Source organism: Ruegeria sp. BG9 (assembly GCF_056538305.1).
The window spans coordinates 1-57,671 of sequence record NZ_JBQFSY010000014.1; the positions used below are offsets into that span (position 1 = coordinate 1).

Below are 57,671 nucleotides of genomic sequence, written 5' to 3' on the forward strand. Positions count from 1 at the left end.
CTTTAACTTAGGTGTACGTTTCGTCCATTCTTCACGAACGAATACATGGCCCTTTGCGGCGACGTGCTGCCTCAGCGATTGCACCAGAATACCGTGTTGGCCATCGGTTTAGAGAGGTGTGGTCCACTGAAACACGGCACTCAGCTATGATTTCTTCCAGATCCTGGTAAGAGACACTAAATCGGACATAGAAAAACACCGAGAACAGGATCACAGCCTCGGGACGTTGCGTGCCTTCGAAGGAAATCATGAACTGACTTTCAACTGACTATACCGAAAGTCGTTCACCCGCAGCATCTGACGTCGTAAACAGCCAAGAGTTTGCGAAAGATTCAACAGAACCCAATTGCACTCAACAAAAACTATGCAACAGAACCTTCAAATGCCCAAAAATAAAATGGAAAGCAACTTTATGGTACTTTTTTACTCTTTTTGCGCATTGCAGCAGAGTCTCTGATATTGCCATTTTTTGTGAATTTGCCCCGTTTGGTTTTAGTATGTGGTGAACCTTCAGTCCCAACTGGTCGAAAGCCAACTCATGGCCTCCTTCGAAGGTGCGCGGGTCACTCTCTACAGAGCTATGGACAAACACGACGATACGCTGGGTTTCATGCATTCAGAGCGTCGAAACAAACCTACCCTCAAGAACTCGTCGCTCAATTGATTGAACGCAGTGATCTTGCGCGACAGTTTGTGTCGGTATGAGCGGAGCGAACACAGCAAGTATCAAAGCCAAAGAAAATATGCTGATTGGCTTAGGCGGCCCAATCCCAAACAAGAGGGTGACGGGGAAACATCTGAGTGAGGTCGTGGGAAAGAACCATCGTTCCAACAAAAGACACACTCGACAGAATTTGTGGTTGGAGACATTCACTTCAGTGACAACAACACCAGACGAAAGCAAGGTGGTACTCATGATCTGCAAAGTTGAATTCACGCCCAGATACTTTCACTTCCGCTAGTTTGCAGTACTGAAGGCATCAGCCGCGAGTTCGGTGGCAGCTTTTCTTTCAGTCAGGAACATCACGTCAGCGCGTCAAACAGCGAACGCTTCTGGCTCCAGGTCTTCCCAAAACTCGAAGATCGCCATGGCGTTCAAGCCCGAGCGCCAGCCATGAGATCGAAAATGCTCTCGGTCGAGATCATTGTCCAAACCCGCTAAGAACAACCGCTTGTCTGCATCTCGCTGTGTAGGGTTTCGCCGCGAAACCAGGTCTTCTACGATGGCAAGCTTGCGTGCCCTTGCCTGCCTTTCGGCTGTTCGGGCAGCATATGCCTTTTCTTCTGAGGCTTTTTCCGCAACCCGTTTACGCGCTGCCTCGATGGCTTCTGGACTAGGCTCGGGTGTTGGAATGTCCTTCGGATCTTCGTAGTCATCCCGCAGAGCAGCCGACAAGTATCCGACAGTCGATTTTACACCGCCCTGCCCTTTTACGTAATCGAGCTTCTTCTGGACATAGTCTTCGCCGTGCTCCGCGATCCATTGCCGCGCTAAGCGATCTGACACACCCTGCTTCCTCAGAGTTTTGTACACGGCGAGATTGCGCACCCCATCACTATCGTCGATCTCGAACATCGCTTTTTGCGGATTACCTTTGATTAGAAAACGAATGTCAGTGACGGTTCTACCCTTCTTTTGAAACTCGGGCTCGATCAAAATATCCGAGCTTTTGTTCACCTCCGTGACTGCTGGTTTGATGATCTTTGCGTTGAGGTGTTTGAAACTGGCGTAATAATCACTGCCATCAACACCCATGAGCTTTCGGAACACGTCCAGGGACCACCAACCAGTCGACCCTGTCCGCACAAATCGGTAGCAGTTTTCATACAAAGCAAGCCCATGCCCGGAACTGAAATTTCGCTGAATCTGCACGTTGATCAGCGCATAGATCTTCGGATCGTACAGTTTTTGCGCCAGCGCGGGTGAGTATGAATACTCGCAAACTCCCCCCTTCAGTTTGGCAAAACTCAGCAGGGATGAGACGCCCCATTCCTGGCGCCCCTGCTCATCCAGCATGTCCCATTCCGCGACTGTTTCCGCCAATGCCCGCAGGCTGGCACGCAGAGTGTCAAAGTCGTTTGAATTGTACCCGACCATCATAGCAAGCGTCCGCGCATCAATCGTGTGGGTCTGCGCGGTCGTCAGTGCATCATAGGCGTTCATCAACAAAACATTCGAAAGCTTTCTCTGCAGCAGAGAAAGTTTGCCGCTGATATGTATCGCTGCGACATTCTTCTTAACAGTCTCTCGACGCAATGCGCCCGAAAGCTGATCCATGTTCAATTGTGTATCCGGCATGATTCTGCCCGGCTGCTCATTTTGCAAAAACCCTGACACAAAAGGTACCTTTACTTCAATAGTTTTTGGGTACCCAAACACGGGATGAAGGCAATCCCGTATTCAGGTACCTTAAGAATCACGCACGCAAGTTATCCACAGAAATTGAATCAATCCGAGTCCGATCCCGACTTCGCCCCCGGTCCTCAGCGAGAAATCACTTCGAAATAGTGTCTGTTTTTCGTGGATTTTCAGTATCCCGAGAATCAGTCCCCTACTTCCTGATCTTGGGCGCCTGGTGTCCTGTAAACGGATACCCATGATCCCGTAAAATGGTTCTTTTGGAACCGTATTTGGATACTCAAGTATATCTATTACATTGTTTTTATTAAGTTCTTCCACAGTAAAGATTCTAAAACATCTAAAAAAATAAAACGTTTTTTGTGCTGATTTCCATTCATTATGTTTAGTTTCGCCACGAAACCGCCTCTTGCTGTAATCGACTGTGGAAAAAACACCGGAAGAGGATAGTCATCTCCAACAATGTTCGCTACATTTCCCAATATACGTCGCAAAGACGAACATTTTCTAAGGCATCGACAGTGAGTAAAACAAACCAACCTCCCCTGCCCCCATATCTGAACCTCGATCCGGAAATCGCAGCGACGAAGTTGCCCAATCCTATCGGTACATCTCGATTCGCAAAAGCAGCGGCTTTCTGTGCAAAAGGACGCGAGGACCTTGCCCGTAGAGGATATGCGCCGGATGGCGAAAAGCGACTGCGCCGATTTTCAATCTGGGAAATAACAAAATATCTGATTCCGGTTGCACCGGCTCATCTGCGACGTGTTTTAAAAGCGAACCCAGATTTGCCACAAGGCGAAGGTGAGGCGGGCTCTAAGTGGTTCACCCTTGAAGATGTACTAACGCTGCGTAAGCACTTTGCGGCGGAAGGTGTAAGCACCAAAGAATACCTGCCCTACCGACCCGAAGGCCTGCCAGCCAAGGTCGTGGCCGTAGCCAATTTCAAGGGAGGTGTTGGCAAAACGTCCACTGCCGCGCATCTGGCGATGTCCGCAGCCTTGGATGGGTATAAGGTGTTGGTTATCGACCTGGATAGCCAAGGTTCGATGACGTCCATACTCGGAGGCCAGGTTGCTGATGAGTGGCAAACTGTCTTCCCTCTGGTCGCTAAAGACTATGCGCGCGCGGTGCAGGAGGAAAATCGCGTCCGATCGGCTGCGGCGCAACCCGAAATTCCTCTGGATGAAACCCTGCAGGAGGCTTTGAAAACCACACCTCAGGACGTGATTCAAAAAACGCACTGGCCCAATATCGACCTGATCGGCGCGCAGCTGAACCTATATTGGGCCGAGTTCCAGATCCCCGTCTGGCGTATGGGCCTGAGAAGCTGGCCTTTGTGGGACGGTCTGACGAACTTCCTTCAGGATGAAGGCGTTTTGAATGACTATGACGTTGTCTTCCTCGATACGCCTCCTGCTCTTGGGTACCTAACGATAAATGCGTTGGCTGCGGCCGACATTTTGTTGGTGCCGCTGGGGGCCTCGTTCCTGGAATTCGATTCCACCGGTCGTTTCTTTGATATGCTCTACACGACTTTCGCCAGTATCGAAGATGGTGAGAACGCTGCGCAACGTGCGGCGGGTTTACCGGAACTGAAGTTCGAATGGGATGTAGTACGCGCGATCATCACGCGGTTTGACGCGAGCCAGCAGACCGATATGGCAAATGTCATTCAGGCATATTTCGGGGATTTCATGAATGCCTACAGGCAAGACTATACAGCGCTGGTCGGGCAGGCTGGTGAGCAAGTGAACGGCATTTACGAAGCGGATTATCGCGACTTCAACCGAGAGACATATGTGCGCGGACGTGAGACTTTCGACAGAACCTATGCCGAATTCAAAGAAGTTCTGATCGGTTGCTGGTGGCGCGATGCGCAGATGGGAGGACAGGCAGATGGCAAAACGTAGAAGACTGATTGCACCAGATACAGAGGCGCTTGAACAGTTGGAGGCCGGTTTCGCGGCGAAACCCTCAGTTAGCCCGTTTGAGACCAAATCCGCTCCGCCACCCATCGCCCAAGTCGCAGCCGAGGCAGCATCGCTTGGAGGGATGGCCGCTGTCACAGACCGTGTTGCGCTGGCTCGGGACCAGGGCGATGCTGCACGGTGGCGGGATGCACAAGAGGCCGGGTTGGTGGCCCAGATGCTGCCACTTGACCAGATAGACGCAGATTTCATCCGACGTGACCGCATGGTCGAAGATGAAGAAGCCATGGCAGAGCTCCTGGAATCCCTTCGCGTCAATGGGCTGAGAACACCGATCGAAGTTACTCCCGAAGGGGATGGCTTCGGTCTGATTTCGGGATTTCGACGGCTTGAAGCGTTCCGACGGCTGGCGGGTACGGATTCTCGGTTCGCCGAAATCCCAGCTTTTGTTCGCAACGCGGGGACGGGGCAGGGCGCCTATGTCTCCATGGTCGAAGAAAACGAGCTGCGCGCCAATCTCACGCCGTATGAGAGAGGACGCATAGCCGTTCTGGCGGCAGGGCAGGGGGTTTTCCCGTCGACTGAAGCGGCTGTTGATGTGCTGTTCGCTGCTGCGTCAAAAGCAAAGCGTTCAAAGGTCCGAAGCTTTGCAATGGTCCATGAAAGCCTAGGCGATCTTCTCCAGCACCCGGTCGCCTTGTCAGAGAAGGCGGGCCTAAAGCTGGCATCGGCCATTCGAAGTGGGGCGCAAGCGGTACTTCGCGACGCTTTGGCAGGAGTAGGTCCACTGGATGCTAAGGCCGAATGGGGTATCCTTGAAAAAGCAATGAGTGACTCGTCGGAAGCATCTCAAGGCAAAAGCCGAGGTGGTCGCCCGACAGAAGTTCTACGCCTCCCAAAGAGACCATTGAAAGGTGGAGGAGAGGTTTTGGCAGAAGTGGCATCCGGTGAATTGCGGCTAAAAATCAAGGGGCGTGAACTGGCGCTGGCGGATGCGGAAGCCTTGGTGAACCAACTTTGTGAGCAATTTGAGTAGGCAATAGTTGAGGTGCAGGAGGTTGGTAGAGGGGAGGGCAAAAAAGCAAAATTATAGAAGTGTGCAAAATATCAAAATAATGAGCACTGCATTCGGGATGGCTTTTTTTACGTTGGGAAGCCAGGCATTCTTGCAAACCTTTGCCTGTTAACGTTTCTTCCGCAAATTTCTTTCAGCAATGCGTGAATGGAATTGGCACGGCAATTGTCCCGCCAGCTGGAGAAACTACAGAATCGAGAGGTTTGAACCCCAGAAAGGCCTGATCCGACGCCTCCCGCGCACGGGTCTGGGGGTGGGTTCGACAATCCGGCCATTACCAAGGAAAACGTCGATGTCGTGGTGACATGGGCTTCGGGCAGCAACATTGTCATCAATGATTTCGACCCGACCAGCGACCCGATTTTCTTCGTCTGGATCGGTGCCGACACGCTTGAGATCACTGAGGCGAGCGGTTTAGTGGTTTTCGCAGTTCCCTCCAAAAACCAGACCATCATGTTAAGCGGCGTTTCTCTGTACATGCTGGACGGGGCGGATATCCACGCGCAGGATGCCAACGTGCGGGATGAGCTGGCCAGTTTGATTAACAGCAACTTGGGCGGTCACGATGTGCCAGAAACCCTTTCTAATCAAATCGACCTAAACAGTCTCAGTGGCGCAGACGTCAGACAATAACCCTCTAGTGCGATGACAATGGACATGTCGTCCGCTCCCAGCTCAAACCAATTTGTGGCGGATACAAATACGTTAGTGTATGGACGTTTGGGGCTCAGAAACCTCTCTGGCAAGACAAAGCGACAAGGAAGCAGGTAGAATGCGTGTACTTTTGACCGGCGGCGCTGGGTATATCGGAAGCCATACTCTGTTAAAGCTGTTGCAAGATGGCAGAAATGCCGTAATGGCATTAGATAACTTCTCCAACAGCTCTCCTGAAGCGTTGCGCCGGGTTCAAAAACTTAGCAATTCGAACTTTGAGACCCATGTCGGCGACTATCGCGAACCCAACGTGCTTGACTCGGTCTTTGACTCGTTTCGCCCCGATGCGGTCATTCACTTTGCAGGATTGAAGGCGGTTGGAGAATCCAACGAAAAACCACTCCTTTACTACGACCAGAATGTTTCCGGCAGCATCGGCCTTCTTGATTGCATGCAGCGTTTCGGTTGCAAAAAAATTGTCTTCTCATCCTCAGCTACTGTTTATGGCGAGGCACAGTACCTCCCCTATGACGAAGATCATCCGCTAAACCCTACCAACCCATATGGTCGTACAAAGTACTTTATCGAGGAAATCATACGCGACTGGGTTGCTTCACAATCAGACGCGAGCGCTGTTCTGTTGCGTTACTTTAATCCGGTTGGAGCGGATGAATCTGGCGAAATCGGGGAAGATCCGCGCAACATTCCCAACAATCTCCTGCCCTACATCTCTCAGGTTGCTGTTGGCCGCCTCAAGGAACTCAGCATTTTTGGCAACGACTATGAAACGCGGGATGGCACGGGCGAACGTGATTACATCCATATCGATGATCTGGCGGTAGCCCATATCCAGGCAGTTAAGTTTGCTCTCGATAACCGAGGATGTGAAGCAATCAACGTCGGGACCGGAAAAGGCGTTACGGTTCTTGAAATGGTGAAAGCCTTCGAAGAAGCATCAAACAGAGAAATCCCCTTCAAAATCAAAGGAAAACGCGAAGGTGACGTGGCGCGCAGTTTTGCCAAAGTAACCAAAGCACAAAAATTGCTGGGATGGAGGGCTGAGAAAGATTTAGTCGATGTTTGTAGAACAGCTTGGAACTGGCAAATGAAGAACCCATCAGGTTACTGAGCGACGATCCGATCGAGCGTGTCGCACAAATCGTTTCCGACGCGTGGCTGGTCCTTCGATTGGACTGCGGGGCGCTGGGGTGCCTTTCAATTTCAATGCGTCGCGGCGGGATAGGTTTGCAAAAGCAAAATCTCGTATGAAGAACTGGGCGGAATACAACAAGGCGCTCCGCCTGCGTGGCGATTTTGGCGGTCTGTTTTGACGAGGACGCGGTGTTTGGATGGTGCGTCACTCTCGGTCCCGTGTATCTGAATGTAGTAGTTAGACCTTAGATCGAATTCCGCGAAATTTATCGAAAACAACAGGGCAGTTTCGTCGCCAACAACCTCGTATTGCTCAACGGCGCCTTTCTCCTGTGCCTCACCTTCGGTTAACTATCGCCTGCCTGGGCTTGAGCGCGTAGCCTTGGCAGCACGCTCGCAAAGTCGCAGTCCCCCCTACGAATAACTGCGTATCGGCCTTCCATTGCACACAATGGCGTAAGCGGGCATGGGCCACTGCCCAACTAACCCGACAAACCGTGCAGCGAGAAAACCTTGGCCAGGTAACTGGTGCGTGTGGTATCATATCGATGAGTAACTGCCGGTTGCAGCCGATTGAGATTGATAAGTCTTTGAATTCGTCGGCGGCGAGAAACTAGTGGCCGTGTAATTTACGCGGTTTTCACAAGTAAGATCGGGGCTGACCCGTTCCGTCCAGACAGTTGAATTGTTCAAATTCTATCTCGTCAGGCACCGCCTCAGTCGGCGATCTACCCAATGCTATTTCATAGCCGATGCGGCCGGATAAGACGCGAGGGAAGAATAGAGAATTTTCAACGAGGAGATTGACCATGAAGCGCAGAGTTTTTCTAGCACGCACCGCCGCCTATGGCGCGGTAGTTTTCTCGGGTACGTTGCCCGGCTTGCGGGCAGCGGCGCAGACGGGGACACCGTTACGGCGCAGCCTTGCGGATATGGATCTTGACGATCCTGACCTAGTTACCCTGCGCAGTTTCGTAACCATGATGAAGGACCCAACGCGGGACGGTCAAAATGTGAGTTGGGAAGGTTTTGCCAATATCCACGGAGATTTCACAGTGGGGTTCAACCTGTGTCCGCACGGGAACTGGTATTTCCTTCCATGGCATCGCAGTTACATCCGCATGTACGAACAGGCCGCTCGGGCATTGACCGGAAACACCGATTTCGCGATGCCCTATTGGGACTGGACCGCGAACCCCGGATTCCCGGCTGCCTTTGGTGACGCCGAATTTGATGGTCAGCCTAACCCATTGTTCGTGGAAGGCCGGAATCTTGGCACCGGAGATGAACTCGGTGAGGATATCACCGGACAAGACGTCATGGACACAATCTATGGAAGCCAGACCTTCGAGGAATTCGGCTCATCTCGTCCGGCCGGCCAGGTCGATACCTCGCCAATGTGGATCATGATGAATGGAACGCAGGGCGAGTTGGAAAGTAACCCACACAATAACGTGCATTGCATCGTGTTGGGGCCGTTCATGTGTTCTGGCGCTTCACCCCAGGACCCGATATTCCAAATGCATCACTGCAACATTGACCGAATCTGGGATCAATGGAACGCAAACGGCAATGCCAACAGCAGCGATCAACTTTGGTTGGACATGCCGTTTACAGACAATTTCTTTGATCCTGACGGCAACAGCTATACCGATACGGTCAATGAACTGCTTGAGGTGGTTCCACTGGGCTATACCTACGGGTTGGAGCCGCCACCTGTTGTCGATCCCATCGATCCGGGGCGGTACCTCTATCTTGCCAACCTCTATGGTGCACCGGGATCGGCGACCGGACTGGTACAGCGCGAGGTGCAGGAGGTTGAAGCCACAATTGACCCCGGCCAATCTGCCAACGTTCAGCTTAGTGCTAATGCGCAACGGCTCAACGCCGCGATCGACCCGAATGCAAGCAACGCTCTGACAGCAGCTGGCGCCCAAGAAAAGCGGGTATACGCGTTTCTGCGAGGACTCCTGCCGACTAACGATGGCACACAATTGCGGGTCTTCGTGAACCTGCCAGAGGCCGGAGCCGATACGCAGGCCGTGGGCAACCCCAACTTCGTGACATCTGTTGGGTTCTTTGGGCCGACCAAGACCCATGATGGCATGGACATGAACAGATCGGTTGCCGTTGACCTGACAGGCGCACTACGCCGACTTGACGCCGAAGGAGCATTGTCCGGTGACAGTATTTCGGTGCAACTTGTTCCGGTGCCCCTGCAAGGCTCGGCCGAGGCGTCGGCTGTCTCGGTGCAAGAAGTGGAGCTTGCGATTGTCTGACCCTGAATGCGCCTGATGATTACTGCGATTGGATTGTTGCTTGCAGGAACCGCGCTTTGGCTCGCGCAAGGCGATAAAGCCGAGAAACTGCGGTTAGGGCCGGGTGACACGACCGAGATCTGTGTCCAAGCCCCGCCCGATCCATCGGCGCGGGCAGTTTTGGTTGTCGACATGTTTGATCCGCAAAGGTCTCAAAACGCAAATCTCTCGGTCGCCGCGCTAGAGAACCAAGTGCGCGCTCGAATAGGGTTCTTTCCCGCTACACCGTTCAACAGCCAGACGGGTGATGCGCCGCGGAGGTTTTTTCTGCCCCGTCAGGCTCCGGTTGAGGATCAGTATTGCTATGAAATCCGGTTTGATGCGGAAGACGGGACCGTATTGATTTCCGTGGAAACCTCCGGAGCATTGAGCAATTAACTTCCATTTCAACGCATCACAGAGCGTAGGGAGCCAGTAGTGGGGTTGAGGATTCATGGCAAAGGACGACTCAACCCAAGGTTTGTGATATACTGTAGAAAGAGGCCTGCACTATTATTATTCATCCAGGCAAGTCATCCTCTACTATTTGCGGAGGTTAAGTATGCGTGTATTTTTATATTCTGTTTTATCCTGCCTGATTGTTGGACCTGCCTATGCGCAAGCGGTTTCACCCGAAGAGGGTAGGGCCACCTCGGGTGAGTTGGCCGAAGAAGCGCGCCAGCAATTTGCAGGAATGAGTTTTGAAGAGTTCAAAGCCCAGATCCCGCATTTCGAGAATCTCAACTTGTGGGTCGTTAACGGCGATGTCCCGATCCGAGGGGAAAAGCGTCTGCGTGAATTTTTCGAAGCAAATGTTCTGGTCGTGCCACCAACAGGGGACCAAGTGCCAGAGCTTATCGTGGCGCAAGAAGGCGGGCTCGATCTGCTGTGGAGTAATGCGCAGAAACGGGCGCTGACCTACTGTGTTGATACAGGTTTCGGCCCCAACTATTCCGCGATGGTCGCGGAAATGGCAGGTGCTACAGCTGCTTGGGAAGCAGCGGCGGATATCGACTTCATTCACGTGGCTACCGAAGACAGTTCCTGTACGCCCTCGAACAACAATGTCCTGTTCGACGTGAGCCCGTTCGATTTCGGCGGTCAGTTTTTGGCCGTCGCCTTCTTCCCGAACGAGGTGAGGTCGGGACGCACGGTCGCAATGGATCCAAGCTCGTTTACGCTCGATCCCAACGGAGCACTGACACTACGAGGCATTCTGCGACACGAGCTTGGTCATGTGTTGGGCTTCCGGCACGAACATACACGCCCCGATGCCGGAACCTGTTTCGAAGATCAGGACTGGCGCGAAGTTACAGACTACGACGCGTTGTCGGTTATGCATTACCCGCATTGCAACGGTCAGGGGGATTTCTCGCTGACGCTCACACATTCTGACATGAACGGGATTGCCTGCCTCTACGGACCCGCGCCTGGATTTGTCATCGACACCACGATTTGCACACCTGCCGTGCTGGGCGGGTCAGGACAGCCCACGACGCTCACTGAGGGGCCGGTAACGGTTGCGCGAGACGAAAGTGTCAGGTTTGGCCCATTTGACGTTGTGGGAGGGACACGCTTTGTCGTGCGCCAGTCGGGCGAAGGAGATCCCGATCTCTATCTTAAATTCGACGCGCTTGCGGCGCTCAGCGAGTTTGACTGTCGACCGTTCGCCGACGGGCCTGAAGAAGTTTGCGACGTTGATGTTCCGATGAATGCCAGCGTCGCATCCGTCATGGTGCATGGCTTTGCAGATGCCCGTTTCTCGCTGGACCTTAGTTTTGTTGCTCCTTGAGGAGGTAGAAAATGTTACGCGTTCTGATGATTGCTCTGGCCACTGCAGGAACGCCGGCACTAGCAGAAATCGTCACGGCTCGTCCTTTGGCGGAACTTGACTGGCGTTCGTCGCCGGGGGACGAAGTAAAAATAGCAGCCGAAATATCGCTTCTTTATCAGACACTTTACAACACAGGCAATCTGGCCACACGTGAGGTTCCAAACCCCGAAGGGTTGTTTTTAGAACGTTTGATGCGGCAGGAAGGCGTGTTTTTTGGAGCGTACTTTCCGCAAAATCTGGACAACGTATTGTGCGATCTCAATACACATATCTGCAGCCGCGAACGCTATCCGGTCAGTGAAAAACAGCTACTCGACCTGTCAGCCCATGTAGGCGGTTTGGAAAGCTCGCCATCAAGATGGCGGTTCAGGGGTCATCCGGATTTGAAAGTGCGTATTCCGGACTACGACTTCTCATCCTACACCTTACTGACCAAAACCCAAGTGCCCTCGGACTGGGTGCCCACACAATATACGCCGAGTCACATGGTGGATTGTTCGGTCTGGGAGACGGATTGCCAATCACTAGTCGAGCGATTGAATCCGCAACTCTATGGTAAAAAAACCCGATCAACATCACAGACAGTGGTCTTGCCGGTGGCAGGGCTTTCGGTTCAAGTTCCGTTGCGCCCAGAAGAGCAGTCGCGATATTTTGATCTGCTCAGCAAAATGGGAGATGAGCAACCCAAGAATGAAACGGAATTCGCTGGTCCCAGTGCAAAACAGTCCGGGTTGACACTTGAAAGCCATGCGCCTGACATTTCACGCACGGATTTGGCGATCCAATCGCTAGAACGCAACATCGTCAGCATCGGCGGAGCCAGCGATTTTGGTGTGCGAGATGAGCCGCTGTTTGATCAGCAGGTTGAACTGTTCCGTCTTATCCAGCATCCATTCGCCGAACAGGAGGAACTACCAGAAGAGTATCGCGGCAATGTTGGTATTCTGGTGCTCGATGCTGACGGCGCGGGGACCCACTGCGATCTGACATTGGACGCTCTGCCAGAGGGGGTCAACACTTGTGGCGAGATCGAGGCTGCCCCACATCCAATCCGGGATCACAGTTTGCATGTGGTTGGCCTGATTTCCGCGCCTATGAACCAGCGTGGAATCGTCGGTCTTAATCCGGAAGCCAATGTTATTTTTGGGTCGATTAACCGCGAGTTCACTTCGCCCGCGGACATCCTGAATGTCATCCAACAACTACAGAGCAACGCATTCCAGGGCGTGCGTATAGCCAATATGAGCTGGGGTTTTGACCGAGAAGTTGGCAGCAGCGACTTTCTGCGCGACCAAATCGCCACGTTGGACAGTACTATGCTTGTGGTGGCAGCGGCCGGGAATGAAAACAAAGATGTCAGCGAAGATTGCCGGATTTTTCCGGCTTGCATGCATCAGCTCGACAACGTTCTTACAGTTGTTGGGCTTGACCGCGATCCAAGCAACCCTTCGCTTTGGCAGCGGGATCAGACCAAAGGCTCAAATTACAACAGCGAGTTTCACATTGGTGCAATCGCCGACAACGTACTCAGCACCATTCCCGGCGACAGATTGGGCCGCATGTCCGGAACCTCCCAGGCTGCTCCTCAGGTAACGGCAGCCGCATCGCTTATTTTTTCGGCGGCTGAATTCCTTTACCCTGATCTGATCGAGCAAAAGCTTGCCCCCAAAATCGTCAAGGATCGGTTGATATACACCGCCGATCATTTCCTTGGCCTGCAGAGCAAGATGAAATCCGGTCGCCTGAACGTAAGTCGGGCCATCAACGTTGTGGACACTCAGATCGTTGTCGAGCAAGAAAACGGGCCAGTCTCCTACAAGGGCAGCCTCAAGGCGATTCCAGTTGATCACATCCAATGCCTACAAGCCAGTGGCGATGTCACGAAATACGCCTGGGGTTCGATCCGGCGAATGATCTATGTGCCCAATCGCGACAGATATATCCTGTACGTGAACGACAATTATGTGGGCGACACTTTGGACAACAGGTATCAGCCACTCCGGCGGGTCGACGGCTGCAACCTGAACACTCTGAGTCATCAAGGGAAAATCAAGCCGCGTGGTGGAGATGAGATCGATTTCCGTTTGGGAGACGTCGTGGACTACACTTCGGCACTGTTAGAGTGAAACTGGCTGCCCTCAGTCTGGTGCTAACCTGTGGCGCCGCAGTGGCGCAGGAACAGGCAATTGAACCACATGTGGATGGCCGCGTACTTGATCTGTCTGTAAATATCACCGGTGACGATTTTCGGGACAATGGTCCGATTTGGTGGCGCAGTGACTTTTCCAAAGTCGGTGCGAAATCGATACGGTTGTTTCTTCGCGTGGTCGAAGGCACAGAGTTGCCGGCGGTAATCGAAGTGGATGGCGAGGACGGCGTCGGGCGGTCCTACGACATTGCCGATATCGGAACCAATGGGCGTTGGACCGGTATGTTCCCTGGCGGGCGGGTCGTCATCTCGTTGTTTTCGGACACACGGCCTGACGGTCTGTCATTGATGATTGAGGAAATGGCGATCGAGACAGAAACAGGAACGCTTTATTCGATCTGGGGCGGTGAGGATGAAACCGCGCATATTAATGACGCGGCCGTGCCGCAATATATTCGCGACTTGGGCGCGCCGGTGGCCAAACTTTCCTTTTTCCTGGGTGGCAAACCACGCAGCTGTACCGGGACCCTTATCAACCGGGACCACCTTCTGACAAACCAGCACTGCGTGGCGGACGCCGCTACCTGCCGCAGCGCAATTGCGGTCTTCGGATACGAACGAACCGCTGATAACCGCCTTCGACTGGGTCAGCAATTCGACTGTGCCGAAGTGAAAGAAGTGCTGGTGAATTTTGAGCTCGACGCCAGCCTGATCCGGCTGGATGGAACTCCTGGCGATACGTTCGGCTTTTACAGCATCGATCCAGTGGCCACAGATGCGGCGATATCTGAGGAACTGGCGATCATCCAGCATCCCGGTGGCAACGAAAAGCAGATTTCCTTCATCAACTGCACTGTGATGGCGCTACCGGTTGATGGTCGGGCAAACGAAACGGATTTCAGCCATACATGCGATACCGCAGGTGGTTCATCCGGCTCGCCGGTGTTCAATGCGAACGGAGTATTGGTTGGCCTGCATCACTATGGGTTCAACGATGGTCAGATTGAGGAATGGACCGAAAACCGCGCCGTGCGGATGAGCGGTATAACCGATTGGCTGCAGCAACAGGGCATAGTCCAATCACCTTCCGATGGCGCGACATCGGAAGGGACAAACTCAACACCTGGCGATTAGGTACACGCTACAGCGACTTCAAGTATTCCAGCAGTGCGCGGCGATCATCATCAGTCAGATCGGTACCGTATTCATGGCCGCAATTGCTGTTGCCGCTGCCAAGATCGTTGCAATCGGTGGTTTGAAGCTCATAGTCGAAACGATCCTGCTCGACCGACAGACCCACTGCCTCAATATCGTAATTGGGGCCGATCTTGAATGACGCCCGCCGTTGGTCAGGCGGTTTCAGAAGATCATCCAGCGTGGCGACAGAGCCATTGTGCAGGTAAGGCGCGGCGGCCCAGATACCTTCGAGAACGCGGGCCTCATAGGCGCAGCCTCCGGCGGTCAAAGCGTTAGGATTGTCCAGACGGAACGCGCCCTTTAGCTCATCCACGACGCCTGATGGCAACTCAGGTTCCGCCGTCAGTGCTACCGTCGACTGATCTCCGACGCTAAGGATATCTTGAATGATCGCGCCGATTACCGAAGCGCTCAGCAGATCGAAAGCGCTTGCGCGCGCGCCAAGGTCCACGCCGATTACCGGAATTCGTGCCCCGTTCATTACACCAGTATCCACGGTACGCGCCAGAATGCGACACTCGGCCGTATCGGTGCCCACATCTTGAACCGGCGTCGCCCATGTCCACAGCCGGTCGCCGCGTTTAATCCCGTGACACTCCTTGCACCCTCCGTTTTCGGGGTCGCGGTCGAAAACCTCTTTGCCTTGTTCTGCAAGACCACGGTTCAACTCCCACGGCCATTTGGGCGGGCCAATTTTCCAGATAAGATCTTCAAGACGGCGCAGGCCGTCGAAATTGGCAGAGTTAACCTTCACGTAGTTCCGATTGAGTCGAAACGCACCAGATTGAAATTCGGGGTGAAAAATTCCAAACACGCCGTAAACTTCACCAAGATTACGCGCCAACCCCAGCAGGTCGGTTCCATTCTCGGCAAAACCAGGCCATTGAGTCCGATCCTGCCGCGCCGCGTTCCATAGAAACGGATAGCGAGTGGGCGCATCCGCGACAGCTATATTTTCGGCGATGATATAATCTGGCGGCTCGCCCATATCCAAACCGGCAACGCGGTTGAAAATCATCGACACCGCGTCCAGCCGCGATGGACCCCAGGCCGGGTCCGGTAGCGACCGGCTTATGATCGTGTCAAACCTCAGGTGCCACAGCTCGGCAGCGACACGCAGTTCGGCCTTGGCAGTGTCTGTCGCGCCTGCGCCAAGAACTGCATCTGCAAAGGCGGTGAACGAGCTGTCATTTGCAAGCGCGGCGGCCATCGCTGCATTGAGGTCGGCAAGAAAGCTCTGGAAGTCGACGATCCCCGGCCCGCCATCGACACGGTAGGGGGTCCCGTTGACCTCGATTTGACGCGTGTGGCAGGCTGAGCATGTCATGCCAAGATGATCTGGCGATCCGGCGACTGTAAAGCCCACGGGAATGCGCGGATCGATCCCGTTGGGATTGGCAAGATAACCATAGCGCGCCAGGCCGTCGTGCAAGAAGGGCTCTCCGCTTGGTATAGTCAACGCGTCGATCCAGGCCAGTGGAATTAGGCGCGATCCTTGATCCTGAGTATAGAATGTCTCACGGCTTTCCGGTGTCCAGTCAGCTCCCTGGTCCAGAAAAACTGTTTGCGCATTGACAGGTACCGACAAAGCGAAACAGGGCAGCGCGGTGCAGAGAAATTGTTTGAGAAGACTAAGTTTCATTTCAATTACTCCAATTTAATTCTGTCAAAAGGCGAAAATTTCTTAGCTCGGGAAACGTCAACCTGACCTGAGACTGCACACGGGCCACACTGTAGCGTTCGGCGCTAAGCGTGCGGCCCGGATCCAGGCAGGAAGTGCAGACACCGAAAAATTGCCCTATCCTAGCACAGTCTTCTGCTGATCTGGAAAATTCCTGAAAAAGGTGCCTTATCCGTCAACACCCACCGAATGGTCAGCGCTGCCCGAATGCGTCGCGGGCCAGTGCCGCCAGGTTCGAAGATGGTCGTATCAGCGAGATGACCGTCGCGTATTGTGGGGCATTCTTGAAGAATTGCGTCAGCCGATCATACTGTTTGCCCCGGCGGTCCAGCCCCAGATACCTCAATGCGTTGGACCCCAGAATTGCGACCTGTTCATCTTCACTCAGAATGGTTTTGCTCAATGCAATTCGCACATCGTCGTAATAGCTTGCATGTTGGTCCTCGCGGCCCAGCATCGTCCAGTCAGAGCCATACATCAGCCGGTGCTTCAGCTTACCTTCCTGCCGCAGAAGTGCATCCAGCAATCTTGTGACCGCCGTGGATCTGTCCCGGTTACTACCAGTCACGTCGGTCCAATAGCCCAGATCAGCATAGAGATTTTCATGTTTCGCGATCAGTGCGGCAGCCTGCCGTTCGTAAGCCTCTGTTTCGGTCGGGCAACCGTCATCACCCTCAAACCGTTCCTCGTCAAACCCGCCGAAATGGGCAATGTTGATGCGAAGATTGCGCCAAGCCCGGGTCTCCAGTACTGGGCGCCAGTTTGCAGCCGAGGCATTCTGCCCGGTGCAAGCATCCGCCCCCAACGAGTTGTTGCCATGCGTCTTGATCGGAACATCTTCGGCGGCGCACCAATCGTAAAGAGCACGCAATTCGGTATCGATCTCAGCGCCCTTGATACCAAGGTCTGTCATGGCTCGAGGCCTTCGTGCGCCTGGCTTGTCAAATTCTTCGTTGCCCAGTGGAAGAAATCCCATGGGTGGATAAAGCTTGATGCCCGCAAAACCCTGACCCTCGACGGCGTTCTGCATGGTCCGCAACCAGTTCGGGTTGCCGTTTCTCCTGTAATAAGCGGCCCGCAGTGGGCAAAAAGGAGCAAACGGCAGCAAAAGGGCACCGCGTTCCAGTTTGGACATTTTCGACAAAAGCGTGAGCTGGTCAGTAATGTCACGCCCAGTGAGATCGGGATCGCGGTCTTGCCCCGATCGAAGCCAATATGTGAAATCAACAAGCGATGGAGAGAACACTTTAATCCCGTTTGACCCAGTGGGTTCGTTGGGATCAGCATTGACGCTTTGGTGTGCGTAGAGGCGGATTAACTCGCCAAGTATATCCACGCGGCTGCGCGTCAGCAGCCCTGCCCAAAGCAGTGTTTGCGCCAAACTCTGATCCGGATTGGTGCGTTTTGAAAGCGTTTTAAAAGTGGGTGCTTCGCGGATGGTCTCGTCGCGATAGATCGCATCGGCCATCTGGCGCGCCTGTTCTCCTTCGCGCCCAGCCTCGCGAACGTTGCCAGCCAGTCCAACCGGGTTCACGGCGACATTCGTCTCCGCCGCCAACAGTGAAAACAACTCTTCATCACCGGTTTCGTCTGGCATAGTACCCGTGGTAGAAAACGCCCCTTGTCGCCTGCGCCCGGCCGCATCCACTTTGTCCTCGAGTACGCGTAAGCCCGTTTCAACGGCGCTTCGGTCTTCTGTCAACAGATCGCCGCCATCGCGCATCACTAGGCGCTCCAGTCCTTCGATGTCCCCAAGCTCCTGCGACGCAGTTGGTGTACGCTGTGCGGCCAACACGATGTCGACAATCAAACCAACCAGCGATCGCACCACTGAGGGTCCCCCCGGGACTGGGGTTTCAGGGTCACGGAGCAGCACCTGTTCCAGAAATCCGGGGATGGGTACGTCGGTGGCGTTGAAAATGTGATTGTGGATATCCACCGGAACAGCGGGTAAGCCCTCGGCGCTGACATCACGATCGGGTCCGCGCCAGCCGCATCCGGACAACGCGACCGTTGCCAGACTACCTGCAAGCACATTGCGTCGTGTCGTCACAATTGCGCCTCCTTAGACCTTTGGCGAAAATATTTAAGTCAAATCAATGAACAAAGCCTAGCCTAGATACTATCATATCAACCGCTATCCTCTGAGAGATTCTGACGCAAAAATTTAGGCGGGACAGAACCGCGTTGACCGAATAGCGTTTGGGCTGCATTTGTTCCTTTCTCCGGTTCATTGTGAGACACGTTCATGGGTCGCATGACCGAGATGAGCCATGCGGTTGAGAATTTTGACAGCGATCTCGGTTTCGGTTGTCTTGGTCTCCAAATTGCGGCTGCGCAGCTCTGATCCGTTAACTTGTTTGTAGCGCCCGATCTGGGCCTCGCCGCGTGGCCGTTGGCCATAGCCGGCGGCCTTCTTCCAGTTCTACGACCTTTCTCGGCGATCATGTCGATATGGGCGTTGCGTGCGACGTACCATCCAGACATCGCGCTCTTGGCAAACGAGACCGCACATCGCCACGAAGGCGGTGTGCCTCGTTGTATTCCGCCCGGTTCGTCACACGGGACTTTGCTATCGCAAACCTTTCCCGCCGCGACGCGTTGAATATAAAAGGCACCCCACCATCCTGCAGCCAATTCGACGAATGGACGGGAACTTTGGGCACCGAGAGCCAAACAGGGGCCGTCTTCCGTAGGCTCTCTCACCATGTCCACAATCTTGAGATGAACGGCGAACGCTCTCGTCTGTTCAAACGCCGCAAATCCCGTACAACGAACTGATCAGAACTGACCTGCAGCCAGTGCAACTTGGCAATCGTTAGCCTTGTGAGGGGCACGGCCAAGGCGCGGCATGGCTCAACCCCAATAGCCCCATTTTAAACTGGCACGTCGCCACTTTTTTTGTTCCGGGATTGACAATTACCGCTTCGTTAAACGTCGCATCCGGCACATTGGCGGGGTCAAATCGTTCTGATCTGCCGTACTTATTGCGGATGGCGTGGGGGTCGCCAAATTGGTCTGAAAGCGGCAAATTCCAAACTGTTGCGGTGTCTCGCTTTGGGTCTAGCGGTAGTGCGCGCCACACCAGTTGCAAATTCTGCGCCCAGGTCTAGCGGCAGCTTGTTAAGCGAAACTCGGAAAGGAATTTGCCAAACTTAAGGGCGCCATGCAAAGTTGCGCCCGATCGAGAAAAAGGCAAGAGGGCTTTCGGCTCGCCCAAGCCCGTCTTCGTCACGAACTCGATAGTTTAGGCCGGTATTGATAACCCATTGGGACTCCAGCTCATAACTGTACACAGCATTCAAGTCCGTTCGCTGGGTGCGCGGGTCAACCGCCGTGTCGTCGCCCAGGATATGCGTCGCTCCGAGCCCGAGGCGTGAAGACGGCCCAAGTCCGAAGATGTAGCCGACGTCTAAGATGTATTCGTCACGAAAAACGTCATCGGTTGTGTTGACGACGTTGCGATCAAAGAACACTCGCACCTCATCCTCACCAAATTCCTGCACATAAGAGATGCTACCAATCGGTTCGGTTTTTCCATCGCCGGTAACGGCGACGCCCAAATTCGCGCTGAAGCTACCGTTTGCCACGTCGCGACTGCGCCCGACACGCACGCGGTTCAGTCGTCCAGCGGTGCCGAGTTCGGATTCAGCCGTGAAAAAGACGTTGCCATTGGGCAGATCTCTCTCTGCATTGATGCTGCCGATAATGCCGCTTTCCAGAATGTCGCCCGAGATTTCGCGCTGTTCGTTAATATCCGTGTAGCCTAGAGTAACGTCAAACCGATTTGCTTCGTTGATTTCCTGCGACAGTCCAAAAACTACTTCCCAAGTCCGCCGATCGGTTTCATCGGGATCGTCTTGGTCAAACTGCTCAGCGAAAAAGTCTATGCTAGCAGTGGTGCGGGGGGAAATGAGAAATCCTATTCCAGCGGTAGCACTGATGGTGGATTCATCGAAAAGATCGGGATTGGTCTGATCGATGTAATCGATATTCAGCGTATCAAATCGAAAAAAATAGTTCACCAAATCCTGACGTCCAAAGTCCATTTGGAAGGCAAGCGCGTATTCTCTCCGTGTCCCATCACCTGTCAGGTCGTCGAAATCCGGAGGGAGGTCAATGACACCATCCTCATCGACAAAATCTCGTAAAGATCTCAGAAACCCAATGTCATAGCTTGAGAAATCCAGACCAAGATCTAGGCCAGCATTGGCGCTTTCGCGGCCGTAGTCGAGATCAAATATTGAATCCCCGATGTCGAATTCGCTGCCCTGGTCCGGAAGGTCGGACCAACGTAGAGCGGTAACCGCATCTAAACTGAAACTTTGAACCGGAGTTTCGCTGGATATGCCAAAGGACAAAAGGGTCGATAGGATTGTACCCTGTCCTTCTTCGGGTACATCCAGGCCAAGGTTTCGACCGGATTCGACCCGTTGGCCGATGCCAAACTCGTACTGCGTGCCGCCCGGGTCCAATTCAACAGATTGTGCAATAGCTCTATTGCTTGAAAGTGCCACGACACAAGTGGCACCGACTAGCAGGGCATGTTGGACATGATTGCAGTTCAAGAGTCAGATACTTTCCGGTTTATTCGAACAGACGACGTTGCGGGATCACGATGACATCACCATCCACCAGTCTTGTGGCCCCACCGGTACCTGTTCCGTCCAGCATCGCATCATAGTTGAACTGATACACCCTTTCCTGTCCCGAATTGTCCGTCCGACGTAGCATAACCCTCTTTGTCGCAGCAAAGCGAGAGAAGCCGCCCATTTCACCAAAAAATTGCAAAAGGGTCGTACCTCGAACAGGTGAATGACGGCCGGGTGAGCCTGCTTCGCCAATGACATAAACGTTGATAGTCTCGTCAGGCAGTGGTGGAACCGGAACGTTAAGCGTGGCTAGTGAAACAAAGACATTTGGGGGTGAAGCGAAGTTTGGTGCCAGCCGGTCCGCCAATTCAGAGCGCACTTGTTCGGCCGTCCGGCCACCGGCCCGCAAGTTACCAGCCAGTGGCAGGTTAATCTGTCCATCTGGAGCTACAAGGATGTCACGGTTCAGAGTCTCGTCTTCCAACACTTCAATTCGCAAAGTGTCCCCCGGTTGAAACCGGTATTCCTGTGCAATTGCTGGTATGGCCAGAAGGCTAATCAAGACCGAAGCAAGCAACGTGTAGATTGATTTCATATCCAAACTCTTTCATCCCTGCTGAAGGATACTGAATGTCGTAGCTGTAGAAACGAGTACCCTCTTTTGGCGGCACATTGCTGAAATTTCTTTACGACCACCATGATTTCTTACCGACTGTGTCGAAGTTACCCCGTTTTTTCAGGGCGCCTCCACGTTCCGTCAGGGGCGCTGGTTTTAACGTACCCGGCGGAGGGAAAGTTACGTACCACAATTTAATTTTTATCTCATCCTGCGGCATGACTCTATGCGTATTCTGACGTTTAGGGAGACTAAAAGTGCGATGATCGTCTGATCAATACTGGCTGGTTTGATGACAGGAGGCGCATTGAGTGTTGTTGCGATAATTTCCCGCGCTTCATTAGGAGCTGCCGTTGCCATCTACGTGGCAGTGGGTAGCTTCTGCGGATTGTGCATATGACGAATGTTTCCACTGACACGCTATCCAAACAAATTGATTCCCGACATATCGTTTTGGCAGAGACCTGAACCACGCTCGCATCTGAAAAGAGGCTTGTCAGCTCATCTGTGCCGCTGAGAACGGTGACTACCAAGCTGGCCAGAGTGTGGGCAGAAACCGGTTCATCAGCATACTTCGCAAGGTTTGATCTATCCGCGACGCAGGTACCGTCGTCGTTTCCTTGATGCTGGGTTTGCTAAACCCACCCAGTGATCCCGTAACTCCTCTCAATTGTTCTGATTCAGAGAAAATCCTATTGGGGAGAGCCGAGTTTGACGTCGTTCGGGTTTTGCTCAGTAAGGTGAAGCATCTAATTGCAAGCCTCGGAATCCGTATTTGGATCAGCGAGATTTCTGGACACACGTTGATGTGCGCCCTTGGGCGGACAGTCCTGTTCTGCGTCATCGCGCAACTCAGAATAAACGCGGATTGCGGCAAAGTTCTCAAACAACTGTAGCGCGGGTTGATGGTAGCGATCAGGCCAATTTTCGAAGTCTCACGCCGTTAGACATTCAGCGTAGCATAGGGCAATCAACGCGGCATCCTGATAAGGCGTCTTAGCATCGCCTCTTCCACTACCGACACCTAGGTGAAACAACTCCACATCAAGTACCGCTGCGGCAGCATGGGATTAGTCTGGATCAACGTTTCAACTCGGTCCGCGCTCAATGTCTCTATGCAAAAGAGTCGCTTGCGACTGCAAGAGCACAACTTTTTGGCATTGAAGCGCAATTTTCAGAGGCGAGGGAAAAATCTGGTCGCGGCCATTCGAATAAATGTAGATTCACTCTATAAAACCCTCGAAATAGACAAATTCCCCGTTTAGGCAGAGGGTTGAGTTGTTTTGATTTTGTCAGGTTGATTGGTGACGTGGATATTGGAATTGAATTGAGGCAAAGACGCCACAAGGGCATACGTCTGGTGATAGCGTCATGAAAAGTCTTAAGATTTGTATAACCGGTGCAGGGGGTTTCATCGGTCGTCAAACCGTCGAGTCGGCCCGCGCAGCGGGTTATGAAGTGATCGCCGTAGTCCGCAATACAGCAACTGCTCCTCAATTCTGGGATAGTGATCATGGCATTGAGGTCGTCGAGGTGAATCTTGCCGGACCAGACGCGGCTGACGTTTTGGCGAAACAGTTGTCGGGTTGTGTCGCGATTATTCACGCGGCGGCGAAAATGAGTGGGCCGGCTGATCGCCAGGTCGTGGAAACCAAGGCCATTACCGGATCGGTACTCTCTGCGATGGTGGCATGCACGCCTGCGCCGCGTTTGGTATTGGTCAGTTCGCTATCAGTCTATGATGGTAAACAGTTGCCTCCGGGGGCTGTGCTGAACGAAGAAAGCCCGCTTGAATCCGCGCCACAGTCGCGTGATGCCTATTGCTGGCTGAAATTGCAACAGGAACAGCAGGTACGTACAGCTGCTAAGGCCGCAGGATTTGACTTGTGGGTCTTACGCCCCGGGGCGGTGTTTGGACCGGGGCATCTTTGGAACGGGCATCTTGGGTATCCGGTCGGGCCTGTGCTGCTGGAAATGGAACGCCGCGGGGAGGTTCCGGTTAGCTACGTCAGTCATACTGCGCAAGTTTTGGTGCAAGCCGCGGCAACCCCTGCCGACGGTGTCGAGGTGATTAATGTGATCGATGATGACCGACCTGATCGAGCCGGATATATTGCTGCGCTGCGCAAAGGAGGATGGCCGCGCTTCGTGGTTCCGGTCAGTTGGCGTCTGTTGGACGCCTTTGGCAGAGTGTTGGAGAAGGTACCCGTCGTTGGTACAAAATTGCCCGGGCTATTGCGCTCGGCCACATTGCATGCGCGCATGAAACCGCTGCGGTTTGAGACGACCCGCCTGCATGAGCATTTTGATATCGCAAAACAAAAACCGTTTGCTGAGCTGATGACACAATCGCTGCCCGAAGGGTCGAAGCAATGAGCACGCCTCAACCCATCGCCTATTTGACTGGAGAGTATCCGCGTGCCACCGACACGTTCATTCAGCGAGAGATTTTTGCGTTGCGGGATCAAGGGATCGAGGTTGAAACCTGCTCGATCCGCAAAACGGGCGTCGAGCATCATGTAGGCCTTGAACAACAAGCAGAGTTCGAGAAAACGTTTTATGTCATTGCTGCTGCGAAATCACCGCTGCGCCTGATCGGGTGCCATCTAAAGGCGCTTGTGAAGGCCCCGGGACGGTATTTTGCTTCACTAGGGCTGGCCCTTAGGACGCGTCCCGCCGGTTTGAAAGGTCTTTTGTATCAGCTCTTCTATTTTGCCGAAGCCGCTGTGCTGGCGGACCATTTGGCTCGCCGGAACGTACGTCACCTTCACAACCACATCGCTACGGCTACTTGTACGGTGGCCATGCTGACCAGCCGCATCAGTGGCATACCGTTCAGCTTCACAATCCATGGGCCGGACGTTTTTTTCGAGCCAAAACACTGGCGGATCGACGCAAAAATCCGAGAGTCTAAGTTTGTTGCCTGTATTAGCGATTTCTGCCGCAGTCAGTGCATGGTTTTTTCAGATCCGCAGCATTGGGATAAGTTGAAAATCGTTCACTGTGGCATAACCCCTGAGAAATACTTAAGCCAAGGCACGTCTGAACGCTCGCGCCCGCATCTTCTCTTTATTGGCCGGCTGGCGGGCGTAAAAGGCGTTCCGGTTCTTCTGGAAGCGCTGTCGCGTTTGGCGCCGGACGTCCCGGACCTGCGCGTCACGTTGATTGGTGATGGGCCAGAACGCGGCGATCTTGAGGCGCGGACACATGCGCTCGGGCTCAGTTCGGTTGTGAAGTTTGCGGGATACCTTTCGCAAAGCAAGGTGGCCGATATGCTGTCTGAAGCCGATGTGCTGGTTCTGCCTAGTTTCGCCGAAGGTGTTCCGGTGACGCTGATGGAGGCGATGGCCAGCGGTCTGCCTGTGCTTGCCACGCGCGTTGGTGGCATTTCTGAACTGGTCGAGGATGGGGTCAGCGGCTACCTTGTTCCGCCTGGTAATGTCGATGCTCTTACTGCACGGCTGCGAGACCTTTTGAGCGATTCTGATTTGCGTACTCGAATGGGACAGGAAGGCCGGGTCAAGGTAACCGCAGAGTTCAATCAGAAGACCGAAGCCAGCCGTTTGGCTAAGCTTATCAACATGACAGATCAGGAGCTTCCAGATGAACGGTGAAAAACCTTCAATTGGTCTGGTACTGATTGGTCGGAATGAGGGCGAACGGCTAGTTCGCTGTCTAGCGTCGGTGCCTGAAGGTGTAGCCGCCGTTGTCTATGTGGACTCGAATTCTTCGGATGACAGCGTGTACCAGGCGACCAAAGCAGGCGCACAAGTGGTCGAGCTTGACCTGTCCCGCCCATTCACCGCGGCACGGGCCCGCAACGCGGGCTATGCGGCGTTGAAGGCGCTGGGCAAGCCGCTGGATTTTGTTCAGTTCATCGACGGAGACTGCGCAATTGTAACCGGGTGGGTCCAGGCGGCGTCCGATGCGTTGGTTGTCAACCCCGACTTGGGGATCGTCACCGGTTGGCGGGCGGAAATCCATCCTGACGCGAGCGTCTATAATGCGCTGTGTGATTTCGAATGGCACCGCCCTGCGGGTTCGATTCTGACCTGCGGCGGCGACATGATGGTGCGGGTTCAGGCCTTTGACGGCGTGGGTGGATTTGATGATACAGTTATTGCGGCCGAGGATGATGAATTCTGTTTGCGCATTCGTAAGGCTGGCTGGAAAATCGAGCGCCTGCCGCTGAATATGACCCGCCACGACGCTGAGATGACCCGGTTTTCGCAATGGTGGAAGCGTGCGGTGCGCACCGGGCATGGGTTCGCACAGGTCGGCGATCTGCATCGCGAGTATTTCACGCGCGAACGCAAGCGCGTCTGGTTCTTTGGTGCGTTCCTTCCAATCGTCGCTTTGCTCGGGCTTGCCCTCTCCATCTGGATCACGCTGGCGGTGTTGGTCGTCTATATCCTTTCGTACCTGCGAACCTCTAAGGGGCTCATGCGCGACGGGCTATCGCGCCAGTCTGCGCTGCGTCAGTCCGTTCTGCTTACCTTGTCCAAACTGCCCAATGTTATTGGAATGCTGACCTATCTGTGGCGCCGAAAACGGGCGGCGCCCATGAAAATAATAGAGTATAAATAGTTATTTATGTTGAAAAAGAATATGTCTCTTAACCAAATTCGTGTCGGCCTGATCGGGGCCGGATATATCGCAACCTGGCACGCAAATGCATTGCGGGCCTGCAAAGGTATTGCCCTCACAGCGATCTGTGATGTCTCACCCAGCGCGGCATCAGATTTCGCAGGCACCTATGGTTTGCAGTCGTTCACTTCGATTGAGGAGATGGCCGCTGCCGATGTTTGTGACGCGGTCCATATCCTGACCCCACCGCATATCCACGCTGGTTTGGCGCAGCGCTGCCTTGAGCTGGGGTTTCACGTTATGGTCGAAAAACCCTTTGCGTTGTCACAAGCCGATTGCCAGGTGGTTGCGTCGGCAGCCGAGGAGGCCGGGCGTGTGGCCGCCGTCTGTCATAACTTCCTGGGCGTGCCTTCGTATGAGAGATTGAAACAAACCTGTAGATCGGGCGCGCTGGGCCGCATCAACAGTGCCGAGTTCAACTGGCGTTTTCCCTTAGCCCCTTTGCGATCCGGCCCTTATGGCCTTTGGATGCTGCAAGAAACACGAAATTTGTTGTTCGAACTAGGCCCGCACCTCTATGCTTTTGCGGTTGATCTATTTGGTGAGCTTCAGGATTTTCGGTTGCAGGTCGGAAAGCCAGTGGCTTTGCAAGGCGGTCAGGTACGGCCGCAAAGCCTGCAAATCCAAGCGCGGGCCGGGCATGTCGATCTGACGATCAATCTGGAATTGGTCGAGACTATGGACGACCGGTCGGTTGTGGTGCATGGGTCTTCGGCGATGGCGCGGCTTGACTATGCTAGCGACACATTGAACATCCGGCGCGAGAACACATCGGACATTGTCATCAATCCATTTCGTCAGCAAATGGGTCTAGCAGGTCAGCATCTGCGCGAAGGCATAGTCAATGGTGCCAAGCAACTGAGTTCGCTGAACCGAAAATCCCCATACGCGCTGAGCTTTATAGGAGCGTTTGATCGGTTCTACGAAGCGATCCGGTCCAAAACACCGGTGGATGCCCGGTTTTCGGCTGAGGCCGCCGGTACCGTCATCGGGGCTATCGAGAAAACTGCGGCATTGATCCCTGATGAATATACCGCTCTCCCAGACCCGGTTGTTCCATCAGTTCCTTTGAAACCCACTGTCATGGTGATAGGCGGCACCGGTTTCATCGGACGGCATCTGACACGTGCGTTGGTAAAAACCGGCCGTCAGGTGCGGGTGCTTAGCCGGGGTCGCCACGGACCTTTTGAAGACATTGCGGATCAGGTTGAAACTGTTGCGGTTTCTTTGCGCGACAAAGATGGCTTGGTCGCCGCGATGGATGGGATCGAAGTTGTCTACAACCTTGCCAAGTCGCTGGATAGCACATGGGAGGGATGTCTGGAAAACGATGTCGGTGTGGCCGTTCGTGTGGCCGAAGCGGCGCAGGAGGTCGGTGTCAAAAGGCTGATTTATACCGGGACCATTGCGTCCTATGACATGTCCGATCCGGCAAAAACAATCACCGAACAGACCAGCTTTGGTGACGATATGAGCGACCGCAACCTCTATGCCCGGTCAAAAGCTGAGTGCGAAAAGCGGCTTTTGGAGATGCACAGAACGCAAGGGTTGCCGCTGGTGATCGCGCGCCCCGGAATTGTGATCGGCGAAGGCGGGCCGCTGCAACATTGGGGTATTGGGCGCTGGCACGGGGCCGGTGCTGTGCGGATCTGGGGTGATGGGCACAACATCCTACCGTTCGTGCTGATCGACGACATCTCAGACGCGTTGATCGCGATGATCGACAAGGACGAGGCCGTGGGTCAGTCGTTCAACCTTATCGGCGAGCCAATGATGAGCGCGCGAGACTATTTTGACGCGATCCATCAGGCCTTGGGCGCGCGGATCGAGGTCAAGAAAGGGGCGTTCTGGACCTTCTATCTGTCCGGCAGCGTCAAATACCTTCTCAAGCGATATGTGGTGGGTCTGCGCGATCTGAAAAATCAGTCTTACAGCGACTGGAAATCGCGGGGGCATCTGTCACCTTTCAGCAATGAGCACACCAAAGAGGTGTTGGGCTGGGCTCCCGAGTCGGACCGCGATGCCTTTGTCCGCAAAGGCATCACTGATGCCAACCTGTTCGGGTTCTAGCGTGCTGCGGGTTTCGGAATGAAGTTCATTAGCCAGCGCATATCCGGGCTGTTGCACGACCGCGAAAGTCTGAGGCACAAGATTCTGGCCTCAGCAGCGCTGTCAACGATGGTGTTCGCTATGCAGGTGCTGGCGCGGATCGTTTCGACCGTTATTCTGACGCGCATATTGACGCCAGAGATTTTTGGGGTCTTCGCGGTAGTGATGACCTTTATCTTTGTGCTTGAGATGTTTTCCGATCTTGGGGTTAGGTCGCTTATCCTGACTCGCGAAGGCGAGTTGGATGATGGGTTCCTGCGTTCATGCTGGACTGCACAAATTTTGCGTGGGGTTCTAATCCTTCTGGTGTGCGTCCTTCTGGGTTTTTGTGTCGCGTGGGGCCAAGATGCACAGCTGTTTGATATCGAATCCAGCTATGGCGACCCGATACTGCCATACGCGATAGCCGCGATTGGCGGGTTTTCGATCATCAACGGATTCGCTTCGCCCGCAAAGTTTGTCTATGAGCGCGAGATGAAATTCCGCGAGGTCAGCATTGCCATGCTGATTACTGTGGTTTGCACAACCGTACTGACCATTGCCTTTGCCTTTTGGCTAAAAAACATTTGGGCCTTGGTCCTTGGCAACTTCGCGAATGCTCTGATCACGGTTTCGCTCAGCTACATAATGTTTAAAGGCCCGGCGATGCGGATGCGCTGGAACAGGAAAGACCTTCGCGTGATCATAGATCGCGGCAAGTGGATTATGGGCCATTCCGCCCTGACGGCAGTGATGACTATGGCGGATCGTTTTGTTCTTGGCTTTGCCATGTCCGCCAGTTCTTTCGGATTTTACTACATCGCCCGTCAGATCGTGGATATGGTTCAGACCTTTTTGAATTCCATCCACGCGCAGATGGGGCTGCAGGTTTTTACCGCCTTGCAGAAGGACAATGCGGCTGAGGCGTTGCGTCGTCGGTATTACCGTTATCGCATTCTTTTTGACGGTCTGGCGATGTTCGGTGCCGGTGCGTTAATGACGTTTGCGCCGACACTTGTGCGTATTCTCTACGATGACCGATACGCTGATGTGGCCGGTATGATCCAGATCCTCGCCATTGGATTAATTTTGATCGGACCGGGCCTGTTGCGCGAGGCATATAGCGCGCAGCGCCGGTTCCGGGAAATGACGATGCTGAGCCTTGTCAGCGCCGCGACCGTTTGGATCGGTCTGTCGGTTGCGATTTGGGGCTTTAACTCGATCACCGCAGCGCTGTTCGTGGTTGCCTTGCACCGCATCCCCGAGATCACCCTGTTGCTCATCAAGGGTGGACGCGAAAACTGGGTGTCACTCCTGCATGAGATCAGGTTGATCCCATTGGTTCCAGCGGGCGCGTTGGTGGGTTGGGGTATGGCCTGGGCTGTGCAGGCTTTGACCTGAACGCGGGTTACGCTTTGTTCAAAACTTTTTGGACAAGGGCCTCGACGTGTTTCGCGATTGTTTCAGGCTGGAACCGGTCCACAACTTCGGTTCGGCCATTGGCGCCTAGCCGAACGGCTAGATCCGGGTCTGAGATCAGGCGAAGACAGGCTTTTGCCATAGCCTCGGGATCACCGGAAGGCACCAACAGGCCAGATATCTCGTCCTCAACTATCTCGGGAACGCCGCCGACCGCCGTCGCCACCGTTGGCGCACCGCAGGACAATGCCTCAAGTGCAGCGTAGGGGAAGTTCTCATACCGAGAGGCAATGAGCGTTATGCCGTGTTGCATCCGCAGGGTGTCGATCGCGTCCCGGTCCAACTGCCCTCGATAGTCGATACGGTTTCGAATGACCTCGGGATAGGCCAACAAGGCCTGATCCATGTGCTGCAGCACCTGCCCGGGCAGGGGGACACCGGGGTCTGATCCAACAAAGGTCAGCCGAACGTTTGGGTCCTGTTCGGCGATCTGTTGAAATGCCTCTAGTACTGTATCCCCGCCCTTGATCGAGTCATAGCGGCCGATGAAAAGGATATTGCGGATCGTCTCGCGGACCACCTTTTCTGGGATTGGGGCGGCCATTGGCATTGGGTTGGGGACAATTGCGGTGGGACAGGCAGGCTCACCATAGCGCGCGATCATCTGGTCCATCACGGCTTTTGAGGGCGAGGTAATTCCTCTACAGGTTCGAAACGTTTCAGCTTCACGTTTGACCCGGGTTCCAATAACGTATCCGTCCGGTTTTTCCGGCAGGAAGTCGGTGTACAGCTCAATGGGTCCGTGCAGAGTAACGATCACAGGGATTGGCACATGCTTTTGTACCATGCCAGCGATGCCGTTGGTTTCTTCCATGATCAGGGCTTCGATTCCGCGTGTCTTTATGGCCTGATTCACGGCCTGCGCGATCTGCTCGGCCCGAATGGGGATCGAGGCGGTATTGCGGCCAAATCGGCCAATCAGTTTCTCGGACCATGTCCACGCGCGCGGCTCGGGCAGATTGACCACATCCGGGTCATCATGGACCGCACCCGCGTGGGGGATTACCGTGATCTGATGGCCGTGATGTTTCAGGCCATCAGCAATATGCGCAACGGCGGTGGCGATGCCATTTGCAGCAACGCTGGCAGGCCAAGAGGGCGTGACTAGTCCGATGCGCATTCTAATCCCTTTCCAACGGTCCGCGAATGCAGCCGTTCAATTAGAGGTCATGACAAGCGCAAGGGGACGCGCTTTTTGCCTGTGACCTTGTTCAAAATTTTTCGTTTCAATGAAATCGGTTCGAGGAATTCGATATCCCGGTCAAACAGTCGTCCAGTGAGCATGGGATCGTGCCACAGGGCGAGCCTAACACCCCATTTGGCCGCGTCTGCCGGTTCGATCCCGTCGGGAATGCCCATTCGCGTTTTAAGTGCTCCGGGAATCCAGTCGTTGATGACGATATCGGGGAAGCGATCCGAAAGATCGGCCACGAGAGACTTTGTCAAAGTCTGTGCTGCCCCTTTGGTCACAGAATAAGCCGCCGCTGTTGGGGCAGGTGCGATATGTGCAAAGGTGCTGAGGTTGACGATACGCCCGTATCCGCGCTCGACCATTCCAGGCAGGACTGCATGGCAGCAGTAGAATACACCGCCGAGATTAATGTTCACCGATTGCATGAAGCTTTCCGGTGTTTCGTCCAGAAGGTCCCGGCGAGGATAAACGGCGGCGTTGTTGATCAGGATTGTGGGAATCCCCGCAGCGGCCTCAATGTCCTTGAACGCATACGCAACGGCTTCTGGGTCCGCGACATCTGCGGTGACCGGCATGAACGCTTCGCCCAATTCGGCCGCAAGATCGGACAAGGGGTCAGGGTTGCGCCCGATCCCAGCAACGCGGACGCCTTCGGCAACAAGCCTTCGGCTCAGCTCGCGGCCCAGCCCCGCACCTGCGCCAGTGACAACGGCAATACCTTCGCGAATACGGTCGCTTGTATCTGTCATGTAGCCTCCGTTTTTTGTTTTGCCTGCTCGGCCCGGTCTGCGATGATGTCCGCCACTCTCAAGGCATTCGCGGCGATTGTCAGGCTGGGATTTACTCCCATGGATGTCGGCATGAACGACCCATCCGTTATATAGAGGTTTTGAAGGTCATGGGCCTTGCAATCGGGGTCTAGCACCGATGTTGCGGGATCACTTCCAAAGCGCAACGTGCCAAGCGGATGACCAACATTGACGATGGGCTTGATCGACAGAAACATCATCCGCCACCAGCCAACCGCCCGACGGATGGCGCGGCGTAGACCGACCTGTCGCGTAAACACATCCCGCGCGACCTTGTATTCGAAAGTGAAAACCTCGGGGTCTTTGGCGTTCAGTATCACGCGATTTTCGCGAACCGGAAAGTCCTCCATCTGGGCAACAAAGACATCCGCATTTCCGAACAGTTTTTCCGCCAGCAAGGCGGGGAAGTTCAAAAGACGGCGCAATTTCTTGTATTTGGCAAAGCGGGAGCGTTCATATTGCATCAGCAAAAACCGCAGGATAGTGCCGTAATTTGCTTCATAGCCCATAGATTGAACCAGACCGTTACGCTCGCCATTCACTACATAAAAATCTCGGGTGGACACAGCCCGGCTGTTGCCGATGGGTTTTGCGCCGTGCCGGGGCCAGACGGCAAAGAAGTTATCGATGTGAAACATCAAGCCGCGTCCGACCCAATCACTTGAATTGGCGCATCCCGCCGCATCGCGTCCGGTCGAGCGCAACAAGAGCGTGGGCGAGCCAAAGGAACCGGCGGCCAGAACATAAGTGCGAGCCCTCAGTATATAGCTTTCACCTTCATGACGAACGCGTACACTGGTGATCTGACCGGGTTGATCTTCGCACAACTCTTCAACATCGCATTCCGTGATCAAGGCCGCGTGGCCGCTGGCAAGAGCGGGTTCGACTCCGGCCGAACGGCCGTCCATCTTGCAGGCGCGCGGGCATTTGCCCGCAAGACAATTGGTGCACCCCTCAAGGGCCTTCCGGGCAATGTGCGAATAATAGGGGTGCATCCCACGCTCGCGAAAATCTTCGATCATCGCCTGTTCTTCGGTGGTGAATTCGGGTGCTGGATGCAGTTTGACAGACGGGACAGACGACAAGGGATCAACGCCACCGCGCACATAAAGGATGTCTTCTGCCTGATCGAAATAAGGTAGAAAGGACTGGAACCCGACAGGCCATCCACCGGTGGGGTGGTCCAAGCCGGGCATTGCGTCCAGATCGTGTGGTTCCGGTCGCTCGAGCGCCGCAGCGTAAAAGACGGAAGATCCACCAACTCCACTGCCTAGCGGAGCGAAATAATGTGAGACTTTCGAACCGTCATGCGCCTCTACCGGTTTGGGCCAGTAACCGCGCAACCGCCGGGCAAGTGGATCGCCACCATCAGAATAGGATTGGCGTTCATTGCGATAGCCGGCCACGCCTTTTTCCAGAAACAGAACCGACAGGCCGCGCTCGGTTAGGCGACGTCCTGCCAGCCCGCCGCCCATGCCAGCGCCGATGATGATTACGTCCCAAGCTTGCGAAAGGGCTTGCTTTGGTTTCATCGGCCCCGGCTCCATTCGCCACTGTTCCGATGGCGCACCGCAAGGCTGACTGCAACATAGACCCCGAAGCCGACCGGGTCAGTCAGGGCGAGACGCGCCAGATAGCCCGTTGTCAACCGGTCCTTGCCCTCGCGGTCCAAAATGCCGGGATAAAGCCGAGCAAGTTCGGACACACCCGCATCCTGTCGCCTTCGCACACGCACCAACGCGGAAAACCCCTCAACCAGGGGCCAACAATAAGGCGCCTCCGCTGGCAAGCGTTCTTTCGGTGTGAACTGCAATCGCACAAAGGTGTCGTCGGAGATTATCTGAGGAAACTGGTCCCAACGCTTGCGGCCCGCAGCGTTGACGGCAAACAGACCGGCCCCTGGCACGCCGTTTGTCATGAATGGAAGGCGGGTCCAAATACGCCCATAGGCGCGGGTTATCCAGCTTTTGGCTCGGGTCACGGTCAGCGCTCCGCTGGCATAGGCGGGATCGGGACGATTGAGCACTTTCGCCAATTCGTCCAGAAGCTGCGGAGACATGACGACATCAGCATCAAGATAGACTTTGATGTCCCCGGTCGCGACTTCATCTGCTCTATTCAGCGCCCCCGGCTTTCCACCGATTTCCGAATCCAGTACAATTAGAGGCCAGCCACGGTCAGCGAAACGTTGGCTATAGCTGATGGCGATTTCGGCCGTTGCGTCGGTGCAGGCGTTTGCCGATACGATCACTTCAGCTGCCTGTTCAGTCACTTGCGCCAAAACGGCCTCGAGACAGTTGCCGATGTAGGCTTCCTCGTTATTGGCAGGAATAATGACCGAAATATCGTACATGGTTTAGCGTGCCAGACTTTTGGCCCAGGGCATCGGGGCCACCGGTTCAAAGCGGGTTTTCATCGCGACCGAACCAACGTGCTCACCAGCGTTTTGCAGAGCCAGAGTAACCTCATTCATATGCAGTGACAGATCGGAGGAAAGCCGGCACGGGCGATTTTCGAGGATGGCGTCAAACAGTTCGACCACACCCAGGGCAAAATTCATCGTTGCGGCTCCCTTGCGACCCAATTTGGCATGAGTTGGGCCCTTGAGCTTGAGCCGCCGCGCCACCGGCGCATTTACTAGCCGCCGACGCAAATTGAACCGTTTCCTCAAGCGGACAGGGGCGGAGTTGTTCCAGCATTCGTCCATCTCGATCACGCCCTTGTCGCCTATGATCCTGAGTTCATGGTTGTGCACCGCCAAGATCGAGCATGTCAGTCGCGCGACCACACCACTTTCGAAAAACAACGTTCCCACAGAAAAGTCCGGTGCCGCATTTGTCGTGACATCCGAAACATCAGCCAACCCGGCCGAGGCCGCCACAACGGTTCTGACAGGCCCGAACATCGGTAGCAGCCAGGCAAGGTAGTAACCGGCATGTTCCAACGTGCATCCGGTCTCAAATTCATCCTTCGCGGGCCAGGGAGCTCCACTTTCAGACATCCACTTCCCGTAGGGAGCCTGCGAAATGAAATCGTCATCCATCTCGGCATAAATCAACCGGACGGGTCCAAGCAAATCAGCGCGCAGCCCGGCCCAGATTGTTTGCGGAGCTTCCCCCAAAAAACTGCAGGGTGCCGATGCCAAGCGCAAATTTTGGCTTTCTGCCAATTCGGTCAGTGCATGCGCCTGCTCCATTTGCATCGCCAGTGGTTTTTCAGAATAGACGTGAAAACCGGCCTTCAGCGCTGCGGATGAAACCTCGTAATGCGAGGACGGGTTGGTCAGGTTCAGCAACACATCACCCTGTTCGCCATGCTCCATCAAAGCAGACAGGCTGTCGATTGCCGGCAAAGACCAATGCGCACAAAACGCGGCCAGACGACTTGCGTCACGGTCATAACATCCTGCAATTTCGATTTCAGGGTAGAGCCTGAGTGAGCGCAGATACAAATCCGCGACGTAACCAGTACCAACAATGAACAAACTGGGCATAAACAGGAATAACTCTTAGTCGACGGACAAGAACTCACAAACGATTAACCCAGTAATATTGGCAGAAATAGGGTTGCACCACTGTAAATTAGGTAACAGATCGCAATTGGGTCCAAGATGGTTCGTTATCTCCATGTTCCTCAGCGCGGAATCAGGGATTTCAGCGATCTAGAGAGGTAAATTCAATTGTCGCGCAATGCGAAACTTTTGGTCGGAGACTGGGTCATTGATCCAAATCATGTATTTGTCAGTGTCGGATGGATATGTCACATTGCGGAATAGGGGGGCATCCCCTCATATTTCTGGTAGAAGACTTCGATCCCTACCTTGCTCTGTAACAGCAGCGGCTGGCCGGTAATTAGAGTTTCGTTATTGTTAAAATAGGAAAAGAAGATGGCGATCTATCAAATTGATCCCGAACGTTTGAGTATCAGCACTGAAAGTGCCCGCGCGGCTGCTGCGCCCTTTGCAGAAGAATATCAGAGCGGTCAGCCCTACAATCACATTTGCATCGACAATTTTCTGCCTGAAGAGGTCTTGCGTAAAGTTCAGAAGGATTTGATGTCGCTTGAGGAAAACGAAGACAGTGACACATTTCAGCGCGCGCAGGAGAATCTGAAAACCCAGTACAATCCTGAACGTTTACCGACCTATTCGCGTGAGTTGTTTCATGCCTTCAACTCGCGCCCGTTCATCCAGTTTCTTGAGGGAATGACCGGGATCAAGGGTCTGATCCCAGACCCCTATTATATTGGCGCAGGTATCCATCGGGTTAGTAACGGTGGCCATCTGGATATTCACGCAGATTTCAATCTGCACAAACAAATGTCGGTTGAACGTCGGCTGAATGTGTTGATCTATCTCAACGATGACTGGCGTGAAGAATGGGGTGGTTCCTTCGAGATCTGGAGTAATGATATGAGCACGAAGATCAAGAGCTTCGTGCCCACGTTCAACCGCATGTGCTGCTTTTCAACTGGGTCCAACACATTCCACGGTAATCCTGAAAAAGTGAACCATCCCAAAGGTGAACCCCGCCAGTCGATCGCTCTTTATTATTACACGGCGACCTGGGATCCTAGCCGCAAGGCACACTCGACGATCTTCAAACCCCGCCCGGGAACCGAGGATCAGTTCGACCGTCAATCGCGCCGGCAGGAGATATTGGAAAACTGGTTGCCACCAGTTGTGTACCGCCGGGTCTATCCGCGTCTTGCGCGACTAGGCTTCTGAACAGCGACATGCGCGCCTCGTGTCACCGGACGGATGCGCATCAGTTCAAAAGGTCAGGCTCATGCAAGGCAACCTCCAGGTAGAGTCAACAGAACAGCCGCAAGTCGTCTCAGCCACGGTGCCGGACTGGTCGCGAGAAGAGGTTCGACAGTTCTGGGACCCAGGCTATAAACTTCTGCGCGCGATACGGCGGTATCAGGCCGCCAAAGCACGTGGCGGGATTCTTGGCTCGCTTTTTAGCAAATATTGGACTGTGGTTCACAGGTTCTGGTCGGTGATCACACAGTCCGAAATCCACCTGAACACCCATATCGAAGGTGGCCTGCGCTTGCCGCACCCGACCGGTATTATTATCCACCCAACTGCCCGCATTGGGCCAAACTGTATGATTTTTCACCAAGTCACGCTGGTTTCAACGGTTGAGCTTGGCGGACATGTGGATCTGGGGGCAGGCGCGAAAATCATCGGTCCACTTAAAATCGGCGATGATGTAACGGTAGGGGCGAACAGTGTTGTGACCCGGGATGTCGCGTCAGGTTCAACAGTTGCTGGTGTTCCGGCAAAGGTGCTGAATCGTTAACTCTGCGAAGTTCGTGGATGTCTTTTCCTGCGATGAAACTCAGGATATTCGGCTGTGCTGTTTTTTTGCTCACCACGGGGCTTGCGCACATGTTTAGGGTGTTGACCGGTGGCCAATTCTGGGCGGGTCTCTGTGGGTTGGATATTTTTTTCCTGAACGGTTTCGGTAATTTTTGCCATTAAAAGTCCGGCCATAAGCCAGGTGAGGTTGTTGATAGTGGCATTGGGGATCAGTTCTAGCAAGTTGATGCTCAGCATGATTGCGACGCCATGCGTCACAAACTCATCCGCTGAACCGGTGCACTCCTTTCGTCGCGCCCACAACCGAAGCAGGGGAAAGGTCAATAGCCCGAAAATACAGATGTAACCGAACCAACCTAGAACACCGATGATAAGAACCCAGTAGCCATCAGGAACTGTCAGAATTCGCCCGGTTTCGGGGTCATAGTTCCGGTTCCGGTTCCAATAGCCCCAGCCTGTCAGAGGTTTTTCCGAGGCGCGTGCTAGCAGTTGTTCTTCGTTCTCAAACCTGAAGCCCAAGGATTGCGCCCGCTCGGCTTGGATCATGCCCGCATAGCTGAGCAAACGTTCAACCGGTATTGCATCTGCGGCGCGCAGGACTGGGTATGTCAGCACGAATACCGCGCATACCATCATGACCCATCGCTGCGCCTTAGGGCGCGCGAACAGGATGATGGGAGCAAACAAAACAGCGAACAAAACCGCTCCTACGGTTTTGCACAGTACTAAGATAAGAGACAGGTAGGCTAGAATTGCGAACTTATTTCCCCTGTCTTGTCCTAGTGATCCGCGCAAAAGAGCAGCCGTAGCGAGCACCGACATAAGAATCAGAAAGGCGACGCCCAAACCGTGACCAAGAAACACAACGGGCCTGAAACCGCCAAACCTGACTTGTTGCGCGAAAAGTTGTGGGAAAAAGCCGTAGAACCAGTTGTTGAACTGAGGGCTCATTCGGATTTCGATTAAAATCGGAATCGAATAGATCAGGCCCGTCATCATATAAAGTCTAAGGAACTCTCGCTTGTTGTCCGGCGTCGATAACAAATTGAATCCCAAGACAAACGGGATCAGGGTTATCACGTGTTTGAGGGATTCTGAGATTGCATCTCGGAGCGTCAATCCGGGGAAGTACAAGGTGCCCGCGAAGATTGGTTCCAGATTGTTCGAAAAAGTCACAAATGGGCTGAAGATGTAGCCAATCATTAAGACCGAAACGATAGGCGAGTCAGGAAAGAGCTTTATTTTCTGGTCGACCATCGTCAGGCAAAGCAATAGTGCGACAATGCTGGGAATGGTGTATTTGTCCAGCGTTGGGACAAGCGGCAAGTCAAAATATGTTGCCGTTGGTAAAATCGTGTAAGCCGCCAAAATCGAGATACAAAACGCCCGCGCAGGCGGCAGCTTTTTGAAAAGCACGATCATGACAACCGGCCAGAGCGCAAGCATCAAATAAGCGAACGTGTTAGGCATCGATCCGGCCGTGGAGTTTACAGGGTTCAGCCAGTCATATCATGGCGCCGATATCTTTGTCCTCACGATTACGAAGCGCAATCGAGCTTTTGTGGCGCGAATGTTGCGCAACAAATGGACTCAGGACAGACCCAGCCCTGAAGGGCGGTAGTTTTTCACGACATCCCAAACTGTTTCCTGCATCAGCAGCGCAGACTCGGGTCCCGGGTCCGCTGCGAAACTGCCATCCGACTTAGTCAACGCATGGCGTAGTCCCACAGGAGAAGTCTGGTACAGTACCGCGTAGTGGGTCAGAGCTACGAGATAGGTGCCATAGTCATTCAAGTGGATTTCATCAGTAAACAGATCGCCTCTGGCTGCAATCGGTCCAACGCCACCACGGCGTTCAATCTCGCGGACAAAACGGGCCATGACCTGCCCAGCCGGGATGATGTAGACCGGGCTGGGAGTGTCTTCGAAAGACAGGGCGCGACGCAGAATGCCTCGTTCCCAATAGCGATCCAGGTCCGTGTCGATCCGGTTTAGCCAGCCTTCCGGATCGTCCAGCTGATGCCAGGTCTCATACAAAAAGATCTTTATCTCAGGGTTTGCGCGCCGTCCAAGCTGAATCCACTTGTGCAGGTACTTTGTGCTTTCGAAATACTTAATGGCGGCGCGAATTTCGACCATCTCAGTCAGGACCAGCGTATTGTATCTGCCGGACGACAAAGCCTCTTTTACGTCTTTGAACTCGTGCGGGATGTTGTGAAGTTCGAAACCATTGATGGTCTCGTTCGGCTCCCAATGCGCCCTAAGCGGGGTTCCCCAGCCAATTTGACTGCTGTAATCGTGCGCGTCACCCGCCAGTTGTTTCAACATCTCGGGCATGTCCGGCCCGACCAGACTGTGCCCCAGATGGAACACTATTTGCGGTATTTCAGGTGCCGGTCCTGACTGATTGTACAAGCCGTTGAACGTTGCGTCGTCGATTGGCTGCGTGCCCCTCAGCCGCAGCATACCAGCGATGGCCGCCACTGCCACCAGCACACTCCCGGGAACAAAGCGTTTCAGCACGATTCATCTCTGATGCTATGTGTCGCTATCACGGTCGCGACCCTATGTTTTGCTGCGCCATATAGCCATCTTAGTTGAGCGTCACGCCGAGCGTCTGCGCGCCCGCATCTCGCGCCGCCGCGCCATGGCGTCGCTGCGGGTACTGGCTTTTTCCGAGGCATGCGGTGCAGGTTCTGCTTCTGGTTTGGTTCTGCCAGTTTTCTTGTCCACTGTTTCGGCTAAAGCTGCGAGGGTTGGAAACCGGAATATGTCCGTGATGCTCAGGCTAGGGACATTTAATTCCTTGCGTATGTCGCGATGGGCTTGCACGGCCAGAAGCGAGTGTCCGCCCAATTCAAAGAAATTGTCCCGCCCGCTAATCTCGGCAACCCCTAGTATACGGGACCAAATCGCCGCAATCTGTTGTGACGCCGACCCGCCTGTGCTGCCCGAGTCGCTGACGGCAGCCTCGGATTTGGCTGTGATTGGCGGCGCAACGCGGGGCTTCTGCACTGACGGGGCAGGCAGGGCCTTTCGATCAACCTTGCGGTTCGGTGTCAGCGGGAAGCTCTCAAGCGTCACGAAATGCGTGGGCACCATGTAGTCTGGCAGTTGCGCTGCCAGTGCCTGCCGCAATGCCTTTTCATCAACAGTTTGATCGACGGTCATGTAAGCCGCGAGTTGCACTAAGTTGGGCGTGTCCTCTCGCGCGATGACAACCGACTGGCGCACGCCGGCTTGCGCGTCGATCAGACTTTCGATCTCGCCCAGTTCGATCCGGTAGCCGCGCAGTTTGATCTGATGATCGGCCCGGCCCAGGAAATCGAGCCGCCCGTCCGTCCGCCAGCGCACCAGATCTCCGGTCCGATAGAGCCGTGCCCCGGGCGTATCCGAAAACGGATCGGGGACGAACCGTTCGGCTGTCAGATCTTCACGCTGCCAATATCCACGGGTGACACCGGCGCCGCCGATATACAGCTCTCCGGCTACGCCGATGGGAACGGGGTTTCTGTCATCGTCCAATACATAAACCTGCGTGTTGGCGATGGGCGTGCCGACATTGATCACGCCTTCGGCAGAAGCGGCGGTTTCGGTCGTTGACCAGATCGTTGTTTCCGTCGGCCCGTACATGTTTTCGATATGCGCAGGCGACAGCTTGTTGATCTGTTTGACCAGCGAGCCGGGCAGGGCCTCGCCGCCGATCAACATGTGTTTGACCTTGGACAGGGCAAACCGTGCCTCATCGCTCATCAGGATCATCTGGGCCATGCTGGGGGTACATTGCAAATGGCTGACTTTGTGACGGATGATCTGAGCGGCGATGGAATAGTCATCCTCGGCCAGTTCTGTATCCTGATTGGACAGGCGCAGCACCTCGGCCAGAGGCTTCAGACCCTCCATCACCTGATCGACAGATATGCCATAGTCGATCAGGCAGGCAATCTCATCGACACCGATGCGTTTCAGTTCTTCGACCCGGTTCAGGCAGTCTTCGACGGTGCCAAACAGGCCGGAATCCTCGAAATAGCGCAGGAAGGCGAAATCGAGGATGCCTTCGAGCTCCTCATCAGACAGGCTGCCAAGATCCAGTTGGAACGGGTTCGAGACACCTTTGGGTTTCTTGAAGGCTGGGAAGGCCCAGGCATATTGCTTGATCAGACCGGCCGCCGAGCGTAGGTAATCCTTCATCGGCTCGCGCGCGACCTCGCGCACTTCTTCGCGGTCCTGCCCAACATAGGTGTGCAGCATCAGGGTGACCGTATGATCATCGGGATCATACCCCGCTTCGCGCAACGCAGCGTGGTAGATACCGATTTTGTCGGCCACCTCTTGCACGCTCTGCCCCAGAAGGTGAGTCAGCACGTTGGCCCCGATGGCCCCGGCTTCGCGCCAGGTGTCCGGGTTGCCCGCAGTGGTGACCCAGACAGGCAGTTTCTTCGATACCGGGCGCGGCTGCGTAACCACCCCGTGCATATCTCCGGACTTGGTGGGAAATTCCACCGTTTCACCAACCCAAAGTTGGCGCAAGGTGCTGATCGCTTCGAGCATCGCGGGTTTGTTTTCCGGCGGCGTGTTCTCGGGCCGCAGGACGAAATCATCGGGCTGCCAGCCAGAGGCGATGGCAAGTCCCGCGCGCCCGTTGGTCAGGTTGTCGATCACAGCCCATTCTTCGGCAATGCGCGCGGTATGATGCAGAGGTGCGACGCAGCTGCCTGCGCGGACGCCGATATTCTCGGTTACGGCGGCAACGGCTGCGCCTGTAACGGACGGGTTGGGGTAGGGGCCACCGAAGGCATGGAAATGACGCTCGGGCGTCCAGACAGCGCAGAAGCCGTTCTGATCCCCGAACTTCGCACCCTCAAGCAGCAGTTTGTACTTGTCGCGCCCGACGCCATCGTCGTTGCCCCAGTAGAACAGGCTGAACTCCATCCCCTTGCCAGTGATGGATTTTCCGGCGGTCGCATCACCTGCGACCAACGCGCGGTTTTCGTCATCGCTAAGAACGATCTTGAAGCCGCGCGCCAGCGTCCAGAACAGCTCTAGCACCGAAATATCGAAGGACAGGCTGGTCACCGCTAGCCAGACCCCAGCCGGATCATGACTGATGCGATCGTCCATGCCGGTGAAAAAGTTCGACACGTTGCGATGTTCAACCATGACCCCCTTGGGGCGTCCGGTCGAGCCGGAGGTGTAGATCATGTAGGCGAGGTTCTCCGAACGCACGCCGCTGTCGACATTGTCCGTCGCAGCCGTTCCCAGCCGTGGGTCCGTGTCCAGCAGCAAGGCCTGCGCGCCATGATCGGGCAGGCTTGCGGCCAGTGCGGATTCCGTCAGCACCACCTTTGCGCCGCTATCCTCAAGATACAGCGCCGTCCGGTCCGCAGGATAGGCCGGGTCCATCGGCACATAAGCTCCGCCCGCCTTCAGGATCCCCAGCGCCCCGATCAGCAACAGCGGGCATCGTTTGACATGCAAACCCACCAGCGTATCGGGGCCTACACCCATCTCACGCAAAACATGCGCAACCTGATTGGCCAGAGCGTTCAGTTCGGTATATGAGAAGCTAAGGTTCTCGAAGACCAGCGACGGGGCATCAGGGGTGCGTGCGACCTGGGCTTCGAACTGCTCATGAACGCAGCTGACCTCATCATAGGCGACGGAAGTCTTGTTCCAGTCCTGCAGGACTTGTGTGCGTTCCGTATCGGGGAGAATGGGAAGTTCAGCGATCGGTAGATCCGCGTTGGCTTGATCTGTCAGCGACACAAACAGGCTCTCGACCCGTGCAGCAAACAAGCGGAGTGAAGCTTCAGAGACATGTCCGCTGTCGGCAAACAGCGTCGCCTCTCGACCAGAAGTGGCCAGCGTCAGGCTGGTGCCTGCAACAAGACCTTCCGATACGTCATCAGACAAACCAATCACAGGCGTTTGCAGGGCCGCCGCACCTGGCAGACGCGCCGGCAGATCATAGGCGAACGGACCAATCGCCTGGGCCTGTGCAATGGTTTGTTCAAACTCCTTATGCGCCGCTGAGAATGTCTGATCCGCAGAAAAGCGGACCGGAACCCAGTCGTTGAGATACGGGGACGACACGTTGTTCAGGCGGAACGCCAGATCAAGGGTGAATGCGTCCACAAGGCGCGCCATCAAGGCGGCAAACGCAGCCTTGGCCGTCGCATCAGCAAGCCCATCTGGCACGTGCAGTGTTTGTGACCGAGGCGCGCCAGATGGCATAGCTGAATTTATCAGCGGAATGTCACTCTCTTGCAGCGCTTCAAGACGTGTGCGCCATTGTGGTTCCGATTTCAGCGTGTCAGCAATTGACTGACTGATCGCTGTCGCCTGTTCTGCGGTTAACGGGGGCAAAGCGCTGCCGCCGTTCAAAACGCCATCAGTCGCCACAGACGCACCAATACCATTTCGCAGATCGCTGATCTCAATAGCGCCGTCACTCGTTGCAACGGTCAAACTATCGGCGTTGCTCGACAGAATGGTGCCCGGCTCGGCATTGGATGGCTGATCACTCACCTTAGCCGCGCCGACGAGCCAGAGTTGGTCATCCCGCTGAATCTTGGGGCGGCATAAGGGGTTCCAATAGTCACCGTGATCCAAGGCGCGCACCAAAGCGGCCACTTCATGCGCCGGTTTTGTAAAATCCAGCCGAGCGGCTGCCTCGGGGCGGTCGTTCTTTGAAAAATAGCTGCGCTGCGACAGGTCTTGCGGGGTCGTGGGCTGATCCGTTTCAAGCGCCCGGATGACATCGCTGAAGCTATCGATGGCTGCGCCGTAGCATTTGGTGTTCAGGGTCAGAGCAGTTTCGTTGTCACTGATGTCAAATAGGTTTTGAGCAACGATTCCGCCTTCGTCCACACCGCCGGAGATCATGTGCCAGGTGATCCCGTGTTGCGTTTCCCCATTGAGAATGGCCCATACCGGCGCGTTTAACCCTGCATAGCGCGGTAGGGGGCCATCGTGGAAATTGACGGCCCCTTTGCGTGCGTTGTTCAGCAGCGATTGTGGCAGCAGTTCGAGATTTGCGATGCTGAGCAGCCAATCAAATGATACGCCTTCCAGCCGATCCGACAAATCGGGACCGGGTGCAAATAGAGGTAGGTCGTGAGACTTGGCCCAGGCCTCCACATCCGGATTGCGTGTGGCCAGACCTTGAATTTCGTGCCCCGCCTCTAGCAGTAATTCCCCGCACTGAATGACAAGGGATTCATGGCCGACAAGAAAAGTGCTGAAAGGCATCTTTATTCTCCAATAACAGGCCTGGTTTGTTGTTCCGAACTGCGTTTGCGCCAAGGCGCGCGCATGAATGCGGACAAGTCATGCCAAGCAAGAGTTCGCAAAAAATGGGGCGGCACACCGCTTTGCCTGCGTGTTATTAAGCATCGCAGCCAGTGCAAAAAGCCACCTGTCAAATGCACACAGGTGGCGCAGGCGGCATAAATTGCGCCATGGTTTTTGACGAAGTAATGAAGACGGGAGTCAAACCAATAGGTTGGCACCCGATTCCAGCTTTTCATACCCGTGGTTACTGAACCGATGTGCATCACAGCGCTGGTACGCACGTAATCGGTGCGATACCCGGCGCGCGCGGCCCGCAGGCAGAGATCGGTTTCCTCGAAATACAGGAAAAACGTTTCATCAAAGAGGCCGATCTCATCCAGCACGTCCTGCCGCATCATCAGGCTGGCCCCGGCCAACCAATCAACGGGCCGGGTCTCGGTCGGGATAGGAATGGGCACGATCCGGTTCTTGAACAACCGAGTGACAGGGCCAAAGTTGATGCTGCTTTCAAATTCGCTTGCGACAGAAGGAAAGCGGAAGCTTGTCAGGTGCGGCTCGTCGTCATCGCCGAAGATATAGCTGCCTGCAAAACCAGCTTCGGGCGTGGTTTCCAGATGCTCCATCAATATGCGGACGGCGTCCGGAGCAGGGAAGGCGTCGGAATTCAGGATGTAGACGAAGTCCGGCCGTGTTCCGTCCGAAAGGCCCGCGCGAATGCCTACATTATTGCCAGCACCGAAGCCACCATTGTGCCCAGACTGGATGGTCCGAACGCGACTGCCCTGATCCCAACCTTGTTCTTGAACGCGCTTCGAGATGGCCTCAAAGGATCCATCCTGCGAGTCGTTGTCTACAACGATGATTTCTCCTGCGATTCCTTCCATGGCCTTCCGAGCGGCCTCTACCGAGCGCAACGTCATGTCCGCGGTTTTGTAGTTAAGAATAATGGTAAGGAGTACAGGATCAGACATGGCTATTCCGCTGCCTCTGGCAGAGTGCGTCTGTAGTGCAATATTTGGCGTTCTGCGTTTTCAAGGCAGGTTTTCATCTGAGCTGCCAGCACCCGCACATTCGGTTCCAGCACCATCGAGTCATGATCTCCGGGCACCTCGAACACCTCGATACTTGGGGCCCAGGGTGTCCAGTCGTTGTCATGAGATAGATAGTAGCGTTCTTGGTGAACCAGTTTCCCAGGCCCCAGTTCCCATTTCCCGACCAAAGGCGGCCGGAACAGGGTCAGGGGGCCATCCCATGGGTGCAAGGGATAGCTGTTGACGCTTTCCAAAAATGCGGCCTCGATCTCGGTGTCGTGGAACTGCTGGCCGGTCTCGGCTGTTTCTTCCTTGGGTTGGCGTTTTTGGATTTCCCAGGCGATCCGGTTCTTGGCCCATTGAATGGGGTAGCTTGCGCCCTTGTTCCGCATCTCCTGCAGCTGAATCTTCAAACGATCCGCTTTGCTAAGCGGGTGCCGTACCGGTAGGGGCGTATCAAGCATGACAAGCGCCGCGATCTCTTCGCCCGCCTCAGACAGCTGGCGTGCAATCTCATAAGCCGTGATACCGCCACCCGAGAAACCGCCCAGCATGTACGGCCCCGAGGGCTGTACCTGCCGCATCTCTGCGATGTAGTCCTTGGCGGCCTCGCGCAGATCGCGGTGCGGTTCTTCATCACCATACAGACCGCGCGCCTGCAGGCCATAGAAGGGCCGGTCGGTGCCCACCAAATGCGCCAGATGGCGCAGGTTCAGCACATTCCCGAACATGCCCGCCACCAGGAAGAACGGAGTCTTTGGTCCACCTTCGCCAGAATGCATCGGCACCAGATGGGTAAAGCGACGTTCCGGTGTCGCCGGGGCTGTTGCTGGCGCATCGCCCTCGCCGCCATCTTTCGGCACGCCGCGGGCGGCGATCAGATCGGCGCATTTGCGGATGGTCGGGGCCTCGAACAGGACCGAAATCGGGAAGTCCACGTTATAGGCCTTGCGGATTTGCGCGAACAGCCGGACAGCGATCAGGGAATGTCCACCCAGATCGAAGAAACTGTCCTCGACACCGATCTCATCAACACCCAGTAGTTCCTGCCAGAACCCGGCGAGGCGGCGTTCGATGTCATTTTCCGGGGCGACGTAATCCGAATCCAACTCGGGGCGTTGGAATTTCTGATCCGAGCTTTCGGTGGATGCGCCGCTGTCGGCGGCCTGCGCGATCAGTCCCTCCAGATCCAGCGAGGACAGAATGAGCTGCGACTGCCCGCTGGCCAGTGCCTTGAAGAACAGGTCCGCCCCTTCTGTCGCCGGAATACCCTGAGACAGATTGTGACGCAGCCGCTCCTCGGCTGGGGACAGGGGCGCGAGGGCGTCGACCTCAGAGGTGATTGCTGGGGCGCTTTCGGTGAAGGCAAAATCCACCGCATCTTCCATCCGGCGGATCGAGAAACCCTCTACCTCGATGCAGATCGTGCCGTCCGGGGCTGCGATGGTGACATCGAAACTGGCGGCCTCGCCCTCGGCGCGGTTTTCGCCTGCGTTGCGGACCCAACTGACAATCTGCGCGGGCAGTGGTGCATAAACGCGGACCGAGCGGTAGGAGACCGGCACCCAAAGGTGCGAGGCCTGATATCCTGAGATCAGCTCCATCGCCCAGCCCGTGGCTAGATCCATCAGAGCCGGATGCAGGTGGTAGCCCGATTGTATATCCGTTTGCAGTCCCTCAGGCAGCGCCAGATGAGCCAGGCCCTCATCCTGCCCCAGTGCAGTTGAGGTCAGCACGCGCCAGCGCGGGCCGAAATTCAGATGTGCCTCCTGCGGGGATCGCAGGCGGCCCGCGCCTTCGGCCTGATGGGCCGGGCCGCAACGGGCAGCGATGGCCGCCACATCCAGCGGTGCAGGCGCGATCAGCGGCAACAGAGACAGGCTGGCTTGGGCGTTCAGTTCAAATGCATCATCCGACCCGCTCTCAACCGTTAGGTCATAGCCCACATCGCTGCGTGGCAGGCGCAGACGGACCTGCTGATCTTCACTGTCCGAGACTGCAAGGGGACGGAGGAAATACAGATCGCGAATTTCAAACGGACCGGTTTCGCCTTGTACTCGCAGAGCCTCGGACGCCAGTTCCAGATAGCCGGTGCCAGGGACCAGAGCATGACCGGCCTTGGTCCGGTGATCGTTCAGGAACCAGCGGTCATGGGCGTTGTAAGTCGCACTCAGCAGGCGGTTGCCCGCGTCATCAAAGCTTGCCTGATCCAGCATCGGAACGTCTGCGGAGGTTACGGGCGCGGGCTCTGCAGTGCCTGTCCGAGCCTCCATTGCATCGGCGGCCATGCCCACATCGGCCCATATACCCCAGTTGACCGAAACAACCTGCGTTTTGTCGCCTGTACGGGCGCGGGCATAGGCGTTCAGGTAGTCATTGGCGGCCACATAGTCGACCTGACCTACAGGTGCCGTTGCGGTTGAGCTGGATGAAAACAGAACCAACCAATCAAGCGATCCGTCGGGGAAGATCTGGTCGATGACCTGCGTGCCATGGATCTTGGGTGTAAAGACATCCTCGATCTCCATCATGGTCTTGGTCATGATCGGCGCATCGTCGATCAGGCCAGCCGCATGGATCACGCCGTTGATTCGGCCGAATTCCTGCGTGGCGCTTTCGACGCAACGGCGCATCTCTTCAACATTGCTGACGTCGACAGACATCGGAAGCACTTTGCCCCCAGCCGCTTCCAGCTTTTCGATGGCGCGGATACGGCGGGCCGTTTTGTCCTGCGGGGCCGAGCTATTCAGCACGGTTTCCCACTGATCCCGTGGCGGTAGGTCTCCACGCGCGAGCAGGACGATATTGGCATTCACCTTGGCAATCAGGGCCTCGGCCAGAGTCAGGCCAATGCCCCCAAAACCGCCGGTGATCAGATAGGTGCCGCCGTCGCGCAGGGGCAGATCGTCCAGAGACGGTTCTGTCAGAGCCTGCGGGCGATAGCCTTGTTCAAACCGCTTGCCCGCGCGGATCGCTGCTGTGAACGAGGCGGGTGGAGCCAGCAGGTCTTCCAGCACCTGATCGGTCAACCCCTCGGGCAGGGCAGGCGCGCGGCGTTTGCCCGCGCTTTGCGGCAGATCGATATCCAGCAGCGCACAGGTCAGGCCGGGGAATTCGCGCGGGATCACGCGGGTCGGGCCGGTGACCGTGGCTTTCTCGGGATAGGGCAGGGCTTCATCCCTCACCTGCAGCGCGCCCGAGCTGAGGACATGAAGGTGCAGGGGTATCGGCAGATCTTCGTCCCCAATGGCCTGCGCCAGGAAGAACAAGCTGTAAAAGCCCTGTTCCAGATTGCGGTGGAAGAAACTACCGCCGGGGCGGAAGGTCTCGGCCTGTGTCAGCAGCCAGCCATGCACAATTCGGGTTGGGATGTGTTCCTGCGCGACGAGATCACGGATCAGCGCGTCATAACTTTCGCGCCCGCGTTCGGGGGCCAGCTGATAGTGATCGTCACTGATGCGCGCAAAGGCATCGCCGGGCGTGACCGTGACCACCTTGTGACCGGCTTGCTTCAGGCGCTCGGTCAGGTTGGTACACAGCCCAGCCTCATCCGCAAAGATCAGCCAGCTTTCCTGTGCCGCCTCCGACAGATCGCCGGTGACATCCACATCGCAGGCCGCGTATTTCGGAGTCCAGGCTACGCGATAGCCCCAATCGGCGGGATCTTCGGTGCGCATCAGCCATTGGCTGGCTGTCTCGGTCCGTGTCGTTCCGGGTTCGATGAAATAGGGCGAGCGCTGGAAGGCATAGGTGGGCAGAGGCACGCGGTTGCGACTCGCCTCGCCCCAGATTTGTTCCCAGTCGAACGCGCCGCCTAAAGCCCAGATCCGGCCCAGCATGGCCATGAAATAAGCATCGTCAGCCACATCATCATTTGGATGACGCAGGCTGCTGATCACCTGATTGGCGTCGACCTTGTCATGCTGTCCGGTCAGAGAGGCCAGCGCCTTGCCTGGGCCGACCTCAATGAAGATACGCTCTGGGTTCTCGGATAGCGTGGTGATGCAATCGGCGAAATGAACGGTGTTGCGCAGATGGCTGACCCAGTATTCGGGATCGGTCGCCTCAGCCTCGGTGATCCAGTCACCGCTGCGGTTCGAGGGGAACGGGATCTGCGGTGCCTTCAATTCGATCGAGCGCAGATAGTCGCCGAATTCCTGCAGGATCGGCTCCAGCATCCGCGAATGCGCGGCGATATCGATCGGGATGCGTTGACAGTCTACGCCCTGATTGCGCAGGCGCTCCTCTAGATCGTCCAGCGCCGCCTGAGGTCCGGTTGCTACGCTCAGGCTGGGGGCGTTCACGGCGCCCAGATCGAGGTCATCCCCCAGTAGTGGCCGCAAATCGTCGGCGGGCAGGGGGACGCTCAGCATGCCACCGGCCGGAACCGTATCAAACAGCCGCCCGCGCAGATGAACCAGACCGATGCAATCCTCAAACGACATCACACCGGCCACACAAGCGGCGGTGTTTTCGCCCATCGAATGGCCGACCAGAGCGGTGGGCTGAACACCCCATTCCATCCAAAGCTGCGCCAGCGCATATTCGGTGATCATGATCAGCGGCAGTTGTACCGAAGGTGTCTTCAACCGCTCATCCGCAGCCTCTTCCTGGCCCGGTTCGGGCAGCCAGATCGCGCGGATATCATAGTCGAGCTTGGCCTGCAGAATATCCAGACCCCGATCCATCCAATCGGCAAAGACCGGCTCGGTCTCATAGAGGTCGCGCGCCATACCGGCGTACTGAGCGCCTCCGCCGGGGAACATAAAGACATGCTCAGGCGCGTCCGAGATCACCGTATGGGTGAAAACCCGACGCGGATCGTTTTCCTCAAGGATCGCGGCGGCTTCTTCATGGGTTTCGGCGACGATGACGCGCCGCTTTTCAAACCCACGTCTTCCGTCTTTCAGCGTCCAGGCGATATCGGCCAAATCTTGTTCAGGATTGGCCCGCAGATGCGCGGCCAATGCTGCGCTGTTGGCATCCAGCGCTTTCTTGCCCCGCGCCGAAACCGTGAGGATTTGAAACGGCCAATCCGACGGTTCGGATGCGGCTCGCTCAGGCGCTTCCTCCAGAATGGCATGAGCATTTGTGCCGCCGACGCCCAGAGAATTCACCCCGGCTCGGCGCGGGCCCTTGTACGAAACCCAATCGGTTAGAGTGTCATTCACCCGGAACGGGCTGTTCTCGAAATCGATCGCCGGGTTGGGTTTCTCGTAGCCCAAGCTGGGCGGGATCTGCTTGTGATGCAGGGCCAGCGAGGTCTTGATCAGGCTCGCCACCCCGGCGGCGGTATCGAGATGGCCGATATTGGTTTTGACCGAGCCCAGCCGGCAGAAGCCCGTTTCCTGTGTGGTTTCCGAAAACGCCTGTGTCAGCGCGGCCACTTCGATCGGATCCCCCAGATAGGTGCCGGTGCCGTGGCATTCGATGTAGTCCACTGTATCGGCTTGAACATCGGCCATCACATGGGCCTCGGAAATCGCGGCGGCTTGACCATCCACAGATGGCGCCAAGTACCCGGCTTTGGCCGCGCCATCATTGTTGATCGCCGTACCGCGGATCACGCCCCAGATATGGTCGCCATCCTCGATCGCATCAGACAGACGCCGCAAAATGACAGCGCCAGCACCCGAGCCAAAAACAGTGCCTTGCGCGCGATGATCGAAGGCGTGGCAATGGCCATCGGGTGAGAGAACCTCGCCCTCTTTATAAACATAACCCCTATTGTGAGGGAGCTCGATCGTGACGCCCCCGGCAATTGCCATATCGCACTCACCGGTCAACAGAGCCTGCGTTGCATAATGCGTTGCGACCAGCGAGGTCGAACAAGCGGTCTGCACGTTCACGCTCGGGCCCTTGAGGTCGAGGATATGGCTCAGCCGGGTCGACAGGAAATCCTTGTCATTACCGGTATGGCGCAACAAGAACATGCCCACGTCGTCGACCAGATCCCGGTTCGAGCAGACATTGAAATAAAAATAGCTGCCCATGCCGCAGCCTGCGAACACGCCGATAGGTCCGGGAAAGTTTTCAGGCGGATGGCCAGCGTTTTCCAGCGCTTCCCAAGCCACCTCTAGAAACTGGCGGTGTTGCGGGTCCATGATGGCGGCTTCTTTTGGGGAAAGACCGAAAAACTCGGCGTCAAATTCCTCGAAGCGATCCAGCGGCGCGGCAAACGGCACATAGTCAGGCCGCTCAAGCAAATGTGGAGTCTCACCGTTCGCAATGAGCTGTTCCCTGCTGAGCTGGTGGATAGATTCCACCCCCTCGCACAGGTTGTACCAATATGCTTCAATCGAAGACGAACCGGGCAAATGCGCGGCCATGCCAACGATTGCGATGTCGCCGTCCCTGGCAGAAATACTCACAGTAGAACCATCCATAAATAAACCGATTTGAGTTTAAGTCCCGCTGTAGGGATTGCCAAACGAAAGTGATGCGTGTGCGCTGAATTTTACGGCCTGTGCTGCGCGCAATCCCCAGCATTATGGTGTAGGGGCCTCATAATGCCAAAAAAAACACCACACGCGAGCTTTGGACCGTGGATTTCCGGGAATAAAAAGCGCTCTTCGATGGTTTCCGAATTCTCTACAATCTGAAGCCAGAAGAATTATTGCGCCAGCCACGGCAAGCCATTTACTGACGCGATTCAACTCCGCTGCAGTTGAGAGTATTCGCTCAGATGCCCGTGGCGCGTACGACTACACCAACCGTCGAATACAGAATACCCAGATCGGTTTTGAAGTTTAGATTGTCGGCGTATGAGGTGTCGAACTCGGCGCGGCTTGCGAAGGAGCTGGAATTGCGCTTGGACACCTGCCAAGATCCGGTCATGCCGGGACGCAGGGTGAAATATGCTACGCCCGGATACAGCTCTTGCTGTTCAGGAAGCATCGGGCGCGGTCCGACCAGGCTCATTTCACCCATCAGTACGTTCCACAACTGCGGCAGTTCGTCCAGAGAAGTCTTGCGAAGGGCATGACCGAACGGCGTGATTCGGGGGTCATTCTGCAGCTTTTGGGTTTCGTCCCATTCCCGCCGTGCAGCAGGGTTCTCCGCCAAATAGTCTTCGAGCAAGGACTGCGCGTTAGGAACCATAGAGCGCAGTTTCCACATCTTGAAGACTTTTCCACCCCGACCAACACGGTATTGAGCGTAGAACGGGTTTGATCCGTCTCGTGCAACCAGAAGCGCGAGAACCATTACAGCCGGCGCCACGATTGGTAGAGCCACCAACACAAGGGCCAAATCTATCAGGCGTTTGAATGTGTTGCGATAGGGTTGAGCGGCGTTTACCGAGGCTCTGCCGGCCTCAACAACTGAACCGCATGTACCGGTGTCGGCGCGAAAGTTCGTATCCTGAATAGACATTTCAACCTTTAACCTTAAGCCAAATCTGGCTTCACCATTTACGAGGTAACACAAGGGGACCAAAAAATTCCCCAGCACACGAGCTACCCTAGACAAGACCTAACACGAAACTGTGCCTCTAGTACGTGAACTAGTTTATACAGCTACAAATAACTTCTCAAAGAGTGAATCGGGCCTGTTCGACATTTTTTCGCCGCATTCGCCGCACAATTAAGCACATTCTCGGGCATTGTTCTCTCTATCGGAAACGGGATCAATTCTGAGTTGAACTTCAAGTCTTCGCTGAGCCTATACGTGGCGGGCCAATGAGTTTCAGTTGCTATGCAAAAACGAGATCGTGTTTTCGAGGTCGAATCGCCCATTTTTTAGTCGCGTATCGAAAGCACGCGAACACCATATGCTTTTTGGTAAAACAGAAGTGAGTTGATGCCAGCCGAAACGACGCCGCCGTCGTCTTTGCTTTCGTTCCTAACTCAAAAGCAGTTCGAGATATGCGCCATAGGTAGATTTTGCAAAGAGCTTCGCGCGATCGGCTAAAGCGTCATCACTGATCCAGCCATTTGCCCAAGCGATTTCATCCAGACTCCCGGTTTGCATACCTTGCCGGTCAGTTAAAGTGCGGACGAAATTACCCGCATCCAAAAGTGACCCGTGGGTGCCAGTGTCCAGCCATGCAAAGCCGCGACCCATCGTTTTTACATCCAAACGCCCTTCGACCAGGTAAGCTTCAAGTAGCGACGTAATTTCAAGTTCGCCGCGAGCAGATGGTTGCACCTTGCGGGCGCGGGCAGGTGCTTCTGAATCGAGGAAATAAAGCCCGGTAACTGCATAATGCGAAGGCGGCACGCTGGGCTTCTCGATGATGGCGCGTGCTTTGTTGTTGTCGTCGAAATCGACTACGCCATAGCGCTCCGGGTCGGTCACCCGATACGCGAAAACGGTGCCACCTGCGTCTAGCGCGTCAGCAGATCGCAAGAGGTCGGGCAAACCATGACCGAAGAAAATGTTATCTCCCAGGATCATCGCCGATGGTGCACCTGCCAGAAACTCTTCGGCAAGGATGTAGGCTTGCGCCAAGCCATCCGGCGAAGGCTGCGTCAACCATGTCAGGGAAAGACCGTATTGGCTGCCATCGCCCAAAAGGCGTTGGAACTGTTCTTGGTCCTGCGGAGTCGTGATGATCGCAATCTCTCGGATATTCGACAACATCAGAACACTGAGCGGATAGAAGATCATCGGTTTGTCATAAATGGGCAAAAGCTGCTTTGAAACGGCAATGGTGGTTGGATAAAGCCGAGTGCCCGATCCACCGGCAAGGATAATGCCTTTGCGTTGCATAGTTCGTCCTTTCAAAACCTACCGCCTGCCACTTCCAAGTCGGCCAAAACTTGGGTCAGGCCGGTTTTCCAATTGGGCTGAGAAATGCCGTAGATATCCTTGATCAGCGAACAATCGAGGCGTGAATTCAATGGTCTTTTGGCCGGGTTGGGGTAGTCCACGGTCGGGATATCTTCGATCTGAGCGGTTAATCCCGCCTGCGAAACCACTTCGCGCGCAAAATCTGCCCAGCTGACGCTTGGGGCGCCGGAATAGTGTAAGATGCCGCCTTCAGTCGTGCGCGCTTTCGCGGCGATCAAAAGAAGAGCCTCGGCAATATCCGCGGCAGGTGTTGGTCCTCCGATCTGGTCCGCAACGACAGTAAGTCTGTCATGAGTCTCGGCCAACCGAAGGATAGTTTTAACGAAGTTCTTTCCGTGCGACGAAAACACCCAACTGGTCCGTAGAACTGCGTACCAACCTCCGGTTTCGGCAATTTGGCGTTCTCCGTCGAGTTTGGTGCGGCCATACACCCCAAGTGGCCCGGTGGGGTCGGACACAGACCTGGGTGCCTCGCCGGATCCGTCAAAAACATAATCGGTGGAGAGGTGGAGAAACGGCAGACCGCACTCGGCTGACGCCTGCGCCATAGCACCCGGCGCGTCTCCATTGGCCAACTGAGCCAGCTCCGGTTCGTCTTCGGCTTGATCCACCGCAGTATAAGCGGCAGCATTGATGATCACTTCAGCATTTGTGCCTCGGACTGCTTCCGCGCACGCTGCAGGATTGTACAAATCAACCTGAGATCGATCCAAGGCTTCAAGGATAATGCCCTGTCGGCGCGCGTGCCTTCGGAGTTCAGTCGCTACTTGACCTCCATGGCCAAAGACCAATGCTTTCATTGCGCAATACCGAGCCGTTCACCCACGCCGCTGCGGGCCTGCAATGCACTTAGCCAAGCGCTATTGTCCAAGTACCAGCGTACGGTTTGTTCAAGGCCCTTTTCGGGTGTGTAGGACGGGCTCCATTTTAGCTCTTCTCGCATGCGTGTGGGATCGATGGCATACCGACGGTCATGCCCTGGGCGGTCGGCAACAAATTTGATCTGGTCAGCGTAAGGAGTTGTGTGTGGTTTCAATCGGTCGAGAATAGCGCAGAGCATTCTTACCAAGTCGAGATTGGTCATCTCATTCTCTCCGCCAATGTTGTAGCTGCGCCCAATCGCACCTTTTTCAAGAACCAATAGCAGCGCTTCGGCGTGGTCCTCGACATGCAGCCAGTCTCGAATGTTATCCCCAGCGCCATAAATGGGAATGGGCTTTCCCGACAGCGCGCTCAGGATTACCACGGGGACTAGTTTTTCCGGAAACTGATAGGGGCCGTAGTTGTTAGAGCAATTGGTCAGCACGACGGGCAATCCAAAGGTTTCGTGCCAGGCTCGGACAAGATGATCAGAGCTCGCCTTTGAAGCTGAATATGGTGAGTTAGGCCGATAGGGACTGTCTTCGGTGAAAAAACCTGTCTCACCCAAGGAACCAAAAACCTCATCGGTAGAGATGTGGTGAAAACGGAAGCTCTCGGGACGGCCTGCAGTCACCCAAAAATCGCGTGCCGCCTCAAGCAGCACGTAGGTCCCGGTCACATTGGTTTCGATAAAAGCGGCGGGACCATCGATGGAACGGTCCACATGGCTCTCGGCCGCAAGGTGCATTATCGCAGATGGATTATGCTTGCGCAGAATGCCAGACATAGCTTCGGAGTCGCGAATATCGGCATGTTCAAAAGTGTAATCTGTTGAGTCAGCTACTTCAGCTACATTATCGAGGCAGGACGCATAGGTCAGAGCGTCGACATTCACTACGGAATGGCCGTCAGCAATTGCACGCCGTATCACAGCAGAGCCGATAAAGCCTGCGCCGCCCGTGACTAAAATCTTCATAAAACATCCTCGAACCTGAACGGGGAATCAAAATCTCTCAATAGCAGGGCTCTGATATCTTTATCGGATATTTTGATTTCCGCCACGTCGAGGGGCCAATTAATTCCAATATCAGGATCATCCCACCGTATGGCGCCCTCTGTTTCCGGAGCGTAGGTATTTGAACACTTGTATACGATCTCGGTGTCAGGCTCCAATGTCATGAAACCATGGGCAAAACCCTCGGGAACCAATAGCATCTGTCCATTGTCAAAGCTGAGTTCTGCGCCGACCCATCTGCCAAAAGTGGGGGAACCTTTGCGGATATCTACGGCCACGTCGAACAACCGGCCCCGCCCGCAGCGCACAAGTTTCGCCTGAGCCATTGGCGGCGCCTGAAAATGTAGTCCGCGTACAGTTCCAACAGTTCCTGACAGGGAATGGTTGTCCTGTACGAAAACTGTTTCGATCCCATGGCTGACAAAGCTCTCCAAGTTATAAGTTTCTTCGAAAAAACCGCGATCATCGCCAAATCGCCGAGGTGTGATCATCTTTATATCAGGAATACCAAGAGGCTTTATGTCCATGGATTTTAATCTCTCCTTTTGCGCGCCGGCTCATCACTCGGCAACGCTCAGACAGTTGTTTGTATCACATAAGCCTTTGTCAATGAACCGAAAAATGAACCGACTGTTCAGATGTCAGCTAGGACGAGAGACTAAGAGTTTGCTCTGGCAGAAAATCCCAATTGATTTCATCGATCCGAGATTTGGCCTTCGGTCGTTTGATGGCTGCCTGGATGCTTATGATTGTGCTCGCAAATTGGACACGCCGAGCGGACTCACACATTTTGAATATATCTGCAAATTCTGGACATCATTGAACGATCGTTTCGTCTTAAACCCAGCTCATCGGACGCTTGGGCTGAACACCTAGCGGAGCCCAAGAAATATCTTTAGGCGATACTCACCGCCTAAACATATGGCGAGATTTTACATTCGTTTGACCGCATTCAGGAATTGTTCAGATGTATGTAACAGGCCATGGCGGTGGGCCTTATGACATTTCCATTCAAGACAGTCTTGTTTTAGGCATCGTTTGGTCAGTCTTTAGGTGAAAATGAACCCAGTGCAGCTGCAAGTGTTTGTTTGAGGATCTTCATCTTGCCGGAAAATCCCGCGATCTTGGTCGGGGTTTTACCGCTCCGAGGATAGCTGCGCGATACCGGCACCTCTGTGACGCGTAGACCAAGTTGGCCTGCGCGCACACTCAGGTAGAACAGGAGCTCGTACGCGTCGAACACGTCTCGGAATGGCTGCACGGCGGGGTGCATCAGAAATCGAGCGGAATAGCCGCGATAGCCGTTTGTAGTATCAGTCAGCTTTGTGCCCGACGCGAGGCTGAGAACTGGAGCGTGAATCATCCGGTTGGCCATAGTGCGCTCAAGCGGTGTGTTTTCGTGAGCACCATCCGTGTGATAGCGTGAGCCCTGTACATAGTCGTAACCGTTGGACAATTTTTCCAAAAACAGAGGTATGGCCTCCATCCCGTCCTTCCCGTTGCCATCAACGGTAACTATACCTTCATACCCTTGCCGCAATGCCCAGGCGTAAGCCATTCGAAGCTGCGCGCTGAGCTTTCCGGGTCCTGTTTTCGTCAG

The 57,671-nt window shown here is 55.1% G+C and carries 37 protein-coding genes and 1 pseudogene (1 of these 38 running past the window's edge); 16 read left to right on the forward strand and 22 right to left on the reverse strand.

Annotated features, from left to right (window positions below):
- Positions 1 to 34: 34 nt before the first annotated feature.
- Positions 35 to 250, reverse strand: a pseudogene (locus tag ACR0I8_RS20935) (IS6 family transposase); the annotation flags it as partial.
- A gap of 786 nt (positions 251 to 1,036) precedes the next feature.
- A complete protein-coding gene (locus tag ACR0I8_RS20940) occupies positions 1,037 to 2,299 on the reverse strand; it encodes a replication initiation protein (protein ID WP_170692555.1) in 1,263 nt (420 codons plus the stop codon).
- 581 nt (positions 2,300 to 2,880) lie between these two features.
- On the opposite strand from ACR0I8_RS20940, the gene ACR0I8_RS20945 reads away from it, so the two are divergent.
- The 9 genes from ACR0I8_RS20945 (at position 2,881) to ACR0I8_RS20985 (ending at position 14,585) form a co-directional block, all read left to right on the forward strand.
- Positions 2,881 to 4,272 (forward strand): AAA family ATPase, encoded by a 1,392-nt coding sequence (locus tag ACR0I8_RS20945; protein WP_170556065.1) that lies wholly within the window; start codon positions 2,881 to 2,883, stop codon positions 4,270 to 4,272.
- Positions 4,259 to 5,326 carry a ParB N-terminal domain-containing protein gene (locus tag ACR0I8_RS20950; protein ID WP_170692552.1) on the forward strand — a complete coding sequence of 356 codons (1,068 nt, stop codon included), beginning with the start codon at positions 4,259 to 4,261 and terminating at the stop codon, positions 5,324 to 5,326. Before ACR0I8_RS20945 ends, ACR0I8_RS20950 begins: the two co-directional genes overlap by 14 nt.
- A 336-nt stretch (positions 5,327 to 5,662) precedes the next feature.
- Positions 5,663 to 5,998: a hypothetical protein gene (locus ACR0I8_RS20955; RefSeq protein ID WP_480703594.1), complete on the forward strand. Its 336-nt coding sequence runs from the start codon at positions 5,663 to 5,665 to the stop codon at positions 5,996 to 5,998.
- A gap of 139 nt (positions 5,999 to 6,137) precedes the next feature.
- Positions 6,138 to 7,148 carry a UDP-glucose 4-epimerase GalE gene (galE, locus tag ACR0I8_RS20960; RefSeq protein ID WP_170692547.1) on the forward strand — a complete coding sequence of 337 codons (1,011 nt, stop codon included), beginning with the start codon at positions 6,138 to 6,140 and terminating at the stop codon, positions 7,146 to 7,148.
- Positions 7,149 to 7,980: 832 nt separating this feature from the next.
- Complete coding sequence (locus tag ACR0I8_RS20965) at positions 7,981 to 9,450, forward strand: tyrosinase family protein (protein WP_170692544.1); 1,470 nt, start codon at positions 7,981 to 7,983, stop codon at positions 9,448 to 9,450.
- 6 nt (positions 9,451 to 9,456) lie between these two features.
- Complete coding sequence (locus ACR0I8_RS20970; RefSeq protein ID WP_170692542.1) at positions 9,457 to 9,867, forward strand: hypothetical protein; 411 nt, start codon at positions 9,457 to 9,459, stop codon at positions 9,865 to 9,867.
- A 163-nt stretch (positions 9,868 to 10,030) separates the two neighbouring features.
- Positions 10,031 to 11,260, forward strand: a complete 1,230-nt coding sequence (locus tag ACR0I8_RS20975) for a matrixin family metalloprotease (protein WP_170692539.1) — start codon at positions 10,031 to 10,033, stop codon at positions 11,258 to 11,260.
- Between the two features lie 11 nt (positions 11,261 to 11,271).
- Positions 11,272 to 13,428 carry a S8 family serine peptidase gene (locus ACR0I8_RS20980; protein ID WP_170692536.1) on the forward strand — a complete coding sequence of 719 codons (2,157 nt, stop codon included), beginning with the start codon at positions 11,272 to 11,274 and terminating at the stop codon, positions 13,426 to 13,428.
- The gene (locus ACR0I8_RS20985) at positions 13,425 to 14,585 is read left to right on the forward strand and encodes a S1 family peptidase (RefSeq protein WP_170692533.1); all 1,161 of its coding nucleotides are present in this window, start codon (positions 13,425 to 13,427) and stop codon (positions 14,583 to 14,585) included. Before ACR0I8_RS20980 ends, ACR0I8_RS20985 begins: the two co-directional genes overlap by 4 nt.
- Positions 14,586 to 14,592: 7 nt before the next feature.
- On the opposite strand, the gene ACR0I8_RS20990 is transcribed toward ACR0I8_RS20985, so the two are convergent.
- From ACR0I8_RS20990 to ACR0I8_RS21005, 4 genes are all read right to left on the reverse strand, one after another.
- On the reverse strand, positions 14,593 to 16,290 hold the full coding sequence (locus tag ACR0I8_RS20990; protein WP_480703597.1) for a di-heme-cytochrome C peroxidase: 1,698 nt from the start codon (positions 16,288 to 16,290) through the stop codon (positions 14,593 to 14,595).
- A 232-nt stretch (positions 16,291 to 16,522) separates the two neighbouring features.
- Positions 16,523 to 18,382: an amidohydrolase family protein gene (locus ACR0I8_RS20995; RefSeq protein ID WP_480703599.1), complete on the reverse strand. Its 1,860-nt coding sequence runs from the start codon at positions 18,380 to 18,382 to the stop codon at positions 16,523 to 16,525.
- 1,102 nt (positions 18,383 to 19,484) lie between these two features.
- The gene (locus ACR0I8_RS21000; RefSeq protein ID WP_170692526.1) at positions 19,485 to 20,846 is read right to left on the reverse strand and encodes a hypothetical protein; all 1,362 of its coding nucleotides are present in this window, start codon (positions 20,844 to 20,846) and stop codon (positions 19,485 to 19,487) included.
- 70 nt (positions 20,847 to 20,916) lie between these two features.
- Positions 20,917 to 21,516: a polysaccharide biosynthesis/export family protein gene (locus tag ACR0I8_RS21005; protein ID WP_170380713.1), complete on the reverse strand. Its 600-nt coding sequence runs from the start codon at positions 21,514 to 21,516 to the stop codon at positions 20,917 to 20,919.
- Between the two features lie 1,392 nt (positions 21,517 to 22,908).
- On the opposite strand from ACR0I8_RS21005, the gene ACR0I8_RS21010 reads away from it, so the two are divergent.
- Genes ACR0I8_RS21010 through ACR0I8_RS21030 form a run of 5 tightly spaced genes read left to right on the forward strand, consistent with a single transcriptional unit; the run spans position 22,909 to position 29,673 of the window.
- Positions 22,909 to 23,913, forward strand: a complete 1,005-nt coding sequence (locus tag ACR0I8_RS21010; protein WP_170692523.1) for an NAD-dependent epimerase/dehydratase family protein — start codon at positions 22,909 to 22,911, stop codon at positions 23,911 to 23,913.
- A complete protein-coding gene (locus tag ACR0I8_RS21015; protein ID WP_170692520.1) occupies positions 23,910 to 25,151 on the forward strand; it encodes a glycosyltransferase family 4 protein in 1,242 nt (413 codons plus the stop codon). Before ACR0I8_RS21010 ends, ACR0I8_RS21015 begins: the two co-directional genes overlap by 4 nt.
- Positions 25,141 to 26,124 carry a glycosyltransferase gene (locus tag ACR0I8_RS21020; protein ID WP_170692517.1) on the forward strand — a complete coding sequence of 328 codons (984 nt, stop codon included), beginning with the start codon at positions 25,141 to 25,143 and terminating at the stop codon, positions 26,122 to 26,124. The genes ACR0I8_RS21015 and ACR0I8_RS21020 overlap by 11 nt, the downstream gene beginning before the upstream one ends.
- 21 nt (positions 26,125 to 26,145) lie before the next feature.
- A complete protein-coding gene (locus ACR0I8_RS21025; protein WP_170692514.1) occupies positions 26,146 to 28,254 on the forward strand; it encodes an NAD-dependent epimerase/dehydratase family protein in 2,109 nt (702 codons plus the stop codon).
- An 18-nt stretch (positions 28,255 to 28,272) separates the two neighbouring features.
- The gene (locus tag ACR0I8_RS21030; protein WP_170692511.1) at positions 28,273 to 29,673 is read left to right on the forward strand and encodes an oligosaccharide flippase family protein; all 1,401 of its coding nucleotides are present in this window, start codon (positions 28,273 to 28,275) and stop codon (positions 29,671 to 29,673) included.
- Between the two features lie 7 nt (positions 29,674 to 29,680).
- On the opposite strand, the gene ACR0I8_RS21035 is transcribed toward ACR0I8_RS21030, so the two are convergent.
- The 5 genes from ACR0I8_RS21035 to ACR0I8_RS21055 are packed head-to-tail and all read right to left on the reverse strand — an operon-like array spanning position 29,681 to position 35,245.
- Positions 29,681 to 30,871 (reverse strand): glycosyltransferase family 4 protein, encoded by a 1,191-nt coding sequence (locus ACR0I8_RS21035; protein ID WP_170692508.1) that lies wholly within the window; start codon positions 30,869 to 30,871, stop codon positions 29,681 to 29,683.
- Positions 30,872 to 30,918: 47 nt separating this feature from the next.
- Positions 30,919 to 31,692 carry an SDR family oxidoreductase gene (locus tag ACR0I8_RS21040; RefSeq protein WP_170692505.1) on the reverse strand — a complete coding sequence of 258 codons (774 nt, stop codon included), beginning with the start codon at positions 31,690 to 31,692 and terminating at the stop codon, positions 30,919 to 30,921.
- Positions 31,689 to 33,284, reverse strand: a complete 1,596-nt coding sequence (locus tag ACR0I8_RS21045; protein WP_170692502.1) for a GMC family oxidoreductase — start codon at positions 33,282 to 33,284, stop codon at positions 31,689 to 31,691. Before ACR0I8_RS21045 ends, ACR0I8_RS21040 begins: the two co-directional genes overlap by 4 nt.
- The gene (locus ACR0I8_RS21050; RefSeq protein ID WP_170692499.1) at positions 33,281 to 34,105 is read right to left on the reverse strand and encodes a glycosyltransferase family 2 protein; all 825 of its coding nucleotides are present in this window, start codon (positions 34,103 to 34,105) and stop codon (positions 33,281 to 33,283) included. The genes ACR0I8_RS21045 and ACR0I8_RS21050 overlap by 4 nt, the downstream gene beginning before the upstream one ends.
- A 3-nt stretch (positions 34,106 to 34,108) precedes the next feature.
- A complete protein-coding gene (locus ACR0I8_RS21055; RefSeq protein ID WP_170380732.1) occupies positions 34,109 to 35,245 on the reverse strand; it encodes a Gfo/Idh/MocA family protein in 1,137 nt (378 codons plus the stop codon).
- A gap of 393 nt (positions 35,246 to 35,638) precedes the next feature.
- On the opposite strand from ACR0I8_RS21055, the gene ACR0I8_RS21060 reads away from it, so the two are divergent.
- Both ACR0I8_RS21060 and ACR0I8_RS21065 read left to right on the forward strand, forming a co-directional pair.
- Positions 35,639 to 36,478, forward strand: a complete 840-nt coding sequence (locus ACR0I8_RS21060; RefSeq protein WP_170380734.1) for a 2OG-Fe(II) oxygenase — start codon at positions 35,639 to 35,641, stop codon at positions 36,476 to 36,478.
- Positions 36,479 to 36,497: 19 nt separating this feature from the next.
- Positions 36,498 to 37,058 carry a serine O-acetyltransferase gene (locus tag ACR0I8_RS21065; RefSeq protein WP_425084693.1) on the forward strand — a complete coding sequence of 187 codons (561 nt, stop codon included), beginning with the start codon at positions 36,498 to 36,500 and terminating at the stop codon, positions 37,056 to 37,058.
- Here the strand turns inward: ACR0I8_RS21065 and ACR0I8_RS21070 are convergent.
- The 11 genes from ACR0I8_RS21070 to ACR0I8_RS21120 all read right to left on the reverse strand — a co-directional run.
- A complete protein-coding gene (locus ACR0I8_RS21070; RefSeq protein ID WP_170692493.1) occupies positions 37,055 to 38,548 on the reverse strand; it encodes an O-antigen ligase family protein in 1,494 nt (497 codons plus the stop codon). The two genes, ACR0I8_RS21065 and ACR0I8_RS21070, sit on opposite strands and share 4 nt — an antisense overlap.
- 120 nt (positions 38,549 to 38,668) lie before the next feature.
- Positions 38,669 to 39,601: a hypothetical protein gene (locus ACR0I8_RS21075; protein ID WP_170692490.1), complete on the reverse strand. Its 933-nt coding sequence runs from the start codon at positions 39,599 to 39,601 to the stop codon at positions 38,669 to 38,671.
- 81 nt (positions 39,602 to 39,682) lie between these two features.
- Positions 39,683 to 44,329 (reverse strand): MupA/Atu3671 family FMN-dependent luciferase-like monooxygenase, encoded by a 4,647-nt coding sequence (locus tag ACR0I8_RS21080; RefSeq protein ID WP_170692487.1) that lies wholly within the window; start codon positions 44,327 to 44,329, stop codon positions 39,683 to 39,685.
- A 2-nt stretch (positions 44,330 to 44,331) separates the two neighbouring features.
- Positions 44,332 to 45,342 (reverse strand): glycosyltransferase family 2 protein, encoded by a 1,011-nt coding sequence (locus ACR0I8_RS21085; protein WP_170692484.1) that lies wholly within the window; start codon positions 45,340 to 45,342, stop codon positions 44,332 to 44,334.
- Between the two features lie 2 nt (positions 45,343 to 45,344).
- The gene (locus ACR0I8_RS21090; RefSeq protein WP_170692481.1) at positions 45,345 to 51,788 is read right to left on the reverse strand and encodes a type I polyketide synthase; all 6,444 of its coding nucleotides are present in this window, start codon (positions 51,786 to 51,788) and stop codon (positions 45,345 to 45,347) included.
- Between the two features lie 295 nt (positions 51,789 to 52,083).
- Positions 52,084 to 52,776 (reverse strand): sugar transferase, encoded by a 693-nt coding sequence (locus ACR0I8_RS21095; protein WP_170380746.1) that lies wholly within the window; start codon positions 52,774 to 52,776, stop codon positions 52,084 to 52,086.
- Between the two features lie 468 nt (positions 52,777 to 53,244).
- Positions 53,245 to 54,114: a glucose-1-phosphate thymidylyltransferase RfbA gene (gene rfbA, locus ACR0I8_RS21100; RefSeq protein WP_170692478.1), complete on the reverse strand. Its 870-nt coding sequence runs from the start codon at positions 54,112 to 54,114 to the stop codon at positions 53,245 to 53,247.
- A gap of 11 nt (positions 54,115 to 54,125) precedes the next feature.
- Positions 54,126 to 54,995, reverse strand: coding sequence for a dTDP-4-dehydrorhamnose reductase (rfbD, locus tag ACR0I8_RS21105; protein ID WP_170692475.1), 870 nt, complete (start codon positions 54,993 to 54,995; stop codon positions 54,126 to 54,128).
- Positions 54,992 to 56,032: a dTDP-glucose 4,6-dehydratase gene (gene rfbB / locus ACR0I8_RS21110; protein ID WP_170692471.1), complete on the reverse strand. Its 1,041-nt coding sequence runs from the start codon at positions 56,030 to 56,032 to the stop codon at positions 54,992 to 54,994. Before rfbB ends, rfbD begins: the two co-directional genes overlap by 4 nt.
- Complete coding sequence (gene rfbC, locus ACR0I8_RS21115) at positions 56,029 to 56,598, reverse strand: dTDP-4-dehydrorhamnose 3,5-epimerase (protein ID WP_170380754.1); 570 nt, start codon at positions 56,596 to 56,598, stop codon at positions 56,029 to 56,031. Before rfbC ends, rfbB begins: the two co-directional genes overlap by 4 nt.
- Positions 56,599 to 57,113: 515 nt before the next feature.
- Positions 57,114 to 57,671, reverse strand: partial view of a glycosyltransferase family 2 protein gene (locus tag ACR0I8_RS21120; protein WP_170380756.1) — the 3' portion only. It continues 285 nt past the right edge of the window; 558 of the gene's 843 nt are visible here — the last part of the coding sequence; its start codon lies off the right edge, out of view; the stop codon is at positions 57,114 to 57,116.

What these genes read in the sequence shown, in the direction of transcription:
- ACR0I8_RS20940 (WP_170692555.1), bottom strand. Translation starts at nt 2,299, where the DNA reads ATGCCGGATACACAATTGAACATGGATCAGCTTTCGGGCGCATTGCGT.
- ACR0I8_RS20950 (WP_170692552.1), top strand. Translation starts at nt 4,259, where the DNA reads ATGGCAAAACGTAGAAGACTGATTGCACCAGATACAGAGGCGCTTGAA.
- galE (WP_170692547.1), top strand. Translation starts at nt 6,138, where the DNA reads ATGCGTGTACTTTTGACCGGCGGCGCTGGGTATATCGGAAGCCATACT.
- ACR0I8_RS20965 (WP_170692544.1), top strand. Translation starts at nt 7,981, where the DNA reads ATGAAGCGCAGAGTTTTTCTAGCACGCACCGCCGCCTATGGCGCGGTA.
- ACR0I8_RS20970 (WP_170692542.1), top strand. Translation starts at nt 9,457, where the DNA reads ATGCGCCTGATGATTACTGCGATTGGATTGTTGCTTGCAGGAACCGCG.
- ACR0I8_RS20975 (WP_170692539.1), top strand. Translation starts at nt 10,031, where the DNA reads ATGCGTGTATTTTTATATTCTGTTTTATCCTGCCTGATTGTTGGACCT.
- ACR0I8_RS20980 (WP_170692536.1), top strand. Translation starts at nt 11,272, where the DNA reads ATGTTACGCGTTCTGATGATTGCTCTGGCCACTGCAGGAACGCCGGCA.
- ACR0I8_RS20990 (WP_480703597.1), bottom strand. Translation starts at nt 16,290, where the DNA reads ATGAAACTTAGTCTTCTCAAACAATTTCTCTGCACCGCGCTGCCCTGT.
- ACR0I8_RS21005 (WP_170380713.1), bottom strand. Translation starts at nt 21,516, where the DNA reads ATGAAATCAATCTACACGTTGCTTGCTTCGGTCTTGATTAGCCTTCTG.
- ACR0I8_RS21010 (WP_170692523.1), top strand. Translation starts at nt 22,909, where the DNA reads ATGAAAAGTCTTAAGATTTGTATAACCGGTGCAGGGGGTTTCATCGGT.
- ACR0I8_RS21015 (WP_170692520.1), top strand. Translation starts at nt 23,910, where the DNA reads ATGAGCACGCCTCAACCCATCGCCTATTTGACTGGAGAGTATCCGCGT.
- ACR0I8_RS21020 (WP_170692517.1), top strand. Translation starts at nt 25,141, where the DNA reads ATGAACGGTGAAAAACCTTCAATTGGTCTGGTACTGATTGGTCGGAAT.
- ACR0I8_RS21025 (WP_170692514.1), top strand. Translation starts at nt 26,146, where the DNA reads ATGTCTCTTAACCAAATTCGTGTCGGCCTGATCGGGGCCGGATATATC.
- ACR0I8_RS21030 (WP_170692511.1), top strand. Translation starts at nt 28,273, where the DNA reads ATGAAGTTCATTAGCCAGCGCATATCCGGGCTGTTGCACGACCGCGAA.
- ACR0I8_RS21035 (WP_170692508.1), bottom strand. Translation starts at nt 30,871, where the DNA reads ATGCGCATCGGACTAGTCACGCCCTCTTGGCCTGCCAGCGTTGCTGCA.
- ACR0I8_RS21040 (WP_170692505.1), bottom strand. Translation starts at nt 31,692, where the DNA reads ATGACAGATACAAGCGACCGTATTCGCGAAGGTATTGCCGTTGTCACT.
- ACR0I8_RS21045 (WP_170692502.1), bottom strand. Translation starts at nt 33,284, where the DNA reads ATGAAACCAAAGCAAGCCCTTTCGCAAGCTTGGGACGTAATCATCATC.
- ACR0I8_RS21050 (WP_170692499.1), bottom strand. Translation starts at nt 34,105, where the DNA reads ATGTACGATATTTCGGTCATTATTCCTGCCAATAACGAGGAAGCCTAC.
- ACR0I8_RS21055 (WP_170380732.1), bottom strand. Translation starts at nt 35,245, where the DNA reads ATGCCCAGTTTGTTCATTGTTGGTACTGGTTACGTCGCGGATTTGTAT.
- ACR0I8_RS21060 (WP_170380734.1), top strand. Translation starts at nt 35,639, where the DNA reads ATGGCGATCTATCAAATTGATCCCGAACGTTTGAGTATCAGCACTGAA.
- ACR0I8_RS21070 (WP_170692493.1), bottom strand. Translation starts at nt 38,548, where the DNA reads ATGCCTAACACGTTCGCTTATTTGATGCTTGCGCTCTGGCCGGTTGTC.
- ACR0I8_RS21080 (WP_170692487.1), bottom strand. Translation starts at nt 44,329, where the DNA reads ATGCCTTTCAGCACTTTTCTTGTCGGCCATGAATCCCTTGTCATTCAG.
- ACR0I8_RS21085 (WP_170692484.1), bottom strand. Translation starts at nt 45,342, where the DNA reads ATGTCTGATCCTGTACTCCTTACCATTATTCTTAACTACAAAACCGCG.
- ACR0I8_RS21090 (WP_170692481.1), bottom strand. Translation starts at nt 51,788, where the DNA reads ATGGATGGTTCTACTGTGAGTATTTCTGCCAGGGACGGCGACATCGCA.
- ACR0I8_RS21095 (WP_170380746.1), bottom strand. Translation starts at nt 52,776, where the DNA reads ATGTCTATTCAGGATACGAACTTTCGCGCCGACACCGGTACATGCGGT.
- rfbA (WP_170692478.1), bottom strand. Translation starts at nt 54,114, where the DNA reads ATGCAACGCAAAGGCATTATCCTTGCCGGTGGATCGGGCACTCGGCTT.
- rfbD (WP_170692475.1), bottom strand. Translation starts at nt 54,995, where the DNA reads ATGAAAGCATTGGTCTTTGGCCATGGAGGTCAAGTAGCGACTGAACTC.
- rfbB (WP_170692471.1), bottom strand. Translation starts at nt 56,032, where the DNA reads ATGAAGATTTTAGTCACGGGCGGCGCAGGCTTTATCGGCTCTGCTGTG.
- rfbC (WP_170380754.1), bottom strand. Translation starts at nt 56,598, where the DNA reads ATGGACATAAAGCCTCTTGGTATTCCTGATATAAAGATGATCACACCT.